Consider the following 57671-nt stretch of genomic DNA (forward strand, 5'->3'; position numbering starts at 1 on the left):
CTCTTGATTCAAAACCAAGAGACCCTACACATTTGATTCGTCGAAACTTTGTTCAGTTTTCAAAGATCTAATTCCGTGTGTTAATCGCTTAACACAACTTAATCATCATAACATCTTAATCAATATCTTGTCAACAACTTTTTTAAGAAGTAACTTGATTAATTTGTCATAGTTGCCATTGCGACAACAGAGACTATCTTACCAATTACTGAAGAAGTTGTCAACAACTAATTTCAATAATTATTTGGTGGTGAGATGCATCTGCCGTAGCAGCAACGTTTACTAATATACCAGCCAGTTATGAAACTGTCAACAATTAATCCAATGTTTTTTCACTTTTATGAAAAGAACGGCACAAAACTGTCGTCAATTACACAATTACTACATTATATGTCATCGATTAACATCATTGTGAGATGGCACTATGTTTTCCAATTAAGGATTCCCTTTAGACAGCAAAAAAGCGCCCGTAAAAGCACGACGAACGCTTATCTTAAGCCAGCACATCTAATTTTAAAAATTCAAATGACGTTTAACGATTGGTCGAATTCCCGCAACAATTGGGAATGCCAAGATACCACCAACCACAGCTTGAACTAAATTAGTCGGTACACCAACCAATCCAGTTCCCATCGTATACAACAGCGAATCTGACAAAAAGTATCCGACCACCATCACCACTACCGCAGTAATTATCGCTGCAATCTGTCGACCATGTGATTTGCTAGCACCAAGATATCCTGCTATTCCGCCCTCTAAACCATGAACGAGTAGTGAGAAAAACATATACTGTGGATACCCTAGCAATAAATCTAGTAATAGTCCGCTAGCACCGCCAACAATGACCCCACCACGCCAGCCAAAAATCAGTGCTGCAATAAAGATTCCCGCATCACATAAGTTAATATAACCGTGTGTCATCGGGATTGGGATATGGAAAAAGATAGAAATAACAACATTAAGTGCGATCAACATCCCCAGGATTGCAATCGTCCGTGTATTAAATTTAACCCCCACCAAAACTTTCATCTCCTCAATTGATTTTCATCCGGCAATGATCACACATTATTAATGTGACCTAAGTAAATTTTACACCAGTTCTTACTTGTAATAATAATAAAAAGACTGGGCCACAACGGGTCCAGTCCACCTGCTAAATTAACTTACTTAACATGTGCCAAGAAGTAACGTTTCTTACCACGACGTACAATGACAAATTTACCATTAAAGGCTGCGGACGGATCAATCTCGGCATCGACATCCGTCACCTTTTCACCATTGATTCGAATCGCACCGTTTTTAATATCTTCACGTGCTTGACGCCGAGAAGGTTCGAATTTCGTAGCATCAACCAGCCACAAGACAATGTTTTGCTTTTCAGCTGAGACGTCTGCTGATGGCACACCCTTGAAACCTTGTTCAATTTCATCCGCCGTTAAACTTTGAACATCACCAGTAAACAACGCCTTAGTAATATTTTCAGCTTCAACTACCGCCTGCTTGCCATGAACAAATTCCGTGACTTCTTCAGCTAAGCGCCGTTGTGCTTCCCGTTTTTCAGGTGCAGTCTTCACCGTTTCGGCCAATCGATCGATTTCTTCATGACTTAAGAACGTGAAGTACTTGAGATATTTGACGACGTCTCGATCATCCTGGTTGATCCAGAATTGATAGAATTCATACGGTGATGTCCGTTCAGGGTTTAACCATACGGCCCCACCAGCAGTCTTACCAAACTTAGTTCCATCCGCCTTCAACAATAATGGAATTGTTAATCCGTAAGCCTTAGCGTCATTGCCTTCTAAGCGGTGGATCAAATCGGTCCCCGCGGTGATATTGCCCCACTGATCAGCCCCACCAATCTGGAGTTGCACGTGTTCAGCACGGTACAAGTGTAAGAAGTCAACTGATTGTAAGATTTGGTATGTGAATTCAGTGTATGAAATGCCCACTTCCAACCGGCTTGCAACAACTTCCTTGTTCAGCATCGTGTTCACGCTGAACAACTTACCATAATCGCGTAAGAAATCTAGTAATGAAATTTTTGATAACCAATCGTAGTTATTCACAATCGAAAAGTTTTCGTCATGACCAAACAACTTGTACATCTGAGCACTTAAGCCATCCTGATTATGCTTCACTTGATCCATGGTCTGTAACTTACGTTCTGAGTTCTTACCAGATGGATCACCGATAGCACCCGTCCCACCACCAACTACAACGTAGGGATGATGACCAGCCAATTGGAATCGTTTGAGAATCATGAAAGGAATCAAATGCCCAATATGCATACTATCCCCGGTTGGATCAATCCCACAGTATAGTGAGACTGATTGGTTTTCGGTAAGTTCCTTTAACCCGGCCTCATCCGTTTGTTGGTTAATGGCACCACGCCATTTTAAATCATCGATAATGTTCATGTTAGTCCTCCTCGTTATTGTCGCTGGACAAAAAAACTCGCCCCTGTCATCAAAACAGGGACGAGTTTTCCGCGTTACCACCCAAGTTATCACCAAATGTGATCGCTCATTGATTAGTAACGGATATCATCCGGCCAATGGCAGTTCACGTTATGTAATTCATCTTTGACCACAGCTCGGTTCGCACCACCCACCGAGTCGCTAGACTGTTGGGTCAACGACTACTAATTAACGATCACTACTTTTTAATTATTACCTAACATCATAAGCACTCCACTGCCAAAAGTCAATCCTATTTTCGGTCAAAACATCGCATTAAACCCACTAATCTAACCATAGTGTCTGGCTTGTGAATGCGGTTGACGTCGACACAGTGATATAACCAGACTACTGGCACTCATTTATTGAGCTCCCAGGTAAAAACTTAATTTTTAGCATCCGCCGCAATTTTGATAACGGTATTGGCTTGCTGGCCTTGAACCTTAGCAACCTGTTTGCCATTTTGCCATTGAACTGAGTTTGCCTGTCCGTTTTGTGGGGTATCGTACACGGTAACGGCACCACTCGTGACATTTTTACTCGTCAAATCTTGCTTTTGAATCTGATTATTGACCTGATTAGCAAACTTGGTTGGATTACCAGCAACGTCCTGTGTATTGGCAATCGTTGTCACTGACCAACTACCCGTGTTCCAATGAACATACACTTTGCCCATCGTCCCTTGAACCGTTGCCGCTGTACCTGAATTAAGTGTCGTACGCTGACCCTGCGTATTCGCTAAGTAATCGACTTGGCTGCTGGCATCACTTTTCGTATTGTAGTTCGTCTGTTGATACGTCGCAGTCGTCGAACTAGTCCCAGCTTTGGCGTACTTCACCCGGTAGTTTCCCTTGGTCCCACTTGCACTGATGGCCTTGACTGTTTGATTGGTTGCCTTGACGGTCGTAGGCGCTGCCGTCTGACTAACCAAACTAACACTGTCTGAAGCCGCGTGTAATACATTCGTTACTGAAGGTACGGCAACAATTCCGACCACCAACATCCCAGTTGCAGTGGCGATTCCTAATTGAATTTTGCGCTTAAAGTTCATGAAAAATATCCTCCTAATTTCTACAACAAATGACCGATTTTACTTAACCATAATTACCTTTTCTACCATGATAATGAGAACTGAGCGACAGCCATGCAATCAGCTAAGTCCTCGCTTGTCCCGAGAAGTGTTATGTACGGGACGTATTTGTGTTCGTTGCCAACGTGGTGCACGACGAATCGTCGACCCTCGCCGCTGCACCGTTACTCGTAGTGCGCGGCGGCGGGATTGCCTGTTTTTCGTTACTCGCTGCCTCAGTGACGGTTGACGTCGCGTAAGTCGCTGCCGCGTTCGCCCTTTTGAACGAGTCACCGGTTTTGTTCGAATACTCTTACCGGGCCGCCGAAGTTTAGTTGCTTTGGACGTATTCAGTTTAAACTGTGTTCCTGTACGTCGCGTCGCTTTAAGTTTTATCACTTTGGGCTGAGTCGCTCGGCGTCGAATGGCGCGATGCTGAGTTATTTTGCCATGATGGCTGTTAACACTGATCGTTTGCAATGACCGCCGTTTGACGCGCGCCACGGTCTGCGAACGCGACTTATTGCTTACCACTTTCTGCTGCACCGGCCGAGTCTTCACAGCTGGCTGAACTGCTGGCCTCTTAATGGCGACAACTGCTTGGCCCACCCGTCCATGCTGTTGATTGTGGGCCGGCATAGTCAAATGGCGATCGTGCACAACTTTCAGTCTTGGTTGAGCTTTAATCGCAACACCGGGTGCGCCACGGGTCGTCCCCAACCACCACGAAACGGGATGAACACTAGTAATGACCCAACTATTATCAACCGGTGCCGCTAGCCCAGCTAAATGATAGCGATTGGTATACTGCCATAACGCCGCCGAAATGATTGGTGGGTTGGGCGTTAGCGCACCAATCCACTGGGCATCAAACCGTTGCCGCGCTTGGTTGGCATACGTCAGTGCGAACGAAGCATACGAATAGAAGATCAGTTTTTTGTTAGTCAATGCGCGCATTTCACGATACCAAGCCGCAACTGCCGCATTAGTTGATCCTGAACGTACCGTATTAACTTCAAAATCCAAAGCATAAAAACGCGCAGCTTTATTGGAGCGCGCATAAAACGCTTGGGCTTCACGGCGCGCGCTAGCGGCATCCGTAAATTGCGAAAAATCATACTCACCAAATGGAATCCCATAACGAACATATAATGCCGTATTATTCGCTGCGTCCCGGTCAACATAATTTAAACCATACTGACGACGATTGATCACAAATAGCACTTGCGACTTCATCGCCTGCACCTGACTTGGGCTGAGCTGTCCTTGCCACTCGGAAATATCGACCACCGCGTGTCCCTGTGCTTGAACCGTAATTTGCATGCCAAGTGTGGCGACCACCGCCGTTCCAACTAACCAACTGAGCCTTTTAATCCCCATCATGCGGTCCCTCTCCCCATACTGTGCTCCGCAATTAAAAAAATTATCATCATAAGTTGTTGGTGATTCCCACAATCACCAACAACTAAACTGTCAAGGACAGTTTATGACATACCCATAACTTTAACATTCTTATACTACCAATAATAGGCCATTTTTAATGGGCTGGGGCGTCAATTCGATTTCAATTCAGTTACAGCTTGTTAACAAAGCGTCGCCCCTTTATGGTTAATATTATGAACAACTCTGGAAAGGCTGATATTTGAATTACAGTTTGGTTACAATCATGATATTGTTAGCAGTTTCTCACCCGCTTTCCGGTGCCCGAACTACCCATACCACGGGATATTACAACCGTTTCATTCGAAAATACCGCCACAAAAAAAGCAACTAATCCTCATCAAGATTTTGGCTCATCTTGACCAAGATTAGTTGCTTAAACTAATTGGTTCACAATAGCATGTTGTTAACTAACTAATGTGGTAACGTCAGAACAATGGCTTGCTTGCCCATCTGATTATAAGCAGCCTCAAAATTCTTCCAGCTGACTGCCTGCTGTTTTTCTCCGTACGGATTGTTAATATAAATCAACTTTTTAGTCCGGTTAAAGCCAACAATGACCACGCTGTGCATATCATAAGTCACTTTAACGGAGCCCTGTGGTGTCTGCCAAGTTTGCATTGTGCTGACCGGTGCAAACGAAGCCGTCGTAATTGTCCAAACGGGCCGTCCTTGTTCTAACTGTTCAATCACAGTATCAAAGTTTGCCCCCGTTAAGTCCTTCACCTGACTAGTCTCAGTTTTCGCCAATTTATAGATTGGCTTATGATAGGCACCTAACCCAGGATCGTTACCAGTAATATCCCCAACAAACCCATACTCTGGATTTCCGTGTTCGCCGTCACTATAAGTGAGTGGCACACTCGTAATCTTTGCCGCTAATTCATTTTTAGTGACATTGATATGCGCATAATTCATCAACATCGTCAACGATGTGACTTCACAACCATTGTATAAACGTGGTGTTGTCATTTGATTCACTAGCGGGACGTCCAACTTGACCTGATTGACCGACTTGGGCTTCGTTTGGGAACTAGACTTAGCTGCATCCGTTTGTTTAGTTGTAAACGATGCATCAATCCAGTCAGAAACTTGTGTGCTTGTAAATCCAATGCCCCCCAAAAGCACCATGGCAATTATGATCAGCGTCCAGGACCGGCGCCGTTTCCGTAAATGTCTTGGCATTTGTTACCATCCGTTTCTCTTTTAATTTGATTGACTACTTTACTAACATACTATGTAGTATCATACCATGGACGAATCAATAATACACCTTTACAATCTTAAAAAAAAGGCTTGTATAATCAGCCGTAAGTCAATGCTGACAAGGATTAAGGTTAGCCTGGCTAATCATTAAGCAACACACTGCTTTAATCAGTTTATTGATATATTAGTAACCTTATTATCAATTTGTTGAATTAGCCCTGACCGTTACTTAGATTATAATTGAGATTATCTGGCCGAGGCTGGCTTTTCCCAAAATGGCCTTGAATATTCGTTATTTGCCGATGAAGTCAACTTTCCTAATTCTGGGCACCTTCGTTATTTTATGAAGCACTGAGTCCTTGTTTTCAAAACAGCATTAAATTGGCCCCGGCAAATCCGTTGCGTCCTTAGATTATCTGTCATCCGTTTCAAGCCTAGTGGCATCCAAAGTTTTAACTTCTGATCAGCTTTAGAAAATTTTACGTTGATTAAAGCGCTTTCTTTATTACAATAGTAGTAAAAGCAGTTAAATTTTATGGTTAATTGTGAAAGGACCTGACTGGCATGGCTAATTCTGAAGACCAAATGGATAAACACTTACAATCCGCAATATTCGGGGCCCCCGTACTACATCCGGATGAACAACACCGTAACCTTGGCACGTTTCACGAACGAATCGATGTGGGCATTACTTTCACCCAAGCACTCATGCGTGACTACTCAACCGAACTAAAAAGTGAAATGGCGGCCCATCCTGATTACCAGCTACTCCTACATGGCTTGCTAGATGAAGACATCCTGAATCGCTACGTTAAACTAGCCAACCAGCAGCACATCAGGTTTGCGATTCGAAATGACCTCATGTACCAGCACACACCTACGAGCCTCGCCATCGCCCTAGTCGCCAACTGTGCCATCACGCCACCGACAATCGATATCGATGAACGTTTTCCCGTTCCGCCACTTAACACAACTACCGATTGGTCGCACGACGTCCTCATCGATCACATTCACCGTCATCTGGAACGCAATCGTCAACTCTTCAGCATCAAACACCACTTAATCTAACCAGTGTCTTACTTTGACATCTATTGTGCGTGTTGACATGAATTATGGTTAAAACAAACTGTTTAACTGCATTATTTTCCGTCAGCCGGTGCGCGTCCTATGCCGACCTCCGGGGCTGGGTGACAATTGCTGGAACGCAGCCGACGTCGATTTGAGCTAACGCCCAACCCGCGTCATCTCAAATACGAGTCTTATTCTAAGCCGGAAGCAACCCACTTCCAGCTAAGAATGATTTGGCTACTGAGCATTGTCACCCAGCCCCTCCAGTCTCAAGCCTGTGAGGGGCCACGGGTTGAAGCCGCTCGAATGGCTGATGAACGACCACCGAACTTAGCACAATCTATCGTTGGCTATTTTGATACTGGAACTTCAAACAAAGTGTTAGGTGCATTAGCACTTTGTCGAGAGATTACATCTTACTACACCAATTCAGGATTAGTGAGCTATCTCAATATCACTTTCAGTCTGACAGTTGATTAACAAAATTATCGTTTATGAAAAGCAACGACGAATTCATCAAAAGCTTAGGTACATCTTTGTCCGCCATTCGAACACTATCCCGACTGGAAGGCATTTCGGCCAATGCTCAGCGGTGAAATTCCACTTAGCAAGCGTCCTTGGCTTGGTTAGTGGAAGACCAGTATTTAAGACGTGGTTTGCGGCTTAAATCTGTGTCCACCGCGTTCCAGCAATTGGCAGAAATGCCTGGAAGTCGGTGTAGGACGCGCCAACTAAGCAATTTTACGCTTACTCGACTTTTTTCCAGCGGGCCTAAGCTGGTTGCTTTTGATTTAAAAAACAGTCCGTTTTAACCATATTTAATGCCAATCTCTCAAATCGATGCATTATACACAAAGCCACCAACTTAAAATGATCAGCTTTCACTGATTGTCCTAAGTTGGTGGCTTTTACTTTATCAATCAAAAGACTTAATTGACTTCACCATTGGCCCACTAGTTAAAATAATTGCATCACGCTAATTACGATTGGTGGCACTAGCAAGGCTGGTAATAGGTTCAACGTACTGAATTGCTTGATTTTCAACATACCTAAGCCGGATGCTAGAATCAAGATACCACCAACAATGGTAATTTCATTCAGTAACGCTGCACTCAACGCACCTTTCAAAATTAATGCTAAAACATACAGGCTCCCCTGCCAACAAAACAAGACGCCCGCCGCAATCGCGATGCCAAATCCGAAAGTGGATGCTAATACGATCGACGTGATGCCATCTAACATGCCATTCGTAAACAAAAAGGTGTAATCATGCTTTAAGGCTGCCTCAATCGGCCCCAAAATCGATAACGATCCAATACAGTACAGTAACACCGCAGTCGCTAGGCCTTCCGCTAAGTTGCCACCCGCCAAACGGCCCACCCAGCGGTCAAAATGCCCTTGAATATCCAAAGCTTGACCAATTAATCCACCAATCGCCAAGCTCACAATAAAAAGCACCGGGTACTTACTCTGCGGCATCCGTTGCACGACCGCATTAATGCCGATGACACAAGCCGCTAGCCCTAACGCTTGTAATAATATCGCATGGTAAGCTGGCTTGATTCCTTTTTTAAAGATACTGCCGACCAAGCAACCAGCTAAAATCATGCTCGTATTAAAAATCGCTCCAATCATATCGCCACTCCTAATCAATAGCTTAATCTCTAGCGCTTATTTCAATTTAAAATAATTAATTATCATTTAGTATAAAGTCTAAAGTTACTTGAGGGTCAAGTCTTGATTGGTAATTGTATCTGCGTCACCGACTGTGCAACCTGATCTGTAATCCCATAATCAATCAGTGCTGTCTCAATAGCTGTTCCCGCCACGTGCCAGCCGCGAGCACGACAATCCGCTAACAATTGTCGATACTGCATCGGGGCATCCAAATGAGTGCCGTGAAAAATCCGCTGCGCATAGCTACCAGCCGCCAAGTGTTCTTGATGGGGTGGCACCGTATCACCCGGTTCAAATAATAAACAAATTCCCGCATAGCGGTCAAAATGTCCGGCTTGGATGGCTTGCTGGTCGAGCATCAGCGCAACCTTGCCGAGAAAGATTTCGTTCGTCGCGCCGGTCTGTGCGCGTAGCTTAGCAATAACAAGTTCAATATCATCTTGAGGGCGATAAGGCTGACGTAAAGCCACCATCGCTCTTTCAGGTAACGTCACGCATTCAGTCACATCAAAATTGGCACTTTGGGCCGTTTTAATCTGGGCCAAGCGTGTATTGATCCGTTGTTGTACCGCCGTTAATAATTGCAATTGCGCCTCAACCTGCTGCTGTTGGGTCGTTAACATACTCGTCAGCTTGGACAGTTCACGGGCCGCAAAAAAATCGGCAATCGTAGCCAATGGTAAGCCGAGTGCTCGCAAATATTTAATGGTACTCAACCGTTCGAACTGAGGCGTCCCATAATATCGGTAGTGACTATGCGGATTGACTCGTGCCGGCGTCAATAACCCAATCTCGTCATAATAGCGTAAAGTCGCCACTGGGATATCAAATAACTGTGCGAGTTGCCCAATCGAAAAATCAGTTGTCATCCGATCGCCATCCTCCCCTATAGGTCTTATCATAACTTAATCGCTGAAGTAATTGCTGTAACCAGAATAAGATATCATAAAAAAAGTTGCATTTCAGAAATTAATTTCTGAAATACAACTTTTGGGTCTATCAATCATCAGTGATCATCGCCATCGCATTATTAATGCAGAACTAACTGACAGAGCTGTTTTCAATTATTTCGTAATTGCGCGCGCATGCCCCGCCCGAATCTCAGCTAAATACTGATCACTTTTGGCCGTATCAAATTCATGTTCTGACTTACCGATAATTACCGCAGCTAATGAATTGCCGACCACGTTAACCACGGTTCGTCCCATGTCAACTAGCCGGTCGATTCCCGCAATAAAAGCGAGTCCTTGTACTGGCACGCCAATCGTTGAAATCGTCGCCAATAAGACAACAAACGAAGCCCCCGGCACACCAGCAATCCCCTTTGACGTAATCATAAGTACAATCAATAAAGTGATCTGCTGGCTGAGTGACAGGTGAATCCCATAAGCCTGAGCTAAGAAAAGCGCCGCTAACGATTGATAAATTGCGGAGCCATCCAAGTTAAACGTATACCCAGTTGGGATCACAAATGAGACAATTCCTTCACTAACACCGTATTTCCCCATCTTATCGATAATGCGGGGCAGGGCTGCTTCAGAACTCGCCGTTGAAAAGCCAAGCACCATTTCATCACGAATGACCCGTAGTAGGTGCCAAATATTTAAACCGAATAACTTACCAACAATGCCCATCACAACCACAATAAAGATTGCCATGGTAATATAAGCAAGAATAATGAAATAGCCTAACGGGGCCAGCGCCTTCAAGCCCATTTCAGCGACCGTGACCCCAATTAAGGCACAGACGCCAATCGGAGCCGTGTGCATGACCCAGTTCGTCACTTTGAACATAGCTTCGGCGACAGCGTTCATAAAGTCCAGAATAATTTTGCCTTGTTCGCCAATAGCCGCCGTCCCTAAACCAAAGAAAACGGCAAAAAAGATGACTGGAATCATGTCACCAGCTGACAATGATTTAAAGACGTTAGTCGGGATAATGCCCATGACCGTCGACCAAATACCATTGTGTGAGACCGTCTTAGCGGTTTGCACATACTGACTAATATTCGACGCATGTAGTTGATGAATATCGATATAGTCACCAGGGTGAAAAATGTTACCCATTAACAACCCTAAGGCGATCGCAATCGTCGTCATGATTTCGAAATAGATAATGGTTTTACCACCGATCCGACCTAACTTTTTGAGGTCGCCCATATTAGCAATCCCGGTAATCAGACATGCCACCACGATTGGTAAAACGATCATTTGAATCAGACTGATGAACATCGTCCCGATGTTTTGCATCGCAGTAATCGCCGTTTTATTGCCATAAAAGACGACCCCTAATACAATTCCAAGCACTAGCCCAATTAAGATCTGCCAGCCCAAGCTCAATCGGAACTGGCGATACCGCTTCATCTTCCCCTGCTTTTCCAAGCTACTTCCGCCCCATTCTCATTTATGGATGTTTTTATGAAATATTGCACACAATATTAATATTTTAGCACATTTTCAGTCAATATGAGAATTAAATTAAAAAATCAATCATTAAAATCAAATGGTCCCATTGTAATAGACGTTAATCTCAGTTGCTTTCCTCATAATCACGTAATTGTCGCGGTGAATCACTATTTCCGTTACCATCAGAATCCGAACATTAACCAAAATAGCGACAATTAAAACTAGCTTGGTTAGTAGTTGTAATCATTCCTAACCAAGCTAGTTTTTCAAGCAACAACTTTATTCAACGGCTGCGGCTACAACACCTCATCATGTCGTCACTCACTAACCGATTTAAACCGCTATTTGGAACGGGTCATCCGGTCATAGACAGCGGCACTAACCCAATCAGCGGTCCACATCCATAAAACATGCCCAATGGCTTCTGACACGTGTTCGGTCATTGGTTGATCCTTCGCAGCGGGAACGGTCCCCAGTGCTGGCAAGATACCATGGTGAAAGGCTGTCCAGATACCTAACCCATACAACGCGCTGCTGCCACCTTTTGCCCGGGGGTGCTTGCGAGCCCATAAACTATAGGCCACAGCAAACGTCGTTGAGAATCCGAAATGCATGACATAGCTGACACCTGGTAAATCATGACCAGAATATGAATACGTTGCATGCGTAACGCTGGCGGGAATCCCAATTTGTTGCAATAATTGTTGTGGGGGATTCGTTTGATCCCGCTGTGGCGTTCGTGGCGGTAAGATATTCTCCCACCCTAACTTAACTAAACCAGAAATCACACCACCAGTCACACCAGCAATAACTGCGGCCCGATGATTGAATTGCTTGTTCACCATTAATAATTACCTGCCTCTCTATTCAATAAATTAATCATACCAGCCTTGGTACCCATTTCGAAATAATTTAGCCTGGTAATTAAATAAAAAATTTGATTTACAAAAATGAACGTGATACGATTACCACATTGATTTATCACTTGATAAATGAAATTAAAAGGGAGGAATTGACATGTATTTAGGCTTAAAAGAAATGGCCCACGAAAAACTCAGATATGGGCTACTTAGCGGGGTTTTGCTACTAATTGCCCTCGTCGTCTTTATGCTAGCGGGCCTTGCTAACGGGTTATCCAATGGTAATCGTCAGGCTGTTGACCAGTGGCATGCTCAAACAGTTTATTTGAACGAAGATGCGAATCAGACACTGTCAGCATCCCAATTAAAACTAGCAGACCAAGATCGAATCAAAGGTCAGGACGTCGCACCCTTAGCTAGTCTGTCCGGTACTTTACGAACTGCCAGTAATGGTCAAAAGACTAACGCTAGCGCTTTTGGGACCACTCGCGATAGTTTTCTGATGCCAAAAGTCATCTCAGGACACCGAATCAACGGCAAGAATCAATTATTGATTTCCGCGGGATTAAAAGACAAAGGCTATCGGATTGGTCAGAAAGTTCGCATTGGGACCACTGATCAAAAGGTAACGATCGTCGGTACTTTCAAAGCTAGTACCTATAGTATTGCGCCAACGGTCTACACGGACGTTGCCACGCTCAATCGTCTCAAAGGTAATCCCATCACCAGTGGCGATCAACAACCGGTCAACGCCTTTGTGACTAAAAAGAGTCATTTCAAGACTCAACATCATGGCAACATGCAACGTTTATCAATTGTCACGTTTATTGAAAAATTACCAGGATACAGCGCTGAGCAGTTGACACTCAACACGATGATTTACTTCTTGTTCGCAATTGCCCTAGCCGTGATTGGAATTTTCATGTTCGTTCTGACCCTTCAAAAACAAGCCTTGTTCGGGGTCTTAAAAGTACAAGGTATTGGTACCAAACACATCTTGGCTGCCCTACTCACCCAAAGTGTCGTCATGGCAATCATTGGTATCGGCATCGGCCTTCTAATTACGTTAGGCCTCGCGCAAATCATGCCCGCCGGATTACCATTCGCCACTGACTGGCCACAATTTGGTATTTATAGTGTGGCTCTCTTGTTAGCTGCAGTCGTCGGTGCCTTACTCTCATGGCGGACTGTCGCCAAGATTGACCCCGTCGTTGCCATTGGATAAGGAGGATGATATCAATGAGTCAACCAGTTTTAGCCTTACAAAATATTAATAAACAATTTGGTCACGGTCATACCGCTGTTAACGCTTTGACTGATGCCAATTTCGAAGTCAGTGCTGGCCAATTCGTCGCGATTATCGGCCCCTCTGGCTCAGGTAAATCCACCTTTTTGACGATTGCTGCCGGTTTACAAACGCCAACAAGTGGTCAAGTTATTCTGAACGGACAACCACTATCGAATCAAACGGAAAAACAGCGCTTAGCCTACCGTTTCAATGAAATTGGCTTTATCTTGCAGAGTTCCAATCTGATTCCATTCCTGACGGTTCGTGAACAGTTCAAGCTCGTCGATAAAATGGCCCGGCGCAAATTTGATCAAGCAGGCACCGATGAATTACTAGCAGAGTTAGCCCTTACTGAAGTTCGGGATGCCTACCCAAGTGACCTCTCCGGTGGTGAACGCCAACGTGTTGCCATCGCCCGCGCTCTTTACAATGATCCAAGCGTCATTCTCGCAGACGAACCGACCGCCAGCCTGGACACGCCCCGCTCCATCGACGTCGTCAAGCGCCTCGCCAACGAAGCTCATCAGCACCAAAAGGCCATCGTAATGGTGACCCATGACCAGCGGCTAATTGATGACTGTGACGTGGTCTATCAAATTGAAGATGGTAAGATGAGTCGCCGCGATTCGTAGCGATATTGACCACTGCACTTTAACCTCATAACAACAAAAATGACCTCGCAATAATATTCCTGCGAGGTCATTTTTATTGTTCATATTCACACAACTTATCAGGTACTACAAATCGAAAGCTAGAGTTTACCAAGCTCAAAGACAGCCTGCTTCGGCCCGCTGGAAAAAGTGCGAGTTAGCGTAAACATGCTTAGATTTAGTCATCCGACACCAAGTCATCCGTTCAACTAATTAGCTTGCGGCAATTTATATCGCAATGCGCGGTAAACAAGTGCGACCACGTACACTGTGATAAACCGATCTAAATAATCCGTTCCCACTTGTATCAAGAAGACGGCCATCGCTTTGCCCATACCGGTACCTAATAATAATTGGACTAGCATGCTCGAACCAGACGACGTGATGCCATGAAATAAGATGACCGTAATCGCCGTGGATAAAAGTGTTCCGGGAAGTGAAATAACACCAGCTAGCCACCAATTTGACCGCCACGTGCCCGGCTTGATTCGCCGATATAGCAGACCAGCAACTAACCCAGTCAGCAGTTGAACGGGCATGAAGAACAGCGAGTACAGGTCTGTCGTCGCACCCACGATAACTCCGGTGGCACCCCCGGCCAACATTCCACCCAGTGGTCCAAACACAGCAGCAGCCAAAACGGTACCAATTGAATCTAAATAAATCGGTAATTTTAACATCAAGGCAATGTTACTGCCAACAATATTCAGGGCAATGCAGAGCGCCAATAACGTAATTGCCCGCGTTTTTATTCTCTTCATGCACTCACCAATTGGTGCAAGACTTGCGTTAAATCAGGATCAGCCGCACCGACCACAGTCGTTAAGAACAACCGCCAAAAAGCTACGACGTCAACCTTCGTCATGATTTGACTATTGGGTGTGTTGTGCCAAAAATCATGATCATCCACGATTGACTGCCCACGCGCGACACCATCCGTCACAACCGTCGTGTAGCTTTCAAAGCCACTCAGAATCGTTGGGTCAAGCATTCCGGCCACGGCCAACGGATCATTGATCACACAACCAATAACCCGTTCATATTCCCAATGAAAGTCAAAATAAAAGGTTGTAATTTTCTCAATAAACGCCCCCATTGCTGGATTGACGTCTTTAATATACGTTAATAAACTGGGTGTCAACACGATGTTACGCGTGACGTCTAAACCAACCATCTGAATGGGAACAGGCATCAAGTCAAAGACGACCTTGGCCGCATCCGGGTCACACCAGAAGTTGTATTCAGCCACTGGCGAACAATTACCGTGACTCCGATAACTTCCACCCATCAGTGTAAATTGATCGACTTGTTCAAATAAGCGTGGATCACGTTGCAGTACCGTTGCAATGTTCGTCAACGGTCCCAACGCTAAAATCGAAGTATCAGGTGCTTCAATCAGCGTCTCTTCAATAAAACCAGCGGCATCTTGAATCGGTCGTACCGCCGTTACCGCTGGAATCTGACTATTCCCTAAACCATCATCGCCGTGGGTGTCTTGCGCACTCGTGTAGGCGACTTCTAATGGGCGATTAGCGCCCAAATAGACTGGAATATCCAATCGGTCAGCCAAATCTAAAATTTTCAGTGCATTTTCCGCACCGATATGGGTTGGCACGTTCCCACAAACAATTGTAATCCCAATCACATTAAGTGCCGGTGATTTAAGAGCCAATAATAGTGCTAAACTATCATCGATCCCGGGATCACAGTCAATAATAACGTTACGCGTCGCATTCATTCTCTTACCTCCGATAACTGAAGTTCTTGGTTTTTTATCCTGGGAAGTTTACGAACCAGGCCAGCTCGCCTAATTAGGCCAAACTGTATGTGATGAAATGCTAATCCAATTATAGCGGACGGTGGGGCCCTTGAAAACCACCAATCGTTACTCCGACTCACATCTTGATTGCCGCATGCTACTTCTCCGACAATGATCACCACGACCTGCTTAACCCGCTGTAAATACTCATCCCCATTAGCCCCGCAACATCATTATTTGCAGTATTCATACGCTCCCAGCGACACCTTAAGTAGTTTCCCACCTCCCATTTCGAACCAATTATTTAATTATGTTACTGAACTTTTACCGGAGTTCAGCAAGTGAATGACCGGAAAACATGGTACAATATGACTACTAAAGATAAAGTAGGTGTCGAATCATGCGTAAAGTTCAGTTTTATGGGGCCATTTCAATTGACAGTTGTTTAGCCACTAAGGATAATCGGCTGGACTGGCTGTTCAAAACAGCTGGTGCCAACGATGCCCCCACCGAAGCATTTATGCAGCAAGTTGATACCGCCATCATGGGCCGCCATACTTACGAATACACGATGGAACAAACCACTGATCAACTCATTAATCCATATAATCCGGCGACCCACAATATTGTCATGACTTCCCACCCCCACACCGGTGATGAACGTACCCAGTTCACCAACACCCCCGTCACGAAGATCGTCGAAGACTTGCGACGTACTGCTGGCCAAAACATTTGGATTGTTGGCGGTGCTGGCGTCTTAATGCCGCTGTTAGCTGCGGATTTAGTTGATGAGCTCTACATCCAGATTGCACCAGTCATTTTGGGTGACGGCATTCCCTTATTTAAAGCAATTGACCAGCAACAGCGCTTTGAATTAGTTGACACCAATCGATATAGTCAGCTCGCCGAAGTCCACTATCAACGTTTAACAACTGAATAATGTCGTGATTAAAAAATCCCAGCCCGTTTGCAACACGCAAACAAGTTGGGATTTTCAATTGCTTTAAGCTTCACGTTGGCGTTTAACCGCCTGACGAAGTAATAGCGGTGCAATCAGCGTCGTTAAAATGATTGCTGTGATGACTGCCGAATAACGATCATCTGATAGTAATTTACCTTGATAACCTATCTGTGCAATGATCAGGGCCATCTCCCCACGTGACACCATGCCGGCGCCAATCTCATAGCCGCTTAACCAATTAAAACCCGCTAACCGTGCGCCGACCCCGGCACCAATGAGCTTAGTGGCAATTGCCGCAACGGTAATCACAACGATGAACCAAAAATCGTTCAAGAAACCATTGAATGACATATTCAGCCCAATACTAACGAAAAAGACTGGGATAAATACAGCATTACCAATGGGTTGAATATGCTCATCGATAACTTCATGATAGTCCGTCTGACCAACGGCGATACCGGCAAAGAACGCGCCAATCACAGCACTTAAACCGATTGCGTCCGCTAAGTATGAGAGTCCAAAACAAATCACTAGTGACATCAGCGTGATGGAGGTTGGAACCAGTAGAGCATTCCCCACGGCCATTAAATGTGGCACCACCCACTTGACCACAAAGTACAGCGCCACAAAGAACGCCAACTGAATCGCCAGCGAGAGTCCCAAGTTGGTTGAGGCATGACTACCGCCACCACTGACTTCACTGCCAAATAAGCTGATCATCAAACTCAGAATCAAAACAGCCAGGACGTCATCAACGACCGCTGCACCTAAAATCGTCGTCCCTTCTTTACCATCGAGGGCGCCTAACTCTTTGAGAACCGCGACTGAAATCGAAACCGATGTGGCCGCGAAGGTTACGCCCAAGAACAAACTTTCAGTGGCGTTAAGGTGAAATAGTTGGCTACACCAGTCAATCACCGCAACGGGTAGAATGACCCCCAGGACCGCAACTAACAAGCTAGGACGCCAATACTTCTTCAGCAATTTCAAATCGCTCTCTAAACCGGCCATGAACATTAAAATAATCACGCCAAGCTCCGCGAAGTCTTTGATAAAACTTGTTGCTGAGACCCAACCTAATACGGCTGGGCCAAGTACAATTCCACTTAACAATTGACCAATCACCGCGGGTAAGCCCATTCGGACACTCAGGTGCCCCGCAACCGCCGTAACAATTAAAATCAACGCTAAACTACCAACATAATCCATTAAAAACCTCCTAAAAAAGGGCACCGCAAGCTCTGACTACCCAACCCAAAAGTAGTCCGAATTCTTGAAGTGTCCTTCAACCGTAAAATCTATTGTGCAATTAGTATAGCATATTTTTACAAGTCTAGCCGTGACATCTACTTATGAAAGCGGTTATAATAACTCATATACTGTTAACTGAAAGGTCGCTTAGTCGTGTTGAACATTCCTGATTTTCGTCAACGTTTTGGTTTTTTAGTTTTTTCCATTATTCTGAATTCTGCTGCCAACGCGCTCACCATCGCCACCAGCCTAGGCAGTGCCGTCTGGACTGGCTCCAGCGTTAATCTAGCTGACTGGACCCATATTTCATTAGGAACCACCTTGTTAATGTACGGTGTGGTTGTCACGATTCTCAACCAACTTCTGTTAGGTCACTTTGATCGGCGTCGGTTTATCTCCAACTTGCTCTATATCGTGCCCTTTAGTTACCTGGTCCAATTTATCGGCTACTTTTGGGATTGGCTACAGATTCCCGCCCTGCCCCTGTTGCCACGCTTGATTCTAAACGTGCTTGGACTATTAGGCGTTGCGGCCGCCGTCTCGATTTACCAGCGTTGTAATTTAATTCAGCATCCGAACGATGATTTATCGTACATCTTACGCTTTCGGTTTTTACATGGTTCCGCTATCATTGCCCAGTGGACCAGTTATTTGCCACCTCTGACGATTATCGTCGTTTCATTCTTCGCCACAGGTCATTTGCGTGCCATTGGCTTCGGGACGGCCTTTGCCTTAATTGCTCAAGGTGCCATCATGGGGTGGTCTGATCATCATGTTTTTCCCCATCTCAAACATCACGTGGATATTGTCCAGGCGCATCATCCGGCCTAAATGAATCTTGACAAAGTTCAGGCCAAGCCTCAATAATGAGAGTATTCTAATTTATTGGACTGAAGTAAATGAATTTAACGCAACTAACTAGTCAAATCATTTTGATGTTCATTCTCATGCTCGTCGGCCTGCTCGTTAACAAGCTCGGCTTCATGCATGCCCAGACTTCAACTGATTTAACCAACATCCTGTTATACATTGTGTCACCTTGCTTGATTATTCAAGCCTTTGAAAAGACATTTTCAGCCGACCGCTTGCAAATGTTAGCCCGGGTCATTGCTGGAATTGTGATCATTTATGTGCTCATGATCATTGTGACGCAATTACTATTCAAACGCGTCTCTGACCAGAATTTGCGTCGCATTATGCGTTACGGTGCCGTATATTCTAATGCCGGTTTTATGGGGATTCCATTAACCAGCTCCCTATTCGGTGCAACTGGCGTATTCTATGCTGTTGCCTCGTTAGCGGCCTTCAATATTTTTAGCTGGACTCACGGTATCACCCTCTTCACCGGACAACAGGGAAATCGGCGGGATAATCTTAAACAGATCGTCTTTAATCCGAATATCATCGCCATTGTTGTTGGGCTACTGATCTTCGTAACCTCGCTGCAACTGCCAACGATTGCCAATAGCGCCATTAAGTATGTCAGTTCGGTCAACACCCCCTTGTCCATGATCGTTATTGGGAACAGTTTGGCAGACGTTAAGCTTAACCGTGCGACACTCGATAAACGTCTTTGGTTAGTCATCTTATTGCGAAATTTACTGTTTCCATACTTGGCGATTGTTGTCCTCCAGCTAATGGGTATCACTGGTATCCCATTATTCACCACAGTGTTAATGGCTGCTTGCCCAGTCGCCGGAATCGTCGTCTTGTTCTCGCTCAAAGTCCACGGTGATCCCGGGCCAGCCGTTGCCCTAATGAGCATCTCAACGATTTTAAGTGTCGTTACCATTCCAATCGTCTTTGCTTTGGTCAACTTGTACTAATGTGCCTCACTGCTTTTAGTTAAGACTAAGTAAACGACAACTAAAAATGAGCCATCAGAATTTTTCATTCTGGTGGCTCATTTTTAATGACTAGCATTTGAGATACGACTTAAGCTTAGATCCACTGCGTTTTAGCAATTGGCAGAAAGCGCGCTAACTTTGTTTTTTGCTAAGTCGTGCGACGTCCATTGGCTTTAAACTGGCTGGTGTCAACCTCCAGCACTAGCATATCTCAGCCATAAATTGCACTGCAAAACAGTGGCTACTTTGCAACCACTCGTAGTTGTTCAATAACCTCTGGACGTGGCTGAGTTAGTCCGGCCGGTGAAAACAGCTGCTCGACCAAATCATCGCTAAGCAAGCGACGTCGATGTAATAATTCAGGAATTGCTTGGTTAGTGGTGAGCGCTTCTTTAATCAGCGCGGTAGTCGTCTCATAACCAAGGTATGGCGCCAAAACAGTTGCCGTAATGGCCGAATGTGCCACTTGATCTGCACAGCGTTGGCGATTGACCGTCAATTGCCGCACACAGTGATCGACTAATGTAGTCAAAGCCTGCTGTAAATGCTGCTCACTGGCTATCAATGCCCGTAACATAATCGGCTCGAAAGCGTTTAATTCCAATTGGCCTGCTTCCGCTGCCATTGTTACCGTCGTGTCATGACCAATCACTTCAAACGCAACTTGGTTAACAACCTCCGGAATAACCGGATTGATTTTACCTGGCATAATAGAAGAACCTGCTTGCTGTGCGGGCAAATTCAATTCACCAAAGCCAGCTTGTGGGCCGCTCGCCAGCAATCTTAAGTCATTGCTAAACTTGGAAAGATCAACGGCTAACGTCTTCATGGCCGCAGAGAATTCCACGAACAAATCACAGTTTTGCGTTGCATCGATCAAGTCTGGTGCAGCTACTAAATCTAAATCAGTATTTTGATTTAATTTCACTAAAATCTGCTGTTGATACGTGTGAGTCGCGTTGATGCCGGTACCGATTGCAGTCCCACCCAAATTTACGATTCGGAGATGTTCGCCCGCCTGCCGTACACGGGTCAAATCACGCTTGAATAATTGGTAATAAGCATGAAAGGTCCGCCCGTACGTCGTCGGTACCGCATCTTCAAGCTGAGTTCGGCCAACTTTGATGGCATCTTGATAACGCTGCGATTTAACCAGTAACGTTTGTACCAACCGGCTGAGTGCCGTTAATAGTCCTGGGAGTTGCATGCAAAGCGCCATTTTACCGGCCGTTGGAAAAGTATCATTGGTTGATTGTGATTGATTAACATCATCGTTGGGATGAACGGCAACTGCCGGCATCAATCGGTGAGCCAAATTAGCCACCACTTCATTGACGTTCATGTTAGCCGAGGTCCCAGCACCCCCCTGAATCGCTGGCACAATGAAGTTATCCGCGTAACGCCCCAGTAGTAACTGATTACATGCCGCAATAATGGCGTGTGCCTTATCATTAGACAAAGTTCCGGCAGCCGCATTCACACTGGCCGCCGCTTTCTTGATTTGAACGAGACTTTGCATGATCAGTGGATGCATCAATTCCGTCGTAATCGGAAAATTATGAACGGCACGTAACGTATGAATTCCATACAAAGCATCATCCGGAACAGCTAACTTACCAATACAATCAGCTTCAATTCGCATAGCAAAACCCTCTTATTTAGATTTCATGTTACATCTTCTAACATGAATAATTAGAGTTTAGACCATTTTCTCTGAAATACAATCCTTTTAATTGATTTACGACTAATATTAAGTTCAACGCCAATTATGGTTAATATTCATTAAGCTCATCATCAGCATACTTCATATTAATTAACTGTCCCCTACTGCCAGCGCCTATACCAATCATTAAGTTATTACACAAACATTAACGGCCTACTCGGTATAATAAACAGTTCGTTCAAAGATACTCGTCCTCTGGTAATTTATAAGCCAAGTACAGGTAAATCCAAAAGAAGATTCCCCCGCCAAAGAAGAAGACTAATCTGACTAAAGTCGAAGAAGTCTGAAAACATTCAGCTATTCCTCCACAAACACCAAGCAAGATGCGATCCTTTCTTGATTTTCTTAATGCCACTTGAACACCTCATTTCGTTGTACTTCTCGATAAACGTTATGTTAGTTAACTTAAACGCAGATTTCTGATTTAATAAGTTATTACACAAACATCAACAGCCTACTTAACAACAGGTATCGTGCTAGTCATTTTAGGATTAATCATGATTAAAACGTGTCGTTTTTTAAGTTCAAAAACGGCCAGCTAAAAACCGCTGGAAACAGGTGCGAGTGGGCGTAAACATGCTTTTCAAGTTCGTCCTACGCCGACTTCCAGGCATTTCTGCCAATTACTGGAACGCGGTGGACACAGATTTAAGCCGAAGCCCACGTCTTAAATACTGGTCTTCCACTAACCAAGCCAAGGACGCTTGCTAAGTGGAATTTCACCGCTGAGCATTGGCCGAAACGCCTTCCAGTCGGGACAGTGTTCGAATGGCGGACATGTGCGTACCCAACTTTTGGTAAATTCGTCATTGTTTTTCATAAACAATAATTTTATCAATCAACTGTCAGGGTGAAAATGATATTAGGATGTCTCACTATTCCTCAATCAACATCGTAATAATTGGCCGTCTCGACAAAGTGGTTAATACAACCCTAACGTTTCGTTTAAAGTTCCCGTATCAAAATAGCCAACAACAGATTGTGCTAAGTTAAGTGGCCGTTCATTAGCCATTCGAGCGGGTTCCCGACTGTAGGGGCTGGGTGACAATGCTCAGTAGCCAAATTATTCTTAGTCGGAAGTGATTTTCTTCCGGCTTAGAATAAGACTCGTATTTGAGATGACGCGGGTTATGCGTTAGCTCAAATCGACGTCGGCTGCGTTCCAGCAATTGTCACCCAGCCCCGGAGGTCGGAATAGGACGCACACCGGCTGACGAACAACAATCTAAACTTGACACGTTTTAATCATGATTCATGACCGATTAACTAATACACTGCTAATGTTGCGCTTGTCGTGTCACCACCCGTGGATAATGAACAAAGTGGGCATAAAAGCCAATCATTAACACGACGACCGCTAACCCGCAGACGCCGTTCCAACCAGCTAAATCCCATAAGACGTTGCCACAAAATGAACCTAGGGCGCCACCCATGAAGTAGCCAAACATGAATACCGAATTGAAACGGCTACTGGCATGGACATCGATGCTTTGAATCCGTGTCTGATTCGCGACCTGCCCGAATTGAGTACCTAAATCAAGAATGACGATACCAATAATTAACCCCACCAAATGCGTACCACTCAGCCAAAACACTACGTAGGCTAATGTTGATAACACTAGACCCAAGCCGATAATCGTTCGGGGCCGAAAACGATCGGCTAGGCGGCCGATTAAAGGGGCTGCTAACACACCGGTAACACCTAGCAACGCAAGCAGACCAGCTTCACGACTTCCCCACCCGTATTGATGCTGCAAGTAAAAGACGAGTGTTGCCCAGAAAATATTAGAAACACCAAACAAGACAAATCCGTTAACAGCCGACGCTCGCAAAACCGGATAGCGTTTTACTAACTGAGGTACTGTCTGAATCATGGCTTTATAATTCGTGGTATGTGTCGTCACGGGATCATGCGGTAATTTTCGCCACAAGACGAGCCACAATCCTGCAATCAAGATAGCGGCAATCAGATAGACCATCTGCCAAGGCAAATAGCTCGCAAGTACCCCACTGACAGTTCGTGACAAGAGAACCCCCACGAGCAAGCCACTCAGGACGTTGCCCAAGACTTGACCACGCTGATTACGAGGTGCGAGAAAGCCGGCGTACGGAATAATAACTTGTGGTGCCACCGAGGTTATCCCAATCAGTAAGCTTGCCAAGGCGTACACCCAAATATTGGGAGCCACGAAGGCTAGTAACGCTGAAATGATTGCGAGTACCAGTAAGCGCATAATCAACATTCGGCGATTCATGATATCACCCATGGGTACAATTAAGAGCAACCCGAAGGCATAGCCTAACTGCGTCAGCATTGCCACCGCGCCAATAACGGCGTTTGGGAGATTAAATTGTTGCGCAATGTCCGCCTCAATCGGTTGAATATAATTAATATTAGCCACTACAATGGCTGCGGAGATCGCCATTAATAGGACCGTACTTTTATTTAAAGATTTTGAATTCACGTTAATTTCCTTTCCAATTTTGAGATTTAACAGCTTAGTCAAAATTAGAAAGCTTGTTCAACCCTGATGATCAACCAGTGTTTTAACTGTTGATCAACGGGGACACTACCGCGCACGCCTAGTTAACCCACTGCTTAGCAGCGGCCAAATCAGTAACCATATGGGTCGGCCGTTCAGAACTAGTCGGTTGTCGCTGATCACGATTAATCCAAATCATCGGCCACTGCATAGCACTGGCTGGAACAACATCGGATTCATAGCCACGTGCAATATGCCAATGATTATCTGCCGTTAACTTAAAACGCTCTTGAACCGTTTCAAAGAAAGCTGACGCTGGTTTGTAAGCTTGAACGTCTTCAGCCGTAACAACCGCTGTGAACGACACCTTTAAAGCAGCAATGTTGGCCGGCATAATATCCCAGGAAGAATTCGACATAATAATCAATTGATAGCCCAATTGCTGCCAGGCTATTAAGGTCGGTATAACATCGGCGTATGGTAATAGGTGTCGTTGCACTTCCAAGCATTCAACGTAATGACTTTCAAAGAAGTGTTTCTGTTCAAACAATCGATCTAAATGCTTAAGATCAGCCCGGACTAATGTTGAATAATCTAGATAAGGATTGACACTGGCAGGATCATCCTCATAAGTCGCGTAGGCTTTGCGAACCGTTAGTGGGTCTAAACCAATCGCCAATCCTAAATTAGCCACCCATTGATACAGCGGCTCAGTATTAATTAGCGTCCCGTAACAATCAAATGTTAAATATTTTTTGGTCATATTTTTTAGCTTCCTTACTGAATGTCGATGAATTGTGCTGGCTATCATTAGCACGACTCACCACAAATTAACTAATATTATCTATTTTATTTTACCACGACACCGAACACTCAGCAGACCGCCCCGGTACCAATTAATAGGCCTAGGACTTGCATCGTGATATACTTATTGATTGTGCATTATTACAGAATTTATAAAAGAAAGGACGGTATTATGCCAACTCAAAATTCAACGTTGCCGCTTGATGCCAACGGCCAGCCCTATCACCGGACTTGGCTTGTATTGACTTTACTTGTCGGGACGTTCACCACCTTCATTACCCAAACACTATTAACAACAGCTTTTCCAACGTTAATGGCCGATTTTCATATTTCAGCAACCGCCGTTCAGTGGTTGACCACTGGTTTCATGTTAATCATGGGAATTATGATTCCCGTCAGTGCCTGGTTGCTGACCCGAATCAATTCCAAGTATTTGTACTTAACAGCCATGCTTATTTTTGGTCTGGGAACTACGCTGGCGTACTTTGCCGTCAACTTTCAGATGTTGCTGATTGCCCGAATGATTCAAGCAATGGGCGTCGGGATTTCCGCCCCAGTGTTTCAAACAATCATGTCTTCAGTTTATCCACCCGAAAAACGGGGTTCCGCAATGGGGACAGCCGGCATTGTTATTGGCTTAGCACCCGCCATCGGACCGACACTCTCTGGCTGGATTATTGATAACTATTCCTGGCGGGCACTCTTCTTATTCATCCTGCCAATCAATATCCTAGTCATCATCGTTTCATTCTTCACTTTGCGGAAAGTCTTACCAACTTCCAAACAACCAATTGATTGGTGGTCAGTCTTGATCTCAACAATTGGTTTTGGCAGTATGTTATACGGTTTTTCATCCGTTGGTAATGCTGGTTGGGGCGACCCAGTCGTTCTCACAACTTTAGTCATTGGTCTGATTTTCATTGGTCTATTCGTCTGGCGGCAACTTCACATGGATCAGCCATTATTGGAATTACGTGTCTTTAAGATTCCGGCTTTCACCCTATCCGCAATCCTGACTGCCCTCGCTTACATGGCTATGATGGGCGTCGAAATGATTTTGCCAATGTATATTCAAACGGTCCTCGGTCGTTCAGCAATGGACTCTGGATTGATTTTATTACCTGGCGCAATCATGATGGGGATTATGAGCCCCATTACTGGTCGCATCTTTGACCATATCGGTGCCCGCAGACTAGCAATGACGGGGATGTTACTCCTAACGCTAGGAACTGCTTTCTTCCTATCAATTAGTGCCACGACCCCAATCTTATGGATCATCGTTGTTTACGCCATTCGGATGTTTGGCCTGACCATGGTTACCATGCCCGTCACAACGACTGGGATCAATGCGTTACCTTTCCGGTTGATTTCCCATGGGACCGCCGCCAACAACACCCTGCGTCAAGTCGCAGCTTCAATGGGGACGGCCGTTTTAATCAGTGTCTACTCCAGCGTCGCTAAGTGGCAAATGCCGGGACATCAATTACTGACACAGGCACCCTTGAAATACCGTCAGGACGGAATCACCGCAACCTTAACTGGTTATCACGTGGCGTTCGTTGTCTCACTCATTTTTTGTGCGATTGGCTTTGGGATTACCTTCTTCTTAAAAGCCAATCATTCAAAAACCATTAGTCAGGAGGATGATGCCGCATGATCATTGTCTTACTAATTCTGGCAACCTTTGTCTTTGCTGGCACGATGATTTTTTCACCGGCAGGCCGCAACCGTCTCATTGCCATTATCATTAGTGGCCTCATTATTGCCACTAGCCTCATCACCCTCGTCCTAAACGACAATTACCATTGGGGCATGCACGAGGTCACCCGCACGCAGATTCAAGACTTAGCCCCGCTCAAATCCAAACAAGTAGCGTTGCGGGTCCAGCAACTCGGAACAGGGTCTGAACGTGTCATCAGTTACCGGGTTGCAGCCGCCACTAAAGTCAGTCACACGGTGACCGCAACCACCACAACAACTAAACTGACTAGCGGTTCACCCGCGCAGGTTCAACTAAAGACCACGACTTGGCAGTTCAAAAATCACCTGACACACGTGTTATTCAGCCTAGGAAATACCAAGACAAAAATTGTTCAACGACAATATTTGTTTACAATTCCTAAAACATGGCAAGTGGTGACAGTTAAAAATTAGACGTTAATAAAACTGACTAACCATCTTGGCTAGTCAGTTTTATTTTGTTTAATCGTCATCACTTGTGGCGCTTCGCCAGCCAATCAACCGCTGAAACCTGATACACATTCTCATCATGATCGCCATCCAATAAGTGCTGACCACCTGGATGCTGAATCAAAAAGTCAAAGCCCGCCCGTTGCGCCACCGCATTGCTTGCCTGATTGTCCACCGCCACACGAATCCGCAAACATTGCCGATGATACTGATTAAAACCCAAGTCACAAACGCCACGGACGGCTGCCGTCATGACGCCGCGTCCCTGAAATGGTCGTCCCAACCAATAGCCGATGTTGGCACTGTGGTCGTTATCATCGAAGTGGTCACAGCTAACCATCCCCGCAACCCGTTGTTCAACGACAATGACTAGGTTGAGCGCTTGCGACCATTGTAACTGAAGCTGTGCCGCGGTTAAAAAGCGTTGTTTATCCGCCACCGTTTGAATTTTAGCCACCCATAGCAAATAATACTGATACTGCGCACGATTAGCTGTTAATAATGCTAGTAATGCCGGCGCATCGCTTTGGGGTAGTGGTTCTCGCAATTCAATCGCTGGTGTGACTCGATAAGTTAGCATGAACATTCCTACTCTCTTAGATGAAAAATCGCAATCATGATTAATTAAATGATTAACCCTGATTGCGATTTAAGTGTCTCAAAATTCAATTAATGTTGTAGTAATAACGTAATTAAAATCAAGGCGCTGACGACCTGAATCGTCCCCACGCCTAAGCCATACAGTGCTAAGCGCTTGCCAGCTTTCATAAAGTTAACAAGATTCAAACGTAACCCGATAGCTGCTAACGCAATGATTTCAAACCAACTACTAATTGTATGAGCCGTTGCGCCAATAATTGCTGGTAACGAAATCAAGCTATTCAATGCACATAAGATTAAGAACCCAGCCACGTACCATGGTAACCAATGACCGTTCCCATTACCACTGACGACAGCATCCTCAGCCAATTCATTTTCAATCGTGCGTTGGTGTAACCGGCCAAAAATCAAAACAACGACGACTAGCATCATAATCCGCATAATTTTGAAAATAGTTGCAAATTGAACCGTTGTTTGATTAACCATACTAGCTGCGGCCACCACCTGCCCAACTGATTGTAAAGTTCCCCCAATCAACGCCCCTTTAAGAATGACACTGCCACCAAACACGGCCATTCCTAAGACCGGTAACGTTAACATCAGCACTGTCCCCATCAAGTTAACTAAGGTAATGACAGTCCCCTTATCATCTTCATCCGCGTCAATAACGGGTGCGATTGATGCAATCGCCGACGACCCACACACGGCGTTACCGCCGGCCATCAGCATACGTACCGACTGGCTGAAACCCAGCTTACGCCCTAACCACAAAGCCCCAACGATCGTAATCGTCATTTGGCAAAGAATAAAGAGCACGCCGAACCCACCAATTTTGCCGATTGTCTGTACCGTCATCGTCGCACCGAGCAACATCACGGAATATTCCAACAGCTTACTTTCTGCGAACTTAGTCCCCCGACCAAGTTGCGGTTGTTTCAGAAACGTATTGCCACCAATGATTCCTAATAGAATCGCGATAGTAGCCGCACCTAACGCTGGCACAAATTGCGCCAATCCTTGACTAATAATTGCAATGACCAGACTGGTCACTAACCCCGGTAAAATCCCTTTGACCTTCATTCGCTTTCTCCCATCTCTATCTCGATGCTTTTAAGTATACGAAAGTTATTTACATTTGAGAAATAAATCATTATGATAGTTACTATTAATAAAAATAATAGTTAGGGGTGAACACAATGTTTAAACAATTGGAAACGTTCTGTGCGGTATACGAAACTCGCAACTTCTCCCATGCCGCCGAGCAACTTTTTATTTCCCAGCCGACCGTCTCAACACAAATCAAACAACTTGAAGCCGATTTACAAACCACGCTCTTAACACGTAACGGGCGCCAAGAAATCGTTCCTACTGCCAGTGGTCAGCTCCTCTATCAACAGGCTCAAAAGCTGTTAACAACTTGGGCCGCTACCAAAACAGCGGTGCAATCACCACGCCACTTAGTGAAAGTTCCTTGCCGGATTGGTGCCTCACACACAACCGGGCGTCTGATTCTACCCACTTTATTAGCCAATTTGAGTGCCGTCAGTGATCGCTTTGACTTTCAAGTGACGCTTGCCAATTCGGCCGAAATTTTGACCGCTATGTCCCAACACAAACTGGACTTTGGTTTAGTTGAAAAGCCACTCGTTACTGACCAGCTCAATCGCTTGCCATTTGGTCACGATGAGCTCGTCCATGCGGGCGACTTTGCCAGTCCCCTCTGGCTGCTACGTGAACCTAATTCCGGTGTGCGTCATTATACCAACGCCTTTTTAAAAGCCCGCAACATTCAGCCAGCACAAGTCATGGTCATCCACAGTAACCAAATCATCGCGGACCTCCTCGCTCATGGTATCGGCCAAACAATTATTTCACGTCACGTTTTAAGCAACGAGATTCCCATCGAACAGCTAAGTGCTCATTACCAACGCCAATTCTTTTTACTGACTAACACGCAACCGGCAGCGGCACTGCGCCCCGTACAGACTGCAATTACCCAGTACCTAACAACGTGGTCAGATTAGCGATCCCCGCCGTTGTTATTAGGTCTTTTTGACATTAGCGTTTAAAAAATGGTCTGACCACTAAAGTCAGACCATTTTTGATATTCACTGAACAACCGGCTGCCACTGTTGCCAAACTTGTTCATCACTATATTGTTCACTACTCCGATAGGCCCCCTTGCTAAGTCGTTGCTGACGTTGCGGACTTTCAAGTGTTCGGGTCAGCGCTCTGACTAGTTGGTTGACGGCACCATCCGTGACCAGATAACCATTCTTGCCATCCTTCAAAACATCCTTAGGGCCATAGTTAATATCATAAGCAATTGCTGGCACACCATGACTAAGGGCTTCAATTAACGATAATGGCTGCGCATCACTTTCACCAGTATAAACGTAAGCACCGACCTGATCATAAGCCATTGTTAAGTTCGGTTGATACCCAGCAAAAGTCACGGCGGTCTCTAGGTGCAACTGGGACACTTGCTGTTTTAGACGGTCAAGCTCACCACCATACCCGTAAATCACTAAGGTCGCATCCGTAATCTTATGGTGCACTTGGTCAAAAGCTGTCACTAGCTGATCGACGCGCCGTTCCGCATCCAAACGGCCGGTATAAATAATTTCATGCGCATGACGTTCACTGATCGAAATTGGTGCGTGTTGAGCGTGCTTTTTGGAAACAATGGCTGCTGAAATCGTCAGGATTGGGACACTCGGTTGACCACCGAGCCACTGCGTCAAATCTTGCTTCTGTTGTTCGGTACTCGTAATCACACCGTCCCAAGCACTCAGAAACTCGTGCAGGCCATAAACATACGCGTTATTCAAATTAGAATAGACTTGATCACGCGGATCGACTGCATGTGGCGTGGGTAACCACAAATATTTTTTAGCCGCCGTCTGCATGTTCACCACCGGCCACTGAGCAGCTAACGGCCGATCCGCAATAAAGACGTTGTTTTCATCATATTGCTTGTTCAGTTCATCTAAGAAGAACCGGTACCATTCTTGTTCACCATTAAAGTAGTAGTCACGGCCATGATAATTGATAAGATGGCACAACGAAACATAATTAGTCCCATTATTATCATGCGCATAATACTGTTCGGCCATCCGACTACCATCTGGTCGATAGAAAATATCCGTGATTGGTTCCCCGGCTGACGAGAAGAATTCATCACGGGCCTTAAAGCCCCGTTCATCATAATCAGTACGCTGAACAAGATTATTGAAGTGATCAAAAATTTCAATGAAGTACACGTGCCCCACCGTGCTGGGAACAAAGTGGACCTTAGCAACCAGCCGATCACCAGCTCGTACCTCACTGACATTGGGGTCCGGCTTAATGTCATAGGCAGTTGGCCAGTTCAAATCAGCCATCTTGATGACCCGACTGGAAAAGCTGGTCGTTTCACGAAAAAAGTCAAACAAGTTGGCCATCTGATCATCGGCAATATTGAAGCGCCGCATATTCTGATGTAACAAACCATCGAATTGACGCGTTACTAGTTTAGCCGGTGCCTGATGATCTTTAAACAACTGGAGCCGTTTAAATTCGGCATGTTCCACACCAGAATTTAACGCCATTAAATATTGGTTCACAAAAAAATTCATCGCTGTGTTGCCCCCTCAACTTGATAAAAATCGGCTGCGGCTTTCATGAGTGGTTGCCACTGTTGCCAAACAGCCGTTGTGCTAAAGCGTTGGGCATCTTGATAAGCCTGTTGACTATACATGGCTAACTTTTTCGGCTGCGTTAACAAGTCGATCATCGCCGTAGCCAACGCATTTTCATCATTGACCGGCACCAATTGACCATCGTGACCGTCCCGAATAATATCACGTGGCCCATATTTGACATCATAGGCAATCTGGGGCACCCCGTGGGCCTGACCTTCAAGCAAGGCAAGTGCAAAACCTTCTGCCCGCGACGTTAACATCGCCAACTGCGCATCATTATAGACAGCTGTTAAATCGGTCGTATAATCATTAAACGTAACTGCCGCTTTCAGTCCCAGCTGTTCCACAAGTTGATGCAGTTGTTTGCCGGTATCTCCATTTGCATAGCCCCAGAAATCAAGGGTCGCATTCGGCACTTGGGCCAATACCTTTTTGAATGCCCGGATCACCTGATCTTGTTGCTTTTCTTCGGCTAAACGCGCCACAAAAATAATCTTGCCTGCGGTGCGCTGATCAAAAGATGGCTTGGGCGCATTCAAAGTCGCGTCATCGACAATCCCAACTGGAATCGTATAAACGGCGGGTTGATTGCCAAAGCGGGCTTGAAAGTCAGCAGTTTGTTGCTTAGTCGACGCAATAACGCCATTCCATCGGTCTAGGTTATTGAGCGCGTAAGCATAATTAAAGTTGAGACTAGCCGTCTTCGGATGTGCTGGATCATTAACGTGATTACTGTGTAAGTGCATGACTTTAAACGCTTTAGTTCGCATGTGAAGTGCGGCGTAAGCCAACTCATACGTCCGATCAATGACAAAGACCGCATGCGGCGTCCTCCGATTAAGTTCATCGAGGAAAAAGGTTGTCATTGCCGTTTCACCAGCAAATGACCAGTCTTGCCCCTCATAATTAATGAATCGATAAAGTGAATTTTGGACCTGATTTTGTCGATCTGCCATATGAAATGTCTGATAGACGACCTCCCCGTCCGGATTAAAGACTTGTTCACTTGCTACTTGTCCATCAGCGGCATAGAACTGTTCAAGCCCTTTAAATCCCCGGGTATCGTACCAATCGGTCTTCACTAACTTACCATTTTGATCATAATATTGGACATTGTTCAGTTGTTTTTGAGTGTTCAGAAATGTATTGACCTTCATTAATAATTGGTCATTTTGATAAACTTCATAATGACGCCCAACGGGTTGCACCCGCAAGTCCGGTGCTAGATGCAGGTCTTCAATCGTCATCTTAGTCGTTGGCCGTTCACTGGAATGCTGAATGAAATCAAACAGATTAATTTGATTTTCAGCCGCAATCCCCGCTGCTGTCAGTGTCTGGTGTAACGATAATGAAAAAAATCGCGTGACCATCTTAGCAGGAACGTGATGCTGGTTAAAAAGTGCCAGCCGTTTCATCTCAGCATGTTCAATTCCCGATTTTTTCGGGTTAATGCTGGTATTCACAAAATAATACATTATTACTCGCTCCCTTACACGACGTTCTGCTTAACGGTCTCGATTATAACAAATTTTACTGAATTAATAAGAATATCGCTCACAGCTTTAAACCATTTTTTAAGTTACCTTCTGAATTTTACCGCGAGTGTGATGATAATGTGGCGAAAACATGATGAAAGTGTTAACTTGTTACACCATGTTACTTTATTACAAAATTGGCTCAAACCGTAATCTGTTATTTATTGCTTTGCAATCTGCGGTCGGTATACTAATCACCATTCAATCGAAATAACAACACAACTTTTATAGGAGTGACTGATTAACTTATGAAAATTAAAAATGCCCTATTAACTTCATTGGCAGCTACCGGTCTGTTAGCTTTAGGTACTACCGTTGCTAATGCCGATACCGTTGTCGTTAAAGCTGGCGATACTGTCAGTGAAATTGCTTTAACGCATAAGACGACCATCAAAGCGATTCAAAAAGCCAACCATTTAAAGAACGTTAACTTGATCTATATCGGTGACAAACTGGAAGTCAACGGCAAACACCACGCAACCACGGTTACTACCCAAGTACCAACTAGTGCTGCTTCAAGTACGGCTAGTTCGACCAGTACTGCCAGTTCAACGGCCAACAGTACTAGCACCCAAAGTGCCAGCAGCGCAGCCGTTAGCAGCAGTACAAGTACGTCAGCAGCTAGCACGGCTACCAGTTCGTCAACGACAAGTGTCGCCTCAAGTAGTGCTGCCAGCTCATCAAGCACAAGTGCTGCTTCAAGTAGCGTGACCAGCACGTCAACCGCCAGCGCGGCCTCAAGTAGTGCCACCAGTTCATCAACCAGCAGTGCTGCTTCAAGCAGTGCCGCCAGTTCGTCAACTAGCAGTGCCACTTCAAGCTCTGCAACGAGCCAAGCTAGCACGGCGTCAAGTTCAACCGCTACTTCCGCATCTATGACGAAGTTGAGCAACACCACTGCTTCCAGTGCCGCCAGCACAAGTACGGCAGCCAGCAATAGTGCTACCACTTCAAGCAGCACCACAACGAGCACTAGCAGCAGTTCATCAACAACTAGCACATCAAGTAGTGCTGAAGCTGCCGCAAAAGCCTGGATTGCCAACAAGGAATCCGGTGGCTCCTATACCGCATCTAACGGGAACTATTATGGTAAGTATCAACTCAGCAAGTCACTTCTAAACGGTGACTACTCAGCTTCTAATCAGGAAACCGTCGCTGACGAATACGTGGCTTCACGCTACGGTTCATGGGTAGCGGCCAAGGCCTTCTGGGAAGCCAACGGTTATTACTAAACACATTCATGCACAACTGAACATACAATCAGCGCGGTCCTATATGGGGGCCGCGTTTTTCTGTTGCCATATAGGTGCATCGGACTTGCCTGACTGCAAACTGGCAATCCCCCCATGATCGGCCCTTATTGCAGTCCTTCATCAACCACTATGCAAATGGTCTGCTGGTAAAGTCGAACACGTGCAAGCCGCAGTCAATTTGGGAGGGCTTTTCAAAAGTCCAATTCTACCATGCCCCCCACCGTCAACGTAATCACGTTACGCAGGTCACTACATTGACACACTCGTCACTAAGATTGCATTGCAAATTAGCGGTAATGTAAGCGTTAATCTGTTACACTATGTCTTAATCGGGCATGTTTTATTTTCTAAAAAGTCCGTCAGTAAGCAAATTGCGCTTAACGAACCGCTTACATGATGGTAAACTTTAAGGGAAGTCTAATCTAGTTTGGGAGTGAATCAATTATATGAAAATTAAACACCTATTATTATCCTCATTAGCAACAACTGGTGCCATTGCCCTTGGTGCAACTGCTGCTAAGGCCGATACGGTGACGGTCAAGGCTGGTGACACTGTCAGTGAAATCGCAGACACTCACAAAACAACCGTTGCCGCCGTTCAAAAGTTGAACCATTTGAAGAACGTCAACTTAATCTACGTCGGGGACAAACTACAAGTTAACAAACACCAGACAGTTAAAATGACACGGGCCACCACCTCAGTAGCCACGCCAAGCACGACGACTACAACAACTAGTGCCGCCGTTCAAAATCCTACTAGCACCGTTACCGCCACGTCAACGGTTAGTCAAAGCACAGCGAGTCAAGCCAGTGCCAGCTCAGTTACCAGTGCAGCCAGTCAAAGCAGCACATCAGCCGTTAGCCAGAGCAGCACGAGTCAAAACAGCGCCAGCTCAGTTACCAGTGCAACGAGCCAAAGCGCGACGTCGGCCGTTAGCCAAAGCAGTACTAGTCAAGCTAGTGCTAGTTCAGTCACTAGTACGACGAGCCAGAGTGCAACGTCGGCCACTAGCCAAAGTAGTACTAGTCAAGCCAGTGCTAGTTCAGTCACTAGTACGACGAGCCAGAGTGCAACGTCGGCCGCTAGCCAAAGCAGTACTAGTCAAGCCAGTGCTAGTTCAGTAAAAAGTGCGGCTAGTCAAAGTACAACGGTAACCAGTCAAAGCACGACGACCACCGCTAGTTCAGCCGCAACTAGTAGTGCAAGTACTAGCAGCACAACTGCCAGTCAAGCTAGCTCAAGCACGGCCAGTTCAACAACAAGCACGACAACCAGCTCGACTAGTACATCTGAGGCTGCTGCCAAGGCCTGGATTGCTGCTCGCGAATCTGGTGGCTCCTACACCGTAACCAACGGTATTTACTATGGTAAATATCAACTTGGTCAATCCCTCTTAAATGGCGATTATTCTGCCGCCAACCAAGAAGCGACTGCCGACGCATACGTCGCTGGCCGTTACGGCTCATGGACTGCTGCTAAAGCGTTCTGGCAAGCAAACGGCTGGTACTAATCAGCATCTGCAATTATCAAATTCAAGCTTTATCATTGACATCAAAGCCAGCGCGGACGACTCATCGTTCGCACTGGCTTTTTTCATTAAGATATAGCAGTGATGTTCTGATTTAATCAGGTCGTCACACCACCAATTCTGTTATACTAACGCTATCCTAATTGAGACGGAGGGCTCACACATGCACTTAACATTGACCCAAACAACCATTAACCAGCAAACTTACTGGCTGGGCACAACGCCCACCGGCTTAGCCTTTGTCGGCCGTGCCAACGGTCCACGCGACGAATGGCAAGCCTTCTTCAAATCCGCTAATATTCATTATGATCAACAAGCTAATCAACAGGCCTGTCAAGAATTACATGATTACCTAACTGGTCAACGCCAGCATTTTGACATACCCCTCGACCAAACGACGGGCACCCCTTTACAACACCAAGTTTGGCAAGCTTTAACCCGTATTCCATACGGTCAAACTGCAACTTATTCACAACTCGCCACAATGATCAATCACCCTACCGCAGTCCGAGCTGTCGCCAGCGCCGTTGGTAAAAATCCACTCCTTATTGTGATCCCCTGCCATCGTATCCGCCGCAAAGACGGTCAACTTGGCGGCTATCGTGGTGGTTTGCCAATGAAACGCGCCCTATTAGCTCTTGAAAACGCCCGCTTGCCCAAATAAGCTTCATTTAGAACCAAGCGCACGCCCTTGTCACACCGAATCAACTATGTCATCATAAAATCAAACAATGATTGCTAATTGTGCCAATAGTTATTAGGCCTAATTAGGATTAAAACGTGCCAAGTTGTGTAAGTTCAAAAGCAGCCAGCTTAGGCCCGCTGGAAAAAGTTCGAGTTAACGTAAAATTACTTAGTTGGCGCGTCCTATGCCGACTTCCAGGCATTTCGGCCAATTGCTGGAACGCGGTGGACACAGATTTAAGCCGAAGACCACGTCTTAAATACTGGTCTTCCACTAACCAAGCCAAGGACGCTTGCTAAGTGGAATTTCACCGCTGAGCATTGGCCGAAACGCCTTCCAGTCGGGACAGTGTTCGAATGGCGGACATGTGCGGACCCAACTTTTGGTGAATTCGTCATTGTTTTTCATAAATAGTAATTTCTCTCAGCAACTATCAGACTGAAAATGATATTGGAATAGCTCAACATCTTAAGCCGCTGTAGTCAAAATTGAATGTTGCGACAAAGTAGGTTATGCACCCTGATGTTTTATTTAAAGTTCCCGTATCAAAATAGCCAACGACAAATTTCACCAAGTTAAGTAGCCGTTCATCAGCCATTCGAGCGGGTTCCCGACTGGAGGGGCTGGGTGACAATGCTCAGTAGCCAAATTATTCTTAGCTGGAAGTGGGTTGCTTCCGGCTTAGAATAAGACTCGTATTTGAGATGACGCGGGTTGGGCGTTAGCTCAAATCGACGTCGGCTACGTTCCAGCAATTGTCACCCAGCCCCGGAGGTCGGCATAGAACGCACACCGGCTGACGAATAACAATCTAAACTTGGCACGTTTTGATCCTATTTCATGACTAATTAGCTCGCACAACACGTAATGACTTTATTTCAAGAATTTGGGGGACAAACTAATGCTATCCATCGCACATATTCAGAAGCGTTTCGGGACTGTTCAAGCATTAAATGACGTGTCATTTGACGTCCATGACGGGGAAATCATGGGATTGATTGGTCAAAATGGCGCGGGGAAATCAACCACGTTTCACAGCATCTTAAATTTTCTATCATTCGACGGTCAAATTACTTGGAATGGGCAACCGTTGACCGCTGATGACTACGATCAAATCGGCTACTTACCCGAAGAACGTAGCCTAATGTCCAAATTAACCATCACACAACAAATCGTGTACTTGGCCCGTTTGAAAAATCAGCCGGCACGGGTGACCAAGGGCAAAATTGCCGCATGGATGAAGCGCTTTGCGGTCAAGGGGCAGCCGACCGATAAGATTGATAAGTTATCTAAAGGAAACCAACAAAAGGTCCAGCTGATTTGTACTTTAATTCATGATCCCAAACTGATTATCTTGGACGAACCATTCAGTGGTTTGGACCCGGTCAACGCCGACCTGCTCAAGCAAGCTATTTTAGATGCTAAGCAACGGGGCGCCGCGATTATTTTTTCCAGTCATGATATGAGTAATGTCGAAGCGATCTGTGACTCACTCGTTATGCTACGTAATGGTGAAGCAGTCCTTAAGGGTACCGTTGAAGACGTTCGCGCCCAGTTTGGCCGTACCCGTCTCTTCTTGACGACTGACTGGTCACAAGCGCAACTGGCCGATCTACCAGGAGTCACCAACGTTACTCAACAAGGTGCCCAGCGATTCCGACTCGAACTTGCAGATGCTTCAGTTGGCCCAGCGATTTTTGATCAAGTCACTGCTGGTCATTACATTGAAGAGTTCAGTCAGCAGCCACCAACGCTGGATGAGATTTTCCGAACTGAAGCGGGAGGTGTTAACCATGAATAAGACTTGGATTGTGACTTTTGAAACCTACTTGCGGCAGATCAAGTCCTGGAGCTTTTTGTCACTCGTCTTTATGCCCTTCTTGTTCTTCGGGTTCGTGGCCGCCTTTTCTTATTTTGCTGCACCCAGCGCTAATAAGAATGACATCGCGGTCGTTAGCACTAGCCCACAATTACGCACAAGTTTCATTAAGCAGAGTCATGTGGCTACCGCTAATAAATACCAAACACTCGCCAGCGCTAAGGCGGCGACGAAGCGCAATGACATCGCCGGCTACCTCGTTTTAACAACCAAAAATCAACAGTTGCAAGCGCAGTTCACTGGTCCTAATGCTGTCAGCAGCGGTGACAAGGCTAAGATTCAGCAGTTCTTAGCCACTGCCCAAAGCCAACGTAACGTACAGCGCGCACAACTAAGTGCCAAACAGACCCAGGCGTTGGCTGTACAGCCAAAATTTACTGAACAATTACAGAAGCACGCTGCTTCAGATAAAACGGCTAAAACGGTCTCCTTCTATATTGTCGTCTTCTTTGTCTACTTGATTTTGACCACTTATTCAGCAATCACAGCACAAGAGATTGCCGCAGACAAAGGCACCAAGATTATGGAAGTCATCTTCTCGAGTACGACACCGCGGAAATACTTCAATGGTAAAATTTACGGTGTCTTACTAGTCATTGTGACTCAGCTGCTCGTCTACTTAGTGGGTGGCTTTGCCGTCATGCAATTCGTTAAACGTAGCTCACTCACAATTGATTTTTGGCAACAGAATACCGATTTGATCAATCAAGTGATTCACAACTTGGTCTCAATCAACTTGTTGTTTGCATTACTGGCCGTACTACTCTACACCGTAGCGTCGGCCTTCTGTGGTGCTTTGGTGACCCGGGTCGCGGATGCTAGCAAGGCAGCACAACCGGTCATCTATCTGAGTATGCTAGCGTTTTTCATGGCCCTAGCCTTTCAGAACACACCCACCAATCTCTTCGTTAAGATTTTCTCATATATTCCGTTCTTCTCATCATACTTCATGCCATTGCGCCTCATTAACGGCATGGCAACGATGCCCGCTGCAATCGTGTCACTCCTGATTCTCATTGCAACAATCATTGGAAGTATGATCTACATCGGCCGAATCTATGGTGGGCTAATGTTACAAACGGATGAACTCGGTTTCTGGGGCAACTTAAAGCGTGGCTTACGGTTGAAGTAAGCCCACTAATTGAATATTATTAATACAATATAACAACAGCAAGCACCCGGTCTAGCAACGCCATTATGCGCTAGACCGGGTGCTTGTATTTTTTGAATTCACATTTTCGACTTATCGGCAACTAGCTCAAACAACCGTTAACAACAGCTAAATCAAGTTAAGCCTGCTTCGTCGGATAAATCGTAAATTCATTAACGTTAACATCTTCTGGTTGGTCAATGGCAAAGTTAACCACGTTCGCAACGGCTGCTGGACTGATTCCCACTTGTTGATAAAAATCAGTCATATTCTGTTTGGCCGTCTTATCCGTAATCGTGTGCAATAATTCCGTATTGATGGCCGCTGGATATAAGCTGACCGTTCGAATATTGGTACCTTCTTGGGCACTTTCCATCCGAATGACTTCCATCAAATTACGAACCGCAAACTTCGTAGCACCGTACACGCCGGAGCCAGCAAAGGACTTAATCCCAGCCACTGACGATGTCGTAATAATCTGACCCGATTTTTGAGCGGTAAAGATTGGCATGACCGCTGCCACCCCGTTCAAGACGCCTTTGATGTTAATATCAATCATCTGGTCCCATTCATCCGTGTGCAAGGCACTGATTGGCGATGTCGGCATAATCCCAGCATTATTGAAAATCACGTCAAGCCCACCGAATTGCGTTTGCGCTAGCTTAACCAGTGCTTGTACATCGGCCGACTTCGTTACATCCGTCACCTGATAGGCCGCTTGTCCACCGGCTGCCTTGATTTCATCAACTAAAGCGGCCAGGCGTTCTTCACGCCGTGCGCCCAATACGACTTTAGCACCATTACTGGCTAATTGCTTAGCGGTCGTCGCCCCAATTCCGGACGAGGCCCCCGTAATCACAACGACTTTGTTTTTAACTGTCATCTAACTATTCCTCCTATTCACCGTAAACTTCTTTAATCAGCGCCAGTGCTGACCACGCCTTAGGCCACCCCGCATAGAAAGCCAAGTGGGTAACGATTTCAACGGCTTCATCCTTTGAGATACCATGATCCTTGCCCATCTTAAAATGCGCCTTTAATTGTGGAAAATCACCACTAGTCATTAAGCATGCAATCGTAATCATGCTCCGATCATGTAAACTTAGTGCGCTTTCGCGTGACCAGACTTCACCAAATAACACATCATCATTTAACGCGGCAAATTGTGGTGCTAATTTGCCTAAATTGTCGCGTCCTGCGGTTTGTTTAACTGTCATATTAGTTTCCTCCTTCAATAACTGCTTTAACTTTTATAATTTTGCGTACGCTTCATCGTCAACTGGTTCGAGCCATTCGCTAGTTCCCTTAGTAATCGCGATGTGGGCAAACCAACTATCCTTTGTTGCACCATGCCAATGCTTCACACCAGGATGAATTGTGACCACGTCGCCGGGATGTAATAACTGGGCTGGCTTACCAGCCTCTTGATACCAACCTTCACCACTCGTCACCAATAAGATTTGGTATCCGTTATGATGGATATGCCAATTATTCCGACAGCCGGGTTCAAACGTCACGTTGGAAACATTCACGTCGACCTGCTCATCACCGGCTAAGGCATTCAGGTAACTTTGACCGATAAAGTATTGTTGGTAGGCCTCATTCTTTACACCTAATCCAAATAGGCCGCTATTATTAGTTGTTGTCATATTAAAAACACTCCTTAATTATTTGCTTGCTAACTGATTGATGAATACAGCTTACAACTTAAAGTACACTTTAAGTCAACAATAAAGTTTAAACTTGCTAAAATAGGATTTCGTGGTATTGTTATTGCTAAAGTTACTTCAAATAAAAGTTAGAATAAGGAGAATTTTAAAATTGGTAAGGACTACTACAGAACGTTATTCAATCGGTGACTTCGCTAAAGCCGTTGGTCTCAGCGCCCCCACACTACGCTACTACGAAAAAGCGGGCTTGATTGAACCACATCGCTTAGACAATGGCCGGCGCTATTATGAGACTGCCGATATTAACTGGGTCAAATTCTTATTACATCTTAAAGGAACGGGTATGAGTATTAGCGAATTGCAGCAATACGTTACCTGGCGCGCAGCCGGCGACGACACGATTCCCAAGCGATTAGCACTGCTCAAGCACGTTAAAGAAGACTTTCTCGTCCAGTTCAACGAAGTCCAGCATCATCTACAGATTCTCAACGACAAAATTAATTGGTATGAAGAAAAGGAAGCTGGTATTACCCAGGATCACGAAGATTTTTCGAGTTACTTGCAACGGTTTGGGCATCACGAATAACCTGAATAACGCACAACCGTCACCACAATCATTATTAAGTTAGATACACCGAGGTTCAGTCGCCTTGCTCAAAAAAGTAATAGTCATTTCAAGAATCAATTCTTGAAACGACTATTACTTTTTTTGAAACCTTTTCCAGCATAATTTAATTCACGATTATTAACGTTTCCGTTAAGCCAGCAATTCCGTAATCATTTTTTGATAAATCTCGATGAAGCGCCCATACATATCCAAATCAACATATTCATTAACTTGGTGCGCTGTAATATTGCCGGGTCCGAAGACGATCACTTGCATATCAGGACTCTTTACAATATAAGACGATGCGTCCGTCCCACCAGGAGCACCAAAGTACGGGAGCCGCTGTTGTAAGACTTGTTCCCCAACCTTCTTCGCCAACTGGACCAACTGGCTATCTTCCGGCGTATGCACTGGGTAGAACGAACTTGCGATGTCCATCGTTAGATTGGCACCATCCGCATTGCATTCAGCAATGATGGCTTCCAAATCATTAATCAAGCGGTCATTCCGTAATTCTGGAATCGTCCGAATTTTTACTGACATTTCGGCACTGGCTGGGACGGTGTTGACCTGTTCGCCACCACTAATTAACGTCACGACAGGTACGGTTGGGCCCAATACGGGATTAACGATAGTCTTGAAACTGTCAAAATAGGCGGTTTGTTTCTGATAGTAAGTCATCAACATATCGATGGCGTTTTGACCAATCGCTGGCATCGAACTGTGGGCCGCCACCCCTTGCGCTTTAATCGTATAAGTCAGTGAACCCTTATGCGCTAATTCGATGAAGTGTTGTTCGGTCGTCGGATTCGCATCCGCCATCCGTTGCGCCGTATCGTCGTCAACACCTAACATGGCTTGAATCGACTTGGTCAGTAAAAGCTGTTTGTCCGCACCGCTTGGTTCCGCACAGATCAACGTTTGAATATCATCGGCGTAACCGAGTTCCGTCAATTGTTCAGCACCTAAATGGTCGACTTCTTCTCCCACAGTTGCGAGTAACCGCACCGTGCCATGGAGTGGGACGTCTTGATCGTGCAATGCAATCATCGCGAAAACTTCAGCCATTAGTCCAGCCTTCATGTCCGTCACACCGCGACCATACAACCGATTATCTTTGATAGTTGCTGCCAACGGGTCCGTGTGCCATTTATCTGCATCACCCAACGCCACCGTATCTTCATGACCATCCAACGCGACGACTGGACCGTGACCATCACCAATTTCGGCCACCAAGTTCACCCGCCCGGGAGCGTACTCGATTGATTGTGCTTCAATACCATGTTGCTTTAAAAGTGTGACCAAATAATCCGCCACCAATTGCTCATGGTTATTTACCGTATTCATTTTTACAATATCGCTTAATGCCTGTACAGCAGCTTCTAACTGTGCCGTTTCTGCCATGCCATTCATCCCCTAGTCATCCTTAATTAAACTGTTCCAATCAATTTAATTATACCACTTCGGCTACCGTTGGCCGTTGTCAGACACGTTTAATCGACAGATTTCAGTGCATCCAGCATATTGACTCGCTTTAACTTACGATGCATCATTCCCATGACTAATAAACTAAAGGCCAGGGTCAATAATGCCGCGTAAACGTAACTCAACGGATGAATCGTTGGTGAAAACATTAACGCGTTCGTTTCAGCCGTTTGCAAGATATATGCGTGCAACCAGTTGCCCAAGAAACAACCGGCAATAATGCCTAAAACCGTCAATATCAGATTTTCACGGAAAATATACATCGTCACTTCACCATCGTAAAAGCCCAACACTTTGATTGTCGACAATTCCCGGATCCGTTCAGAAACATTAATATTCGTTAAGTTATAGAGCACTACTAGCGCTAGTGCCCCCGCCGAGATGACAAAGATCAATACGACTAAGTTCATGCTATCCAGCATTTTAAAATTAGTGGCTTTCTCTGTACTCATCAGTGTCACGTTCTGAACCCCCGCCTGTTTCAATAGCCGATCCGCATAAGCATTTTCTTGCTTTTTCGTTGCCTGCTTAAACCGGACATAGTTCGTGTTATATACTGGTGCCTGCTTGAAGACACGTCGATAATAAGTCGGATTCATATAGATAAAGTGATTGACGTAATTTTCAGCCACCGCACTGATGTGAATCCGCTTGGTGGTTTGCCCGGCCAACTTGATTGTTAAATCATCGCCCGCATGAACGCCATATAACTTAGCTAATTTTTCATCGATGACCGCACCGCGATTACCGATATGAATGGCCTGATGACTTTGTCGGTGCCGTAATACCACGAACTTGCTTAGCGATTGGTGGGGTGCTGGGATACCGAGCGTAGCCGTCTGTTCTGCTACCCCGGACTGTTTGACCGTCACCTGCTTGGCCTGTAATTTCAAACTAGCCTGGTAAAGTTGACCACGACTAAGTGCTTGCCGTTGTTGGTCCGTTTCGTTCCCACTACGCGTCACCACTGCATCGTAGTGCCACAATTCGTTAAATTGCTTGACGCTAATATCACCAATGGAATCCTTTAAGCCAAACCCCGTAATCATCATTGCCATGCAGCCCGCAATACCGAGCACGGTCATCAGCAACCGTTGCTTATACCGAAATAGATTACGAAGTGTGATTTTATGATTAAAACTCAGCCGATGCCATAGCCATTGCCAGCGTTCTAATAGCAAAGTCTTACCGGCCTTAGGTGCTCGTGGCTGTAAGAGTTGCGCGGGTAAACTGTTTAAATCCACGCGGAGCACGACCAGTGCCGTCCCCAACGTGCACAACAACGCAATGGCTAAGGCGATACCAATGTCCATCCAAATGTATTGAACGTTGATTGCGGGCAAATTATACATACTACCATAGGCCTGCGCGATAAACCGCGGGAAAAAATTGACGCCGAACAGGACACCTAGCGCGGTCCCAATCAGCGCGGCTAAACCACCATAAATCATAAACTCGCTACCGACCGCGGTATTCGTATACCCGAGGGCCTTTAACGTCCCCATCTGTAGCCGCAATTCTTCAACCATCCGCGTCATCGTCGTTAGACAAATTAACGCGGCAATCGCAATAAAGAACAGCGGAAAGACAGTCGACAGTGCCACGACTCGTTGCGTATTTTCGTGATATTCTGTGTAACCCGGATTATCCGTACGGTCAGTGTACAAATAAGTCGGCATTGTGATGGCCGCGACCTGGGCCTGCGCGCGTTTTAATTGGCTTTGTAACTTGACTAGTTGTGCCGTTCCCGCTGGCACTTGACTAGCAAGTTGCTGGGTCGCCTGCCGCAATGGTTTCAGCTTAGCCTGGGCCTGGGCTTGTAATGCCTGCTGCCGCTTACGCGCTTGTGGTTTTAACCAGCGTTTGAGTTGCGCGGTGTTCTCGCGATTCAAGCGCCGATACTTCGCCGTGTAGGGGGTGACGCCCCGCAAATTTTTGAATTGCACGTCAATGCGCGTTATCACACTGGACTTAATCACCTGCGGACGGACATAGACCAAGTAGTCCAAAGTCCCTTTACCAATGTTGGTGACACCACGATTCGTATTTTCAACATACGTTGGTGAATTGACAAACCCCACGACCTTGAATGTTCGCCGCGTGAACTGTGCATTGCGCTTAGCCGTACTGCTAATTCGATACGTTGAACCGACTTTTAGCTTCGGCTGCAATCGCTGTGCTTGCGCGTCTAACACGATCTCATTGGCATGCCGCGGTAACCGTCCCTTAACGATCCGTAACCGATTCAGTCGTTGGGTTGTCGGTAACGCCATCACCCGCACGACTTGACTATTGTTCAACTGATTAACATCAGCGTAGCGTGTCGCTTGGTAAGTGAGCTGTGAGCGGTGTTGATTCAGTACTCGTGTATCGGCCTTAGTCAGCCCCATTGTCGACTGGACACTATTGGTCGCCAGCTTTTGCTTCGCATAATAATCATTAGCTGCCTGTGACATATCCGGACCGGTCGCCCGAATTCCCGTATAAAAAGCAACCCCTAAGAAAATGATCAGTAATATTGAAGCAAAACGGGCTTTCGACGACCAAATCTCACGCATAATTGTTTTAAAATAAGCTGCTGTCATCGCTGCACCTACCATTCAATCTCAGCCAAAGGCGTTGGATGAGCATTATGCTCAACCGACTGCACTTGAGCATCATTGATACGAATGACTTGGTCACCCAGCTGCGCAATCGCACTATTATGCGTCACAATGATGACCGTTGTCTGCGTCTGCTTAGCCGCATCTTGAATCACCTGTAAGACTTGCTTCCCCGTCTGATAGTCGAGCGCGCCAGTGGGTTCATCACAGAGTAATAATTTGGGATTCTTCGCAACTGCCCGCGCAATTGCGACCCGCTGTTGTTCACCACCGGACAACTGGGCTGGAAAGTTATCTGCCCGGTGCGTCAGTCCTACCAAGGCCAACGTCTCATCAACGTCGCGTGCGTCCTTGGTGATTTGCGACGCCAACTCGACGTTTTCACGCGCCGTCAAGTTCGGAACCAGGTTGTAGAATTGAAAAACGAACCCGACCGCTTGCCGACGATAGGTCGTTAATTGCCGTGAGTTAAATTGCGCAATGTCCACACCATCCACCAGCACACGGCCGCTCGTAGGGCTGTCCATGCCACCTAAAATATTGAGTAACGTGGACTTACCCGCACCACTCGGACCTAAAATCACAACGACCGCACCCTGGTCAACTTCAAATGAAATATCACGATTAGCAACGGTGACCTGCTCACCATTTTTAAACTGGCGCGTTGCCTGCTGCACTTCGATGTATGCCATAATTTAGCCTCCTATATGTAATCGGTTACTATTATCATACCGTATTTTCAAGATTCACGGTTAGCATTTAAGCCACCGCTTGCATTTTGCCTCGCATTGCCCGTACAATGACAACAGTCACTGACACTGATAATTCCAGTGTTATCACCCGTTATCCGAGGAGGTCCAACTATGATTGCCCAAGCCATTGCGACTGTTTTAATGCTAATTGTTTTTATGTTCGGTTTTACTTACTTTCTGAATAGCCTATTTTTCAGACGCATCGAAAAACACGACCGTGAACAAACTAAAAAACGCGAACATCAAGACCACCACTCGTCTTAATGCTCGCGTCAGTACGTATTATGTTAAAAATAGGACTGCCAGTTAAGATCAAGGGCAGCCAACTTCGGCCTGTCGGAAAAGAGGTTGTTTAGCGTAACCTGGCTTTGATTACACGTCTAGCAAGACTTACAGGCAGTTCTACCAATGGCTAAAATATGCTCGCTGTCGCCCCACGCTACTAGATCAACGCTTCATTTTCCTCATTCAACTTGTCACAGTCAATGATCAATTGACAAACTTCTTTGTCTGGCGTCAACTTCATCGAATACTTCCGCCCATATTCAATCATCGTGTGATGGGCTTGATGTAATTCTGCCGGTGCCAACACACTCACGATTTTTTGTTCAACTTGTAACGGCGTCGCGGTCTGAGCGACAAAGTGCAAGCGTTTCGAGATTGCCGAGACGTGTGTATCGACAGCAAACGTCGGTTGTTCAAAAACGTCACTCAATACCACGTTGGCAGTTTTGCGGCCCGCACCTGGTAACGCCATGATGCCTTTACGATCGGTAGGCACGACATCGGCTAATTCTTCATGGACAATGCGCGCCGTTTTAATGATGTTGCGAGCCTTATTATGAAATAATCCGACGCTCTTGATAATTGCTTCCACATCCGCAACATCGGCAGCCATCAAGTCCTTTGGTTCTGGATACTTCTCAAACAGTACCGGCGTCACCTTGTTAACCGAGACGTCGGTCGCCTGAGCGCTCAGAATTACTGAAATCAAATACTGAAACGGCGTCCGCGAGTCCAGGGAAGGTCCCACTGGTCCGATGTCTGCTTCCATTTGGTGAATTGCCCACACGATCTGATCATCTTTTAGCATTGCACTTACCGCCTCTTTCTTATCCTGTTTCTAAGTTAATTTTAAGGCTGAGGGGGTGTAATGTCTATTATTAAAAATATCGCGGCCTTATTTCTAATCCAAACTTTAATGACATGAACACAGTACAATTAATTTCTATCAATCATCATCACGATCAGCAAAATAGGCGGCCCGTTGCCGAGCCCAATATTCATGGTCAGCGGTGGTGATTTCTCGTAAGACATGGCAAGGATTGCCGACCGCAACCACGTTATCCGGGATATCATGAGTAACCACGGAACCAGACCCAATCACGACATTACTCCCAATCGTGACACCCGGATTAACGACCACGTTGCCCCCAAACCAAACATCGTGTCCAATCGTAATTGGCCAACCATATTCGAGTTGTTCAGCACGAATGGCGGCGTCAATGGGGTGACCCGCCGTATATAAGCCGACCCGCGGCCCCATAAAGACGTTGTCCCCAATCGTAATCCGACCCACATCAATAAAAATCGCATCGTAATTGGCGTAAAAGTGCTTGCCAATTGTCGTGTTGCTTCCATAGTCGGTATGAAATGGCGGTTCGATATAGCCCCCGTCACCAATTTTGTTGAACATTGCCGTTAACAATCGTTGCCGTTCTTCTGGTTGGGCTTCGGTTGTTTGATTAAATTCCCGTACTAACCGTTTGGCACGATGATTTTCACGTCCTAATTCTGGATCATCAGCAACGTACAACTCACCCGCCAGCATTCGTTCTTTCTGTGTTTTCATACTCCCAGTTCCTCCCATCAATCGCATTTTACTTTCACCAGCATAGCACGCAATTATCACCATGAACACGCATTCTCGAAAGCAACCGCCCCCATTTTGAGTATCGTTGAACTTTTAAGCTTTTTTATACTGCGAAAAAATCATTATCGTTTATAATGAGAGGTATACACACAATTAAGGGAGTTTTAACCATTGAAAACATTTAAAAGCATTATGAGCTGGGTGGTCCCGATTGCGATTGGCTTGATCATCGCCTTACTGATTCGTCAGTTCTGGTTTACTATGGTCAAAGTCGATGGGACTTCGATGCAACCGAATTTACAAAATAACGAACGCGTCGTAGCTTTTAAGACTAGCAAAATCAAAGCAGGTTCTGTCGTCGTCTTCAACGCCTACGGACTCGATCCGAACCAAACCGACAAAAACGCCGTTTATGTTAAGCGGGTCATTGGGATGCCTGGGGATACGGTCCGCTACACAAGTTCCGGTAAACTTTACGTGAACAACAAATTAGTCAAGCAAACCTATCTCAAAAATAAGTATCAACAGACGACTGGGTCCTTCATGGCTAATAGTCACAGCAAGTTCACTGGTTGGACACTCAATAGTTTGAGCCATGATCAAGGCTGGGCCAAGTCCGTGACCAACAATACGGTGCCGAAGGGTTACTACTTTGTCCTTGGTGATCACCGGAGCGTTTCTAACGATGGCCGTTACTGGGGGCTCGTTCCTAAGAGCAAGATGATTGGGGTCGTCAAAGCATGGCCATGGCAGAACCGCAAACAATATATTAATAACTACCAACCTTAAGATTTGAACACCTTATCAGCAAGTCGTTAACTGCGACTTGCTTTTTTATTATACAAATGACTCGTTTGTATTTACATTGTCCTCATTTATTGCCGATGTAAGATCATTGGCGTCATTAGGCAGAATCGGCAACAATACATCAATCATTTTCAAAACTAACAAAAAAAACGAATCAACAAAGTTATGAACAACTTGTTGATTCGTTTTTTTCGTTAACCAGACTTTTATCCACAGTTGATAACTCAATGTCGTTATCAACAGTATCTGCATAAGTCTTCCACTCATTTGATCAGTTTCCTGAACAGATTATCAGTTTCGACTACTTTTGGCGCTGACGCCAATCCCGGACCCCAAAATACCCACAAATAATCGGGCTTAAAGGAACCAAAATCACTGCCATCAAAATATTCTTAAAGAAGTTGATAAAACCATCCATGAAGTCACTCTTAGCCTCGACTTGTGGCGTTAATGCGGTTGGAACGGGTTTGGGCTTTGTCCGCTTGGCTGCTACTGACCATGGTCGGCCAGAGTCCTGAATGATTTGCTCATCGTCTGGTCGCGTTGACGGTGTTTCCTTGGGTTGTTTACGCCAGACTTGAAACACCCGCGGCCAACGATACTTCACAATTGGAAACAGCACGAGCGCACAAATAATACTGTAAATGACGAACGGATTAAATTCTAACACGATCCGATTGACTTCCTGACGGGCCGTAAAAAACATGATAATGAAGACGGCGATTGCACCGTAAAACCAACTAATTAGTAAATGACTCGTTTTCCACACGTTGTGCCACCTCCCCGGTTGTTGACATACTCAATCGCACCATACTTTTACACTGCAAGCCAGCTTCATAGATCGGGTCTGGATAGTTATCCACAAAAAAGTTGACCCACACCGCAATCATCTCAAAACCAGCGTGTTGATAAATCGCTAGTTGCCGCAACGATGAATTACCAGTGCCAATTTGCAGTTCATCACAGGTTGGCGCTGCTTGGCAGACCGCAATCGCCGTTGCTAGTAGGGCCTTAGCAATGCCGCGATGTTGATAGGCGGGCGCCACCGCAATATTTTTAACTTCCCACACCCCTGTTTTGAACGTTGTCAACACGACAACACCCACCACTTGTCCATTTTGTTGATAACCATAACATTGGCCTGTCGATAAGTACGCTGTGACCTGTGCCCAAGATGGATCGGCTAATAACAGTAAATCCCGTGGAATTTGAGCTGCCGCTAGGGGTTGGATTTTCATGACTGCCGCCTTTGATGCCGCTGATAGCCGTTACCCCAACAAACATAAGGAATGATGACCGCAATAATTGCTAAAGCATACTCGCGCACCGTTAAGTTCATGGCATTGACCACGACAAGGTACGCCAAAAAAACCGTCCATAAAACCGGAACGATACCGCCGACCCAAAAGTAGCGACTAGCCGTAAACAGGTACTCTTCTAAGATAAAGATAACAATTGCAATAACACCTAAAATCAGTAATTGCATGGGGCCACTTCCTAACTTGTGATTAACGCAGTGCCTACTGCTTGTTTAACTGTTGTAGCATATCCACAAAACGTCCGATTGTTAAGTTAGCCACATCTTCATCGGAATAGAAGATGATCATTTGGGACCGTTGTTCTGGGGATAAGTTCGCTTGGGAGCCAAAATAAACTAGGTAAACGTCCGCGCTATGGTCCGTCAAACTCTGACCATAATCTGTATCTAACGTGAAGTTGAAATCTGCGCCCAATTGTTTTTCCATGGCGGCCATGAAAGCTTGCACATCCGCAGTTGCGACCGTCTCTTGGCCGGCCACCGTACTCGTAATAACATTAACTTGCATTTTAAAAGCTCCTCGTTAAAATTTTTAAACTCAATTTTCACAGTAGCGCACTTTTGTATAAACCGCAAGCCGCTAGTTGTCCACAGTGGATAACTTATTCCGTGACCGGTACAATCAACTTATCCCCAGTGTAAACCATCGTTGTCACCACACTTGGTGCCAATGCCTGTCTCGTTGCCGCACGACCAGTTGCGACGTAATGCATCATTCGCAACGTTGCGCCGTCCACAACCAACAAGACCTGACCATGATCAGGCGTTGCCGTCATAACCTGTTGTAGCCCCTTCTGATAGCGATCCCAGAACTCCTGGCCACTTTCCGCCAATCCATCCGCATCGTGATCGTGCAACAATGTCTGTAACTCACTGGGGGTCTGATCCGCAGCAAAAGCGGCCACGCTCTGATAACCCAACTTAGTCGCAAACCCTGACCAAACCGCCGCGCGTTCAGTTCCTTCAAAACCGCCATAGAATGGCGCACGTAACGCGACTACCGTTCGTAACTTAACGGGTTGTGCTCGTGAGTCTAAGATAATGCGCGCAGTCTGAATCGCCCGACTCGTATCACTAGCGAAGGCGGTATCAAACGTTGTCGACGCCAACTGCTGCGCAACCTTGGCCGTCGCCTGCTCGCCAGTCGCCGTCAACGGCGTGCCGCTCCAACCCTGGAACCGGTCAAGTTGATTAAAGTACGTTGCTCCAGCAACGACTAAGTGTAAGGTGATTGATTTCATGGTTAATTCTCCGTTAGTTTTTTTAGATTATTCAACTATTTTAGCATAAAAACTTGGCCGGACAAACGGACTCTAGGACTTGTTTAATATGAATTTGAGTAGAATTGTAATCAAGAATGAAACAACTATCATTTTAAAACATATAGCTGGCAAACAAAAAATCAGGATAAGAATCAGATGTGCATCCTTATCCCGACCTTAATTATTGTGCGGCAACAGCTCGTTCATTTTGGCTAACCGAGAATTAGCGAAAATCGCCATGCTGAATACTCATCAAGTCACCACACGTCTTTTGATGGTAAGCTTAACACCATCATTGTGTATTTCTCTTCATTAGTAGCGTTAGATGTATAATATCGAACATTGGTCTTAATCACCATAATTGTTATATGCCACAGTCATCAGAAATTAAAGGTATTATGGTTCGCTTAATATATTCTATTCAGGAATTGTCACAAAGCACAGGCGTGTTGCCTTTAGTTGACAGTCTAGCCAAGCCAACAAATACTATTTTCCTAATGCGTCCGTTTTACTGACCACTAATCACTAGTCGCTTTAGTAGGTACTGGCTTTCTGCGCACTAATGACCCAATCACCATTCTTCTTCTCATAAAACATCTGCATCTGCAACCGCCAAGTATGCGTACCCCCACCCCAAATTCTTGCCTGAACTTGGTTCTGACCAATTAAACTTGCCCGGTTACCTTCAATTTGAATAGCTTTGATGGTATCTTCTTTTGAAGCAAAATATTGCATTTCTTCATTTTGAATTTGGTCAATCCACTCTAATTTAGACTGCACATACCCCGTCATGTGGGTTAACTTCATAGTTGGTGCCAAAATTTCATTTAACCGACTGAGGTTTTTCTGAACCATAGCAATATTTTCATCACGATACAATTTAATAATTATTTCTTTATCCGTCATTCTTACCACGCTTTCTTTATTTACATCAAGCATGATACCAACTTTTCTATGCCAAAACCATTCAGAAATCAAGGGTCATTCATAAGTAAAAATTATGCAAAGGTTTGTTTCAATAATTCAGCAAAAGTTTCGATATAATAACCTGAATTATTAGCTTGCCAATAAGCGTAATAGTTCTGAATCAATTTTCGGTCCCCTTTAACCAAGGAAATTATTTTAACAATATCTTTATCTAATTGTGTTCTCATCCGCTGATTGATGATCAAATACCCCTGATTAGACGCGATCAACATTTGTGCCTCGTCATAGCTTTTAGCAATCACAAACTCACTTTTGACACCTAAAACATTGCGATAGTACTCCTTTTCTGAGACTTGCTGATTGCCATCAATGATCAAAATACAAGGAATATCCACTAAGTCAGCAACGTCGATTTTTTGTGCCTCAACTGGCAACGAATTGTTAACGGCAACCATAAACTCACTAGCGGTCAAAAATTCATTTTGATATTCATTGGATAAGGCCCGCCGTTGATCAGAAAAATTCAAATCAATTTTTCCTGTCTGTAATAATTCATAGAGTTCTTCGTGCGTGCCACTACTAATTTTGATTTTCACTTTAGGAAACTCCTGAGTAAACTTCGAAACAGTTTGTAAAAACTCGGCAGTCCCAAAACTTCTTAAATAGCCAACCCGCAACTCGACCTCATCATTCTTTTCAATTTTGATGGTTTTCTTTATAAGTTGGTCCACATCCACCAAAATATCCTGACTATGACTATAAAAGTATTGACCCGCTTCAGTAACTTCAAAGCTGCGTCCTTTCCGATTCAATAACTTCACACCAAGTTGACTTTCTAGCTCCTTCATTTGCTGAGAAATCGCTGACTGCGAAATGTGGCAGTCCACGGCCGCTTGAGTAAAACTATGATTATTAACGATTGCGATAAAATACTGCATCTGTTGAAACATTAATGGCACCTCAACCTTTACAAAATTATCTTTGAATGTTCAAATTTGTCATATTATTTTAATTAGTATAACCTTAATCAACAATTTGAGAAATGTTTTGCAGCAGAACCTGAACCGATTCCCTACCATGCTTATAAACGAAAAAAGCCACTAGCAATCTAGCCAATGACCTTTTGAATATTATTTTGCATTTAGTCCAACACTATCATGTGCATAATAATCATTATCGACAATCGCATTCTTGACAAAATCCGCAATTGAATTGATTGAGACATCATGCCCACCAAATGGTTCGCCTTTTTTCGTGATTTCATAATCAACAGGACCACCAGTAAACCAGCCCGGACGAATCAGGGTGTAGTTCAAATCAGAAGCTTCAACAACATCGGCGGCTTCCCGATAAGTGCGTAGCATTGGATTACTACTTAAATTTCCACTAGCACCAACCGAAGCGGGAATTTCATCATAAATACCCATTGAAGTAATAAACAGCAATCGTGAAACCTTATTCCGGTCCATTGCCGCAACAATTTTTTGGGCAAAGCGACCTAAAGAACCACTCAAGGCAACAAAAACAACGTCTTGTCCTGCAATCGCCTTGTCTAAGTCACTATCTTTAGTAACATCGCCAGCGATAACACTTTCACGCTCACTAGTCTTTAATCGATTGGCACTTCTAGCAAACAACGTTAACTGATTATCGGTTTCATTCAAAAGCGTTTGTCGAACTACACCGCCAATAGTCCCCGTTGCACCAATAATTAAAACTTTCTTCATATTTTCCTCCTATTTATCACTGACAATGACCAATGACTTAATCGCCGTCCGTTGGTCCATTGCTTCGTACGCAGCTTGAATATCATCTAACATAAACCGTTTCGTAAAGACTTGGCCGGGCTGAATTTTCCCCGTCAAAACAGCATCTAACAAAACTTGCTTGTCATCCGTCGTTACAGCAGCAATCCCACCACGTAAGCCAATGTTCTTCCAAAAAAGATTATTGGTATTCATTTCAGCCTTTTGTGGGACCCCAACGCGACCAACAACCGCACCAGGACGGCCGACTTTGACTGCTGTGTCAACGGATTGTTCAGTACCTACACATTCAAGTACCGCGTCAGCCCCAGTTTCGGTCAAAGCCATCACTTTGGCAACTGCTTCATCACCACGTTCAGCGATAATGTCCGTGGCGCCAAATGCTTTTGCTAACTTTTGCCGATCTTCATGGCGACTCATTGCGATGATCCGCTTAGCGCCAAGCAATTTTGCGGAAAGAACCCCGCTCAAACCAACGGCACCATCACCCATCACAACAACGGTATCATCCTTTTTGACTTCTGCGCTAGTTGCGGCGTGGAAACCCGTTGCCATCACGTCAGCTAAGGCTAAAAAGTTGTTCAGCATGTCGTCAGAATAATCTTCGGGTTGCCCAGGAATCTTAACTAACGCCCAGTTTGCATTGGTAAAGCGTAAGTATTCACCTTGATAGCCACCGTTACCGCCAGCTTCTTGGTTTAAGCAATCCCCATCAAAACCGGCTAAGCAAGCGGCACAGTGCCCACAACCATGGGTGAACGGCGCAATCACGAAATCGCCTGCTTGTACATCTTTAACGGCTGAACCAACAGATTCAACAATTCCAATTGCTTCATGACCAACGGTTGAACCTGCTTGGCGTTGTGAAATCCCGCGGAACCACCACAAATCCGACCCACATACACAGGCCCGGAGCACCCGAATAATTGCATCGGTTGGCTTTTGAATAGTTGGTTTGTCGTATTCTTTAACTTCGACTTTTCCTGGTTCAATAAAAGTTGCTGCTTTCATAATAAACTCTCCTTAAAATTCTATTTCTGGACGCCATTGTTACGAACTTCTGAAACATTACCATACCAATATTGTACGGTAATTCCGCCATCAACCAAGAAATCACTCCCTGTGATAAAGGCACCACGGCGATCCATTAAGAGTTCCGCCAAATTGGCAATTTCATCGGGTGTTCCTGGACGCTTCGTAACCATTGACTCGAACATCTTTTTGTAACCCGCACCACGCGGCCCGTTCAATTCGTCAACGGCTAATGGTGTCATGATAATACCGGGGCTGATCGTGTTGATCCGTGCACTGCGAGCTTGCCACTTAACCGATTCGGCAGCGACCCGTAAAACATTGGTTCGTTTCGCATATTGATAAGCCGCCAATGAATCCTTGATCACGTCCGGTTGTAAAATTGGTAAATCCAATAATTCTTCAGTCGGTGTCATAGCCAAGGCTTGATTATCTGCTTGTGATAAGGCGGGTAATCGGTGTCCTGATTGGGACGAAATGACGATTCCCGCACTACCGGGAGCCATGACTTGACCAAATTCTTCTAACAAAACGGCAGTCCCGTAAAGGTCCACTTTGAGCACTTGCTCTGGGCTCGCTTGGGATGGTGAAACGCCAGCCGCGTTGACCAATCCCATAATCTTACCAAGCGATTGTGCCTTAGCAACCACTGTCTTAATAGATTCCCGTGATGAAAGATCCGCTTGGATGGTCTTAACGTTAAATCCAGCTTCCGTCAAGTGTTGTTTCATTTCAACTAATTTTGCTTCATTATAGTCTGCCAACAATAAATTTCTACCGGCAGCAACACGTCGAACAATTGCTTCACCAATTGAGCCGGCACCGAAAAGCACAATTACTTCGTTATTCATATTCATTGACCTCTTTACTTGTTTTGATTCACCTTAACTTACAAGTCATATCTTACAAGCAAACGTCTTTTAGACCAATTTCAAATTCAGCCCACATTGATAAGTTTTACTTATGAAAAGCAATATCAGGAAATCGGCCACCGCTAGACCTGGTTTTCTGATATTAATTGTATCTCTAATTGTTTTTTGTAAAAATCAAATGTAAGCCGCCGTCCTCTTTGTACTGTCGCCACTAACGTGTGGTGCAATGACTATTTTTTATCCGTTATACTTAACCTCCTTTACTCTTTGTTAAAACAATCCCTCAAAAAGAGTCGCTTCAATAAAAAAGGATTGCCCAGCGCCCTACTGAACAATCCTATTTAACATCATCAGAATACTAGTACCATCAAAAAACTGATGCGCTTTAAGTAACTAACACTATAATTGCCTGTCACTAACCATTTTAGGAGTCAGCTAACTGGTCCCATTCACGGTCTGCTTGGGAGATACTGTCACGAAAACCCACCCAATCATCTGGATTAGCAAAAAGTTCCGAATTGATTGGTGTCATAATCAGTGCCGGACCACTTTGCTCAATTCTATAACGTGCCCCTACTTCAAGGCTCAGTTCATTGGGAAAAATGATTCCCTGAGCATTGCCAATCTTACGAATACTCACTTCCATCTATCAGCACACCTTTCCATCACAACTTAATTTTCAGTTAATCCCAACGACATGTCACGGTCACTTTACCACGAAGTCATAGAAGCTAGCAAACATCTGATTTGCTCAAATGAACACTGCTTTGATAACAACGGTATTCAAGACACAACCACTATTATTCATCATCAACACCATCGCCGGAAAATGATACTCAAGACACAACAAAAAAAGCCCTCCATAACCGGAAGGCCTGATCAATCAAAATTCATCTTATCACTACCGAATCACCAGTACTGAAATCGGTGCATGTTTTGCCATATATGCGGCTTGCGAACCGAAGTATTTACGAACACCATGCTTGGCAACTGAGCCAATGACTAGTAAGTCAGGCTTCAACGCTGGAATCACCGTCTTCACGATGGTTTCACCAGGGTCACCTTCATCAACGACCGCGTTAACATCCGTCACCCCGAAGTCACGGGCCAACTTCTGATACTGCTGGACGTGTTCTTCCAAATCCTTGCGTTGGCCATGAACAAAATCTTTGCTCATTGCTTCATACACGTTCATATTATCCTGTTCCAAAATTGAAACGATGGTTAACTTAGCACCGTCACT

General features: G+C 45.2%; 58 protein-coding genes, 1 riboswitch and 1 other annotated feature (1 of these 60 running past the window's edge). Of the genes, 18 read left to right on the forward strand and 40 right to left on the reverse strand.

The genetic code is table 11. The features are described 5' to 3' along the window. Positions 1–513: 513 nt before the first annotated feature. From ACOV1R_RS05035 to ACOV1R_RS05055, 5 genes are all read right to left on the reverse strand, one after another. Positions 514–1029, reverse strand: a complete 516-nt coding sequence (locus tag ACOV1R_RS05035; RefSeq protein WP_021357272.1) for an ECF transporter S component — start codon at positions 1027–1029, stop codon at positions 514–516. A gap of 134 nt (positions 1030–1163) precedes the next feature. Continuing rightward, on the reverse strand, positions 1164–2420 hold the full coding sequence (gene tyrS, locus ACOV1R_RS05040; RefSeq protein ID WP_015380777.1) for a tyrosine--tRNA ligase: 1257 nt from the start codon (positions 2418–2420) through the stop codon (positions 1164–1166). Between the two features lie 53 nt (positions 2421–2473). Then, positions 2474–2668 (reverse strand) — a binding site (T-box leader). Between the two features lie 176 nt (positions 2669–2844). Continuing rightward, positions 2845–3510 (reverse strand): hypothetical protein, encoded by a 666-nt coding sequence (locus tag ACOV1R_RS05045; RefSeq protein ID WP_003644804.1) that lies wholly within the window; start codon positions 3508–3510, stop codon positions 2845–2847. 99 nt (positions 3511–3609) lie between these two features. Then, complete coding sequence (locus ACOV1R_RS05050; protein WP_016527281.1) at positions 3610–4908, reverse strand: GH25 family lysozyme; 1299 nt, start codon at positions 4906–4908, stop codon at positions 3610–3612. 474 nt (positions 4909–5382) lie between these two features. Beyond that, positions 5383–6153, reverse strand: coding sequence for a C39 family peptidase (locus ACOV1R_RS05055; protein ID WP_027822941.1), 771 nt, complete (start codon positions 6151–6153; stop codon positions 5383–5385). Between the two features lie 585 nt (positions 6154–6738). On the opposite strand from ACOV1R_RS05055, the gene ACOV1R_RS05060 reads away from it, so the two are divergent. Further along, entirely contained in the window at positions 6739–7242 is a 504-nt protein-coding gene (locus ACOV1R_RS05060) for a YueI family protein (protein WP_003642097.1), read from the forward strand. 306 nt (positions 7243–7548) lie between these two features. Further along, the gene (locus ACOV1R_RS05065; protein WP_003642098.1) at positions 7549–7722 is read left to right on the forward strand and encodes a hypothetical protein; all 174 of its coding nucleotides are present in this window, start codon (positions 7549–7551) and stop codon (positions 7720–7722) included. A 477-nt stretch (positions 7723–8199) separates the two neighbouring features. Here ACOV1R_RS05065 and ACOV1R_RS05070 read toward each other — a convergent pair whose 3' ends face one another. The 4 genes from ACOV1R_RS05070 to ACOV1R_RS05085 form a co-directional block, all read right to left on the reverse strand. Next, positions 8200–8877 (reverse strand): DUF554 domain-containing protein, encoded by a 678-nt coding sequence (locus tag ACOV1R_RS05070; protein ID WP_027822472.1) that lies wholly within the window; start codon positions 8875–8877, stop codon positions 8200–8202. Positions 8878–8972: 95 nt separating this feature from the next. Beyond that, positions 8973–9788 (reverse strand): MerR family transcriptional regulator, encoded by an 816-nt coding sequence (locus ACOV1R_RS05075; protein WP_064522644.1) that lies wholly within the window; start codon positions 9786–9788, stop codon positions 8973–8975. A 195-nt stretch (positions 9789–9983) separates the two neighbouring features. Next, complete coding sequence (locus tag ACOV1R_RS05080) at positions 9984–11282, reverse strand: cation:dicarboxylate symporter family transporter (protein WP_003644750.1); 1299 nt, start codon at positions 11280–11282, stop codon at positions 9984–9986. Between the two features lie 383 nt (positions 11283–11665). Further along, complete coding sequence (locus ACOV1R_RS05085) at positions 11666–12169, reverse strand: YagU family protein (RefSeq protein WP_003642103.1); 504 nt, start codon at positions 12167–12169, stop codon at positions 11666–11668. A 172-nt stretch (positions 12170–12341) separates the two neighbouring features. Here ACOV1R_RS05085 and ACOV1R_RS05090 point away from each other — a divergent pair, with 172 nt between their 5' ends. Then, complete coding sequence (locus ACOV1R_RS05090) at positions 12342–13409, forward strand: ABC transporter permease (RefSeq protein WP_021357156.1); 1068 nt, start codon at positions 12342–12344, stop codon at positions 13407–13409. 14 nt (positions 13410–13423) lie between these two features. Continuing rightward, entirely contained in the window at positions 13424–14104 is a 681-nt protein-coding gene (locus tag ACOV1R_RS05095; protein ID WP_003642105.1) for an ABC transporter ATP-binding protein, read from the forward strand. Positions 14105–14331: 227 nt separating this feature from the next. On the opposite strand, the gene ACOV1R_RS05100 is transcribed toward ACOV1R_RS05095, so the two are convergent. Both ACOV1R_RS05100 and ACOV1R_RS05105 read right to left on the reverse strand, forming a co-directional pair. Further along, positions 14332–14883, reverse strand: coding sequence for an ECF transporter S component (locus tag ACOV1R_RS05100; protein ID WP_015380784.1), 552 nt, complete (start codon positions 14881–14883; stop codon positions 14332–14334). Further along, positions 14880–15860, reverse strand: coding sequence for a nucleoside hydrolase (locus ACOV1R_RS05105; RefSeq protein ID WP_015380785.1), 981 nt, complete (start codon positions 15858–15860; stop codon positions 14880–14882). The genes ACOV1R_RS05100 and ACOV1R_RS05105 overlap by 4 nt, the downstream gene beginning before the upstream one ends. Positions 15861–15880: 20 nt before the next feature. Further along, positions 15881–15925, reverse strand: a riboswitch (PreQ1 riboswitch). A 356-nt stretch (positions 15926–16281) separates the two neighbouring features. On the opposite strand from ACOV1R_RS05105, the gene ACOV1R_RS05110 reads away from it, so the two are divergent. Then, entirely contained in the window at positions 16282–16821 is a 540-nt protein-coding gene (locus ACOV1R_RS05110) for a dihydrofolate reductase family protein (RefSeq protein ID WP_128484968.1), read from the forward strand. A gap of 63 nt (positions 16822–16884) precedes the next feature. Here ACOV1R_RS05110 and ACOV1R_RS05115 read toward each other — a convergent pair whose 3' ends face one another. Beyond that, positions 16885–18051, reverse strand: coding sequence for a cation:proton antiporter (locus ACOV1R_RS05115; protein WP_015380787.1), 1167 nt, complete (start codon positions 18049–18051; stop codon positions 16885–16887). A gap of 195 nt (positions 18052–18246) precedes the next feature. Between ACOV1R_RS05115 and ACOV1R_RS05120 the strand changes: the two genes are divergently transcribed. Together ACOV1R_RS05120 and ACOV1R_RS05125 are read left to right on the forward strand one after the other, a co-directional pair. Next, on the forward strand, positions 18247–18924 hold the full coding sequence (locus ACOV1R_RS05120; protein ID WP_015380788.1) for a YczE/YyaS/YitT family protein: 678 nt from the start codon (positions 18247–18249) through the stop codon (positions 18922–18924). 68 nt (positions 18925–18992) lie between these two features. Beyond that, positions 18993–19919 (forward strand): AEC family transporter, encoded by a 927-nt coding sequence (locus ACOV1R_RS05125; RefSeq protein WP_015380789.1) that lies wholly within the window; start codon positions 18993–18995, stop codon positions 19917–19919. 262 nt (positions 19920–20181) lie between these two features. Here the strand turns inward: ACOV1R_RS05125 and ACOV1R_RS05130 are convergent, their stop codons facing one another. The 4 genes from ACOV1R_RS05130 to ACOV1R_RS05145 form a co-directional block, all read right to left on the reverse strand. Beyond that, the gene (locus ACOV1R_RS05130; protein WP_015380790.1) at positions 20182–21582 is read right to left on the reverse strand and encodes an aspartate ammonia-lyase; all 1401 of its coding nucleotides are present in this window, start codon (positions 21580–21582) and stop codon (positions 20182–20184) included. Positions 21583–21841: 259 nt separating this feature from the next. Continuing rightward, positions 21842–22018 carry a PspC domain-containing protein gene (locus ACOV1R_RS05135; protein ID WP_076632946.1) on the reverse strand — a complete coding sequence of 59 codons (177 nt, stop codon included), beginning with the start codon at positions 22016–22018 and terminating at the stop codon, positions 21842–21844. A 922-nt stretch (positions 22019–22940) separates the two neighbouring features. Then, positions 22941–24128 (reverse strand): MFS transporter, encoded by a 1188-nt coding sequence (locus ACOV1R_RS05140; RefSeq protein WP_011101930.1) that lies wholly within the window; start codon positions 24126–24128, stop codon positions 22941–22943. A 118-nt stretch (positions 24129–24246) separates the two neighbouring features. Then, on the reverse strand, positions 24247–24909 hold the full coding sequence (locus ACOV1R_RS05145) for an HAD family hydrolase (protein ID WP_015380792.1): 663 nt from the start codon (positions 24907–24909) through the stop codon (positions 24247–24249). A 213-nt stretch (positions 24910–25122) separates the two neighbouring features. On the opposite strand from ACOV1R_RS05145, the gene ACOV1R_RS05150 reads away from it, so the two are divergent. Both ACOV1R_RS05150 and ACOV1R_RS05155 read left to right on the forward strand, forming a co-directional pair. Continuing rightward, positions 25123–26607, forward strand: coding sequence for an MDR family MFS transporter (locus tag ACOV1R_RS05150; protein WP_015380793.1), 1485 nt, complete (start codon positions 25123–25125; stop codon positions 26605–26607). Continuing rightward, positions 26604–27104: a DUF4811 domain-containing protein gene (locus tag ACOV1R_RS05155; protein ID WP_015380794.1), complete on the forward strand. Its 501-nt coding sequence runs from the start codon at positions 26604–26606 to the stop codon at positions 27102–27104. The genes ACOV1R_RS05150 and ACOV1R_RS05155 overlap by 4 nt, the downstream gene beginning before the upstream one ends. Before the next feature lie 58 nt (positions 27105–27162). Here ACOV1R_RS05155 and ACOV1R_RS05160 read toward each other — a convergent pair whose 3' ends face one another. Continuing rightward, positions 27163–27726 (reverse strand): GNAT family N-acetyltransferase, encoded by a 564-nt coding sequence (locus ACOV1R_RS05160; RefSeq protein ID WP_015380795.1) that lies wholly within the window; start codon positions 27724–27726, stop codon positions 27163–27165. An 83-nt stretch (positions 27727–27809) separates the two neighbouring features. After that, complete coding sequence (locus ACOV1R_RS05165; RefSeq protein WP_013355871.1) at positions 27810–28820, reverse strand: YeiH family protein; 1011 nt, start codon at positions 28818–28820, stop codon at positions 27810–27812. Between the two features lie 116 nt (positions 28821–28936). On the opposite strand from ACOV1R_RS05165, the gene ACOV1R_RS05170 reads away from it, so the two are divergent. After that, complete coding sequence (locus ACOV1R_RS05170) at positions 28937–29764, forward strand: LysR family transcriptional regulator (protein ID WP_003642119.1); 828 nt, start codon at positions 28937–28939, stop codon at positions 29762–29764. 84 nt (positions 29765–29848) lie between these two features. Here the strand turns inward: ACOV1R_RS05170 and asp1 are convergent, their stop codons facing one another. Together asp1 and ACOV1R_RS05180 are read right to left on the reverse strand one after the other, a co-directional pair. After that, a complete protein-coding gene (asp1, locus tag ACOV1R_RS05175) occupies positions 29849–31357 on the reverse strand; it encodes an accessory Sec system glycosyltransferase Asp1 (RefSeq protein ID WP_217203077.1) in 1509 nt (502 codons plus the stop codon). Continuing rightward, entirely contained in the window at positions 31354–32898 is a 1545-nt protein-coding gene (locus tag ACOV1R_RS05180) for a glycosyltransferase (RefSeq protein ID WP_015380798.1), read from the reverse strand. The genes asp1 and ACOV1R_RS05180 overlap by 4 nt, the downstream gene beginning before the upstream one ends. A gap of 308 nt (positions 32899–33206) precedes the next feature. Between ACOV1R_RS05180 and ACOV1R_RS05185 the strand changes: the two genes are divergently transcribed. From ACOV1R_RS05185 to ACOV1R_RS05205, 5 genes are all read left to right on the forward strand, one after another. Continuing rightward, a complete protein-coding gene (locus tag ACOV1R_RS05185) occupies positions 33207–34190 on the forward strand; it encodes a LysM peptidoglycan-binding domain-containing protein (RefSeq protein WP_015380800.1) in 984 nt (327 codons plus the stop codon). Between the two features lie 467 nt (positions 34191–34657). Further along, a complete protein-coding gene (locus ACOV1R_RS05190) occupies positions 34658–35722 on the forward strand; it encodes a LysM peptidoglycan-binding domain-containing protein (RefSeq protein WP_016511814.1) in 1065 nt (354 codons plus the stop codon). A 181-nt stretch (positions 35723–35903) separates the two neighbouring features. Next, positions 35904–36404: a methylated-DNA--[protein]-cysteine S-methyltransferase gene (locus ACOV1R_RS05195; protein WP_003642124.1), complete on the forward strand. Its 501-nt coding sequence runs from the start codon at positions 35904–35906 to the stop codon at positions 36402–36404. A 922-nt stretch (positions 36405–37326) separates the two neighbouring features. After that, on the forward strand, positions 37327–38226 hold the full coding sequence (locus tag ACOV1R_RS05200) for an ABC transporter ATP-binding protein (RefSeq protein ID WP_015380802.1): 900 nt from the start codon (positions 37327–37329) through the stop codon (positions 38224–38226). Then, positions 38219–39436 carry an ABC transporter permease gene (locus ACOV1R_RS05205; RefSeq protein ID WP_217203081.1) on the forward strand — a complete coding sequence of 406 codons (1218 nt, stop codon included), beginning with the start codon at positions 38219–38221 and terminating at the stop codon, positions 39434–39436. The genes ACOV1R_RS05200 and ACOV1R_RS05205 overlap by 8 nt, the downstream gene beginning before the upstream one ends. A gap of 157 nt (positions 39437–39593) precedes the next feature. On the opposite strand, the gene ACOV1R_RS05210 is transcribed toward ACOV1R_RS05205, so the two are convergent. Genes ACOV1R_RS05210 through ACOV1R_RS05220 form a run of 3 tightly spaced genes read right to left on the reverse strand, consistent with a single transcriptional unit; the run spans position 39594 to position 41103 of the window. Next, on the reverse strand, positions 39594–40337 hold the full coding sequence (locus ACOV1R_RS05210) for an SDR family oxidoreductase (protein WP_015380803.1): 744 nt from the start codon (positions 40335–40337) through the stop codon (positions 39594–39596). 13 nt (positions 40338–40350) lie between these two features. After that, on the reverse strand, positions 40351–40671 hold the full coding sequence (locus ACOV1R_RS05215) for a carboxymuconolactone decarboxylase family protein (protein ID WP_003644826.1): 321 nt from the start codon (positions 40669–40671) through the stop codon (positions 40351–40353). Positions 40672–40704: 33 nt separating this feature from the next. Continuing rightward, on the reverse strand, positions 40705–41103 hold the full coding sequence (locus tag ACOV1R_RS05220; RefSeq protein WP_003644760.1) for a cupin domain-containing protein: 399 nt from the start codon (positions 41101–41103) through the stop codon (positions 40705–40707). 172 nt (positions 41104–41275) lie between these two features. Between ACOV1R_RS05220 and ACOV1R_RS05225 the strand changes: the two genes are divergently transcribed. Continuing rightward, positions 41276–41710, forward strand: a complete 435-nt coding sequence (locus ACOV1R_RS05225) for a MerR family transcriptional regulator (protein ID WP_003644827.1) — start codon at positions 41276–41278, stop codon at positions 41708–41710. A 171-nt stretch (positions 41711–41881) separates the two neighbouring features. Here the strand turns inward: ACOV1R_RS05225 and ACOV1R_RS05230 are convergent, their stop codons facing one another. From ACOV1R_RS05230 to ACOV1R_RS05240, 3 genes are all read right to left on the reverse strand, one after another. Continuing rightward, on the reverse strand, positions 41882–43144 hold the full coding sequence (locus ACOV1R_RS05230; RefSeq protein ID WP_003644828.1) for an ArgE/DapE family deacylase: 1263 nt from the start codon (positions 43142–43144) through the stop codon (positions 41882–41884). Positions 43145–43224: 80 nt separating this feature from the next. Continuing rightward, a complete protein-coding gene (locus ACOV1R_RS05235; RefSeq protein WP_217203083.1) occupies positions 43225–45816 on the reverse strand; it encodes an ABC transporter permease in 2592 nt (863 codons plus the stop codon). Beyond that, on the reverse strand, positions 45810–46511 hold the full coding sequence (locus ACOV1R_RS05240; RefSeq protein ID WP_003644830.1) for an ABC transporter ATP-binding protein: 702 nt from the start codon (positions 46509–46511) through the stop codon (positions 45810–45812). Before ACOV1R_RS05240 ends, ACOV1R_RS05235 begins: the two co-directional genes overlap by 7 nt. Positions 46512–46682: 171 nt before the next feature. Here ACOV1R_RS05240 and ACOV1R_RS05245 point away from each other — a divergent pair, with 171 nt between their 5' ends. Further along, positions 46683–46835 carry a hypothetical protein gene (locus ACOV1R_RS05245; protein WP_003642135.1) on the forward strand — a complete coding sequence of 51 codons (153 nt, stop codon included), beginning with the start codon at positions 46683–46685 and terminating at the stop codon, positions 46833–46835. Between the two features lie 178 nt (positions 46836–47013). On the opposite strand, the gene ACOV1R_RS05250 is transcribed toward ACOV1R_RS05245, so the two are convergent. Next, the gene (locus ACOV1R_RS05250; RefSeq protein ID WP_003642136.1) at positions 47014–47664 is read right to left on the reverse strand and encodes an endonuclease III domain-containing protein; all 651 of its coding nucleotides are present in this window, start codon (positions 47662–47664) and stop codon (positions 47014–47016) included. A 138-nt stretch (positions 47665–47802) separates the two neighbouring features. Beyond that, positions 47803–48423 carry a sugar O-acetyltransferase gene (locus ACOV1R_RS05255; protein WP_003644763.1) on the reverse strand — a complete coding sequence of 207 codons (621 nt, stop codon included), beginning with the start codon at positions 48421–48423 and terminating at the stop codon, positions 47803–47805. A 192-nt stretch (positions 48424–48615) separates the two neighbouring features. Here ACOV1R_RS05255 and lepB point away from each other — a divergent pair, with 192 nt between their 5' ends. Continuing rightward, complete coding sequence (gene lepB / locus ACOV1R_RS05260) at positions 48616–49233, forward strand: signal peptidase I (protein ID WP_003642138.1); 618 nt, start codon at positions 48616–48618, stop codon at positions 49231–49233. A gap of 319 nt (positions 49234–49552) precedes the next feature. Here lepB and ACOV1R_RS05265 read toward each other — a convergent pair whose 3' ends face one another. From ACOV1R_RS05265 to ACOV1R_RS05320, 12 genes are all read right to left on the reverse strand, one after another. Continuing rightward, positions 49553–50020 carry a hypothetical protein gene (locus ACOV1R_RS05265; RefSeq protein WP_003644832.1) on the reverse strand — a complete coding sequence of 156 codons (468 nt, stop codon included), beginning with the start codon at positions 50018–50020 and terminating at the stop codon, positions 49553–49555. After that, positions 49992–50489: a GNAT family N-acetyltransferase gene (locus tag ACOV1R_RS05270; RefSeq protein ID WP_003644833.1), complete on the reverse strand. Its 498-nt coding sequence runs from the start codon at positions 50487–50489 to the stop codon at positions 49992–49994. The genes ACOV1R_RS05265 and ACOV1R_RS05270 overlap by 29 nt, the downstream gene beginning before the upstream one ends. Then, entirely contained in the window at positions 50486–50737 is a 252-nt protein-coding gene (locus ACOV1R_RS05275) for a hypothetical protein (protein WP_003644834.1), read from the reverse strand. The genes ACOV1R_RS05270 and ACOV1R_RS05275 overlap by 4 nt, the downstream gene beginning before the upstream one ends. Before the next feature lie 34 nt (positions 50738–50771). Further along, positions 50772–51077, reverse strand: coding sequence for a hypothetical protein (locus ACOV1R_RS05280; protein ID WP_003642142.1), 306 nt, complete (start codon positions 51075–51077; stop codon positions 50772–50774). A gap of 94 nt (positions 51078–51171) precedes the next feature. After that, positions 51172–51810, reverse strand: a complete 639-nt coding sequence (locus ACOV1R_RS05285) for a histidine phosphatase family protein (RefSeq protein WP_015640883.1) — start codon at positions 51808–51810, stop codon at positions 51172–51174. Positions 51811–52365: 555 nt separating this feature from the next. Next, positions 52366–52770, reverse strand: a complete 405-nt coding sequence (locus ACOV1R_RS05290; protein ID WP_016527292.1) for a nuclear transport factor 2 family protein — start codon at positions 52768–52770, stop codon at positions 52366–52368. A 59-nt stretch (positions 52771–52829) separates the two neighbouring features. Next, positions 52830–53708 carry a LysR family transcriptional regulator gene (locus ACOV1R_RS05295; protein WP_054519040.1) on the reverse strand — a complete coding sequence of 293 codons (879 nt, stop codon included), beginning with the start codon at positions 53706–53708 and terminating at the stop codon, positions 52830–52832. Positions 53709–53888: 180 nt separating this feature from the next. After that, positions 53889–54485, reverse strand: a complete 597-nt coding sequence (locus tag ACOV1R_RS05300; protein WP_003644837.1) for an NAD(P)H-binding protein — start codon at positions 54483–54485, stop codon at positions 53889–53891. Between the two features lie 9 nt (positions 54486–54494). Further along, on the reverse strand, positions 54495–55535 hold the full coding sequence (locus ACOV1R_RS05305) for a zinc-dependent alcohol dehydrogenase family protein (protein WP_003644838.1): 1041 nt from the start codon (positions 55533–55535) through the stop codon (positions 54495–54497). Between the two features lie 20 nt (positions 55536–55555). Continuing rightward, on the reverse strand, positions 55556–56413 hold the full coding sequence (locus ACOV1R_RS05310; protein WP_054519041.1) for an SDR family oxidoreductase: 858 nt from the start codon (positions 56411–56413) through the stop codon (positions 55556–55558). A gap of 439 nt (positions 56414–56852) precedes the next feature. Then, positions 56853–57074 (reverse strand): AbrB/MazE/SpoVT family DNA-binding domain-containing protein, encoded by a 222-nt coding sequence (locus ACOV1R_RS05315; RefSeq protein ID WP_003644840.1) that lies wholly within the window; start codon positions 57072–57074, stop codon positions 56853–56855. Positions 57075–57329: 255 nt separating this feature from the next. Further along, on the reverse strand, positions 57330–57671 hold the 3' portion of the coding sequence (locus ACOV1R_RS05320; protein ID WP_003642165.1) for a universal stress protein. The gene runs 102 nt beyond the window's last position; the window shows 342 of its 444 coding nt (coding positions 103–444); the start codon falls outside the window, past its right edge; it ends in the stop codon at positions 57330–57332.

The sequence above is a fragment of the Lactiplantibacillus sp. YT640 genome (assembly GCF_049745435.1).
Lineage (GTDB): Bacteria > Bacillota > Bacilli > Lactobacillales > Lactobacillaceae > Lactiplantibacillus > Lactiplantibacillus plantarum.

Coding starts and splice junctions, on each gene's coding strand:
- ACOV1R_RS05035 (WP_021357272.1), bottom strand. CDS start 1,029: ATGAAAGTTTTGGTGGGGGTTAAATTTAATACACGGACGATTGCAATC.
- tyrS (WP_015380777.1), bottom strand. CDS start 2,420: ATGAACATTATCGATGATTTAAAATGGCGTGGTGCCATTAACCAACAA.
- ACOV1R_RS05045 (WP_003644804.1), bottom strand. CDS start 3,510: ATGAACTTTAAGCGCAAAATTCAATTAGGAATCGCCACTGCAACTGGG.
- ACOV1R_RS05050 (WP_016527281.1), bottom strand. CDS start 4,908: ATGGGGATTAAAAGGCTCAGTTGGTTAGTTGGAACGGCGGTGGTCGCC.
- ACOV1R_RS05055 (WP_027822941.1), bottom strand. CDS start 6,153: ATGCCAAGACATTTACGGAAACGGCGCCGGTCCTGGACGCTGATCATA.
- ACOV1R_RS05060 (WP_003642097.1), top strand. CDS start 6,739: ATGGCTAATTCTGAAGACCAAATGGATAAACACTTACAATCCGCAATA.
- ACOV1R_RS05065 (WP_003642098.1), top strand. CDS start 7,549: ATGGCTGATGAACGACCACCGAACTTAGCACAATCTATCGTTGGCTAT.
- ACOV1R_RS05070 (WP_027822472.1), bottom strand. CDS start 8,877: ATGATTGGAGCGATTTTTAATACGAGCATGATTTTAGCTGGTTGCTTG.
- ACOV1R_RS05075 (WP_064522644.1), bottom strand. CDS start 9,788: ATGACAACTGATTTTTCGATTGGGCAACTCGCACAGTTATTTGATATC.
- ACOV1R_RS05080 (WP_003644750.1), bottom strand. CDS start 11,282: ATGAAGCGGTATCGCCAGTTCCGATTGAGCTTGGGCTGGCAGATCTTA.
- ACOV1R_RS05085 (WP_003642103.1), bottom strand. CDS start 12,169: ATGGTGAACAAGCAATTCAATCATCGGGCCGCAGTTATTGCTGGTGTG.
- ACOV1R_RS05090 (WP_021357156.1), top strand. CDS start 12,342: ATGTATTTAGGCTTAAAAGAAATGGCCCACGAAAAACTCAGATATGGG.
- ACOV1R_RS05095 (WP_003642105.1), top strand. CDS start 13,424: ATGAGTCAACCAGTTTTAGCCTTACAAAATATTAATAAACAATTTGGT.
- ACOV1R_RS05100 (WP_015380784.1), bottom strand. CDS start 14,883: ATGAAGAGAATAAAAACGCGGGCAATTACGTTATTGGCGCTCTGCATT.
- ACOV1R_RS05105 (WP_015380785.1), bottom strand. CDS start 15,860: ATGAATGCGACGCGTAACGTTATTATTGACTGTGATCCCGGGATCGAT.
- ACOV1R_RS05110 (WP_128484968.1), top strand. CDS start 16,282: ATGCGTAAAGTTCAGTTTTATGGGGCCATTTCAATTGACAGTTGTTTA.
- ACOV1R_RS05115 (WP_015380787.1), bottom strand. CDS start 18,051: ATGGATTATGTTGGTAGTTTAGCGTTGATTTTAATTGTTACGGCGGTT.
- ACOV1R_RS05125 (WP_015380789.1), top strand. CDS start 18,993: ATGAATTTAACGCAACTAACTAGTCAAATCATTTTGATGTTCATTCTC.
- ACOV1R_RS05130 (WP_015380790.1), bottom strand. CDS start 21,582: ATGCGAATTGAAGCTGATTGTATTGGTAAGTTAGCTGTTCCGGATGAT.
- ACOV1R_RS05145 (WP_015380792.1), bottom strand. CDS start 24,909: ATGACCAAAAAATATTTAACATTTGATTGTTACGGGACGCTAATTAAT.
- ACOV1R_RS05150 (WP_015380793.1), top strand. CDS start 25,123: ATGCCAACTCAAAATTCAACGTTGCCGCTTGATGCCAACGGCCAGCCC.
- ACOV1R_RS05155 (WP_015380794.1), top strand. CDS start 26,604: ATGATCATTGTCTTACTAATTCTGGCAACCTTTGTCTTTGCTGGCACG.
- ACOV1R_RS05160 (WP_015380795.1), bottom strand. CDS start 27,726: ATGTTCATGCTAACTTATCGAGTCACACCAGCGATTGAATTGCGAGAA.
- ACOV1R_RS05165 (WP_013355871.1), bottom strand. CDS start 28,820: ATGAAGGTCAAAGGGATTTTACCGGGGTTAGTGACCAGTCTGGTCATT.
- ACOV1R_RS05170 (WP_003642119.1), top strand. CDS start 28,937: ATGTTTAAACAATTGGAAACGTTCTGTGCGGTATACGAAACTCGCAAC.
- asp1 (WP_217203077.1), bottom strand. CDS start 31,357: ATGAATTTTTTTGTGAACCAATATTTAATGGCGTTAAATTCTGGTGTG.
- ACOV1R_RS05180 (WP_015380798.1), bottom strand. CDS start 32,898: ATGTATTATTTTGTGAATACCAGCATTAACCCGAAAAAATCGGGAATT.
- ACOV1R_RS05185 (WP_015380800.1), top strand. CDS start 33,207: ATGAAAATTAAAAATGCCCTATTAACTTCATTGGCAGCTACCGGTCTG.
- ACOV1R_RS05190 (WP_016511814.1), top strand. CDS start 34,658: ATGAAAATTAAACACCTATTATTATCCTCATTAGCAACAACTGGTGCC.
- ACOV1R_RS05195 (WP_003642124.1), top strand. CDS start 35,904: ATGCACTTAACATTGACCCAAACAACCATTAACCAGCAAACTTACTGG.
- ACOV1R_RS05200 (WP_015380802.1), top strand. CDS start 37,327: ATGCTATCCATCGCACATATTCAGAAGCGTTTCGGGACTGTTCAAGCA.
- ACOV1R_RS05205 (WP_217203081.1), top strand. CDS start 38,219: ATGAATAAGACTTGGATTGTGACTTTTGAAACCTACTTGCGGCAGATC.
- ACOV1R_RS05210 (WP_015380803.1), bottom strand. CDS start 40,337: ATGACAGTTAAAAACAAAGTCGTTGTGATTACGGGGGCCTCGTCCGGA.
- ACOV1R_RS05215 (WP_003644826.1), bottom strand. CDS start 40,671: ATGACAGTTAAACAAACCGCAGGACGCGACAATTTAGGCAAATTAGCA.
- ACOV1R_RS05220 (WP_003644760.1), bottom strand. CDS start 41,103: ATGACAACAACTAATAATAGCGGCCTATTTGGATTAGGTGTAAAGAAT.
- ACOV1R_RS05230 (WP_003644828.1), bottom strand. CDS start 43,144: ATGAATGGCATGGCAGAAACGGCACAGTTAGAAGCTGCTGTACAGGCA.
- ACOV1R_RS05235 (WP_217203083.1), bottom strand. CDS start 45,816: ATGGTAGGTGCAGCGATGACAGCAGCTTATTTTAAAACAATTATGCGT.
- ACOV1R_RS05240 (WP_003644830.1), bottom strand. CDS start 46,511: ATGGCATACATCGAAGTGCAGCAGGCAACGCGCCAGTTTAAAAATGGT.
- ACOV1R_RS05245 (WP_003642135.1), top strand. CDS start 46,683: ATGATTGCCCAAGCCATTGCGACTGTTTTAATGCTAATTGTTTTTATG.
- ACOV1R_RS05250 (WP_003642136.1), bottom strand. CDS start 47,664: ATGCTAAAAGATGATCAGATCGTGTGGGCAATTCACCAAATGGAAGCA.
- ACOV1R_RS05255 (WP_003644763.1), bottom strand. CDS start 48,423: ATGAAAACACAGAAAGAACGAATGCTGGCGGGTGAGTTGTACGTTGCT.
- ACOV1R_RS05270 (WP_003644833.1), bottom strand. CDS start 50,489: ATGAAAATCCAACCCCTAGCGGCAGCTCAAATTCCACGGGATTTACTG.
- ACOV1R_RS05275 (WP_003644834.1), bottom strand. CDS start 50,737: ATGCAATTACTGATTTTAGGTGTTATTGCAATTGTTATCTTTATCTTA.
- ACOV1R_RS05280 (WP_003642142.1), bottom strand. CDS start 51,077: ATGCAAGTTAATGTTATTACGAGTACGGTGGCCGGCCAAGAGACGGTC.
- ACOV1R_RS05285 (WP_015640883.1), bottom strand. CDS start 51,810: ATGAAATCAATCACCTTACACTTAGTCGTTGCTGGAGCAACGTACTTT.
- ACOV1R_RS05290 (WP_016527292.1), bottom strand. CDS start 52,770: ATGCTTGATGTAAATAAAGAAAGCGTGGTAAGAATGACGGATAAAGAA.
- ACOV1R_RS05295 (WP_054519040.1), bottom strand. CDS start 53,708: ATGTTTCAACAGATGCAGTATTTTATCGCAATCGTTAATAATCATAGT.
- ACOV1R_RS05300 (WP_003644837.1), bottom strand. CDS start 54,485: ATGAAGAAAGTTTTAATTATTGGTGCAACGGGGACTATTGGCGGTGTA.
- ACOV1R_RS05305 (WP_003644838.1), bottom strand. CDS start 55,535: ATGAAAGCAGCAACTTTTATTGAACCAGGAAAAGTCGAAGTTAAAGAA.
- ACOV1R_RS05310 (WP_054519041.1), bottom strand. CDS start 56,413: ATGAATATGAATAACGAAGTAATTGTGCTTTTCGGTGCCGGCTCAATT.
- ACOV1R_RS05315 (WP_003644840.1), bottom strand. CDS start 57,074: ATGGAAGTGAGTATTCGTAAGATTGGCAATGCTCAGGGAATCATTTTT.